Annotated in this window: 44 protein-coding genes, 1 rRNA gene and 2 pseudogenes (1 of these 47 running past the window's edge); 23 read left to right on the top strand and 24 right to left on the bottom strand. The window is 58.1% G+C overall.

Annotated elements, in window-relative coordinates; all coding sequences use genetic code 11:
- Positions 1-2,086 carry the 5' portion of a TonB-dependent receptor gene (locus tag SLW74_RS00235; protein WP_410927818.1) on the bottom strand. 164 nt of this gene lie to the left of the window's left edge, so only the first 2,086 of its 2,250 coding nucleotides appear in the window; the start codon lies at positions 2,084-2,086; its stop codon lies off the left edge, out of view.
- A 195-nt stretch (positions 2,087-2,281) separates the two neighbouring features.
- On the opposite strand from SLW74_RS00235, the gene SLW74_RS00230 reads away from it, so the two are divergent.
- From SLW74_RS00230 to SLW74_RS00210, 5 genes are all read left to right on the top strand, one after another.
- Positions 2,282-2,962, top strand: a complete 681-nt coding sequence (locus SLW74_RS00230) for a Fe2+-dependent dioxygenase (RefSeq protein ID WP_192132428.1) — start codon at positions 2,282-2,284, stop codon at positions 2,960-2,962.
- A gap of 3 nt (positions 2,963-2,965) precedes the next feature.
- Positions 2,966-3,772, top strand: a complete 807-nt coding sequence (locus SLW74_RS00225; RefSeq protein WP_065990200.1) for a tetratricopeptide repeat protein — start codon at positions 2,966-2,968, stop codon at positions 3,770-3,772.
- A 223-nt stretch (positions 3,773-3,995) separates the two neighbouring features.
- On the top strand, positions 3,996-5,234 hold the full coding sequence (locus SLW74_RS00220) for an alpha-xenorhabdolysin family binary toxin subunit A (RefSeq protein WP_410927817.1): 1,239 nt from the start codon (positions 3,996-3,998) through the stop codon (positions 5,232-5,234).
- Positions 5,235-5,257: 23 nt separating this feature from the next.
- Positions 5,258-6,253 (top strand): alpha-xenorhabdolysin family binary toxin subunit B, encoded by a 996-nt coding sequence (locus tag SLW74_RS00215; protein ID WP_065990206.1) that lies wholly within the window; start codon positions 5,258-5,260, stop codon positions 6,251-6,253.
- A 67-nt stretch (positions 6,254-6,320) separates the two neighbouring features.
- Positions 6,321-7,148: a hypothetical protein gene (locus tag SLW74_RS00210; protein ID WP_410927816.1), complete on the top strand. Its 828-nt coding sequence runs from the start codon at positions 6,321-6,323 to the stop codon at positions 7,146-7,148.
- Between the two features lie 48 nt (positions 7,149-7,196).
- On the opposite strand, the gene SLW74_RS00205 is transcribed toward SLW74_RS00210, so the two are convergent.
- A complete protein-coding gene (locus SLW74_RS00205; protein WP_065990209.1) occupies positions 7,197-8,360 on the bottom strand; it encodes a type III PLP-dependent enzyme in 1,164 nt (387 codons plus the stop codon).
- Between the two features lie 483 nt (positions 8,361-8,843).
- On the opposite strand from SLW74_RS00205, the gene SLW74_RS00200 reads away from it, so the two are divergent.
- The 5 genes and pseudogenes from SLW74_RS00200 to SLW74_RS00180 all read left to right on the top strand — a co-directional run bounded on the left by SLW74_RS00200 (position 8,844) and on the right by SLW74_RS00180 (position 12,207).
- Complete coding sequence (locus SLW74_RS00200) at positions 8,844-10,052, top strand: DUF3472 domain-containing protein (RefSeq protein WP_410927815.1); 1,209 nt, start codon at positions 8,844-8,846, stop codon at positions 10,050-10,052.
- 371 nt (positions 10,053-10,423) lie between these two features.
- Positions 10,424-10,924, top strand: a pseudogene (locus SLW74_RS00195) (Hcp family type VI secretion system effector).
- A gap of 29 nt (positions 10,925-10,953) precedes the next feature.
- Entirely contained in the window at positions 10,954-11,349 is a 396-nt protein-coding gene (locus SLW74_RS00190) for a polymorphic toxin type 44 domain-containing protein (RefSeq protein WP_410927814.1), read from the top strand.
- Positions 11,327-11,788 carry a hypothetical protein gene (locus SLW74_RS00185; protein WP_065990217.1) on the top strand — a complete coding sequence of 154 codons (462 nt, stop codon included), beginning with the start codon at positions 11,327-11,329 and terminating at the stop codon, positions 11,786-11,788. Before SLW74_RS00190 ends, SLW74_RS00185 begins: the two co-directional genes overlap by 23 nt.
- Before the next feature lie 164 nt (positions 11,789-11,952).
- Positions 11,953-12,207 (top strand): hypothetical protein, encoded by a 255-nt coding sequence (locus SLW74_RS00180; protein WP_083233145.1) that lies wholly within the window; start codon positions 11,953-11,955, stop codon positions 12,205-12,207.
- A gap of 239 nt (positions 12,208-12,446) precedes the next feature.
- On the opposite strand, the gene SLW74_RS00175 is transcribed toward SLW74_RS00180, so the two are convergent.
- From SLW74_RS00175 to SLW74_RS00160, 4 genes are read right to left on the bottom strand one after another with little or no spacing between them, the layout of a single operon-like run.
- Positions 12,447-13,616, bottom strand: a complete 1,170-nt coding sequence (locus tag SLW74_RS00175) for a betaine/proline/choline family ABC transporter ATP-binding protein (protein WP_410928090.1) — start codon at positions 13,614-13,616, stop codon at positions 12,447-12,449.
- A gap of 11 nt (positions 13,617-13,627) precedes the next feature.
- Positions 13,628-14,281 carry an ABC transporter permease gene (locus tag SLW74_RS00170; protein WP_065990219.1) on the bottom strand — a complete coding sequence of 218 codons (654 nt, stop codon included), beginning with the start codon at positions 14,279-14,281 and terminating at the stop codon, positions 13,628-13,630.
- Positions 14,278-15,246 (bottom strand): glycine betaine ABC transporter substrate-binding protein, encoded by a 969-nt coding sequence (locus SLW74_RS00165; RefSeq protein ID WP_410927813.1) that lies wholly within the window; start codon positions 15,244-15,246, stop codon positions 14,278-14,280. Before SLW74_RS00165 ends, SLW74_RS00170 begins: the two co-directional genes overlap by 4 nt.
- Positions 15,247-15,274: 28 nt before the next feature.
- Positions 15,275-15,988 carry an ABC transporter permease gene (locus SLW74_RS00160; protein ID WP_065990221.1) on the bottom strand — a complete coding sequence of 238 codons (714 nt, stop codon included), beginning with the start codon at positions 15,986-15,988 and terminating at the stop codon, positions 15,275-15,277.
- 334 nt (positions 15,989-16,322) lie between these two features.
- Here SLW74_RS00160 and SLW74_RS00155 point away from each other — a divergent pair, with 334 nt between their 5' ends.
- Positions 16,323-17,906: a peptide chain release factor 3 gene (locus tag SLW74_RS00155; protein WP_065990225.1), complete on the top strand. Its 1,584-nt coding sequence runs from the start codon at positions 16,323-16,325 to the stop codon at positions 17,904-17,906.
- Between the two features lie 129 nt (positions 17,907-18,035).
- Here the strand turns inward: SLW74_RS00155 and ggt are convergent, their stop codons facing one another.
- The gene (ggt, locus tag SLW74_RS00150) at positions 18,036-19,703 is read right to left on the bottom strand and encodes a gamma-glutamyltransferase (RefSeq protein ID WP_410927812.1); all 1,668 of its coding nucleotides are present in this window, start codon (positions 19,701-19,703) and stop codon (positions 18,036-18,038) included.
- A 122-nt stretch (positions 19,704-19,825) separates the two neighbouring features.
- Entirely contained in the window at positions 19,826-20,725 is a 900-nt protein-coding gene (locus tag SLW74_RS00145; RefSeq protein ID WP_065990275.1) for a DMT family transporter, read from the bottom strand.
- 181 nt (positions 20,726-20,906) lie between these two features.
- Between SLW74_RS00145 and SLW74_RS00140 the strand changes: the two genes are divergently transcribed.
- Positions 20,907-21,785: a LysR family transcriptional regulator gene (locus SLW74_RS00140; RefSeq protein ID WP_410927811.1), complete on the top strand. Its 879-nt coding sequence runs from the start codon at positions 20,907-20,909 to the stop codon at positions 21,783-21,785.
- A 160-nt stretch (positions 21,786-21,945) separates the two neighbouring features.
- Here the strand turns inward: SLW74_RS00140 and SLW74_RS00135 are convergent, their stop codons facing one another.
- The 3 genes from SLW74_RS00135 to SLW74_RS00125 form a co-directional block, all read right to left on the bottom strand.
- The gene (locus SLW74_RS00135; protein ID WP_410927810.1) at positions 21,946-22,842 is read right to left on the bottom strand and encodes a LysR substrate-binding domain-containing protein; all 897 of its coding nucleotides are present in this window, start codon (positions 22,840-22,842) and stop codon (positions 21,946-21,948) included.
- A 139-nt stretch (positions 22,843-22,981) separates the two neighbouring features.
- Positions 22,982-23,566, bottom strand: a complete 585-nt coding sequence (locus SLW74_RS00130; protein WP_192132459.1) for an NAD(P)H-dependent oxidoreductase — start codon at positions 23,564-23,566, stop codon at positions 22,982-22,984.
- Positions 23,567-23,779: 213 nt separating this feature from the next.
- A complete protein-coding gene (locus tag SLW74_RS00125) occupies positions 23,780-24,544 on the bottom strand; it encodes a sulfite exporter TauE/SafE family protein (RefSeq protein WP_410927809.1) in 765 nt (254 codons plus the stop codon).
- 258 nt (positions 24,545-24,802) lie between these two features.
- On the opposite strand from SLW74_RS00125, the gene argH reads away from it, so the two are divergent.
- Positions 24,803-26,230, top strand: coding sequence for an argininosuccinate lyase (argH, locus tag SLW74_RS00120; protein WP_410927808.1), 1,428 nt, complete (start codon positions 24,803-24,805; stop codon positions 26,228-26,230).
- 325 nt (positions 26,231-26,555) lie between these two features.
- Here argH and mmsB read toward each other — a convergent pair whose 3' ends face one another.
- The 3 genes from mmsB to SLW74_RS00105 all read right to left on the bottom strand — a co-directional run bounded on the left by mmsB (position 26,556) and on the right by SLW74_RS00105 (position 30,509).
- Positions 26,556-27,446 (bottom strand): 3-hydroxyisobutyrate dehydrogenase, encoded by an 891-nt coding sequence (gene mmsB, locus SLW74_RS00115; RefSeq protein WP_410927807.1) that lies wholly within the window; start codon positions 27,444-27,446, stop codon positions 26,556-26,558.
- Positions 27,447-27,596: 150 nt separating this feature from the next.
- On the bottom strand, positions 27,597-29,123 hold the full coding sequence (locus tag SLW74_RS00110) for a CoA-acylating methylmalonate-semialdehyde dehydrogenase (RefSeq protein ID WP_410927806.1): 1,527 nt from the start codon (positions 29,121-29,123) through the stop codon (positions 27,597-27,599).
- Positions 29,124-29,180: 57 nt separating this feature from the next.
- Positions 29,181-30,509, bottom strand: a complete 1,329-nt coding sequence (locus SLW74_RS00105) for an MFS transporter (RefSeq protein ID WP_410927805.1) — start codon at positions 30,507-30,509, stop codon at positions 29,181-29,183.
- 187 nt (positions 30,510-30,696) lie between these two features.
- Between SLW74_RS00105 and SLW74_RS00100 the strand changes: the two genes are divergently transcribed.
- From SLW74_RS00100 to SLW74_RS00090, 3 genes are all read left to right on the top strand, one after another.
- On the top strand, positions 30,697-31,644 hold the full coding sequence (locus SLW74_RS00100) for a LysR family transcriptional regulator (RefSeq protein ID WP_410927804.1): 948 nt from the start codon (positions 30,697-30,699) through the stop codon (positions 31,642-31,644).
- 283 nt (positions 31,645-31,927) lie between these two features.
- Positions 31,928-32,851, top strand: coding sequence for a hypothetical protein (locus tag SLW74_RS00095; RefSeq protein WP_410927803.1), 924 nt, complete (start codon positions 31,928-31,930; stop codon positions 32,849-32,851).
- Positions 32,852-32,991: 140 nt separating this feature from the next.
- The gene (locus SLW74_RS00090) at positions 32,992-33,699 is read left to right on the top strand and encodes a hypothetical protein (protein WP_410927802.1); all 708 of its coding nucleotides are present in this window, start codon (positions 32,992-32,994) and stop codon (positions 33,697-33,699) included.
- Positions 33,700-34,041: 342 nt separating this feature from the next.
- On the opposite strand, the gene SLW74_RS00085 is transcribed toward SLW74_RS00090, so the two are convergent.
- The 5 genes from SLW74_RS00085 to SLW74_RS00065 all read right to left on the bottom strand — a co-directional run bounded on the left by SLW74_RS00085 (position 34,042) and on the right by SLW74_RS00065 (position 38,731).
- The gene (locus tag SLW74_RS00085; RefSeq protein WP_410927801.1) at positions 34,042-35,067 is read right to left on the bottom strand and encodes a hypothetical protein; all 1,026 of its coding nucleotides are present in this window, start codon (positions 35,065-35,067) and stop codon (positions 34,042-34,044) included.
- A gap of 133 nt (positions 35,068-35,200) precedes the next feature.
- Positions 35,201-35,374 (bottom strand): hypothetical protein, encoded by a 174-nt coding sequence (locus SLW74_RS00080; RefSeq protein ID WP_410927800.1) that lies wholly within the window; start codon positions 35,372-35,374, stop codon positions 35,201-35,203.
- The gene (locus SLW74_RS00075) at positions 35,371-36,048 is read right to left on the bottom strand and encodes a hypothetical protein (RefSeq protein WP_410927799.1); all 678 of its coding nucleotides are present in this window, start codon (positions 36,046-36,048) and stop codon (positions 35,371-35,373) included. Before SLW74_RS00075 ends, SLW74_RS00080 begins: the two co-directional genes overlap by 4 nt.
- Positions 36,049-36,496: 448 nt before the next feature.
- On the bottom strand, positions 36,497-36,868 hold the full coding sequence (locus SLW74_RS00070) for a hypothetical protein (RefSeq protein ID WP_410927798.1): 372 nt from the start codon (positions 36,866-36,868) through the stop codon (positions 36,497-36,499).
- 1,284 nt (positions 36,869-38,152) lie between these two features.
- A complete protein-coding gene (locus SLW74_RS00065; protein WP_410927797.1) occupies positions 38,153-38,731 on the bottom strand; it encodes a recombinase family protein in 579 nt (192 codons plus the stop codon).
- Positions 38,732-39,487: 756 nt separating this feature from the next.
- On the opposite strand from SLW74_RS00065, the gene SLW74_RS00060 reads away from it, so the two are divergent.
- A complete protein-coding gene (locus tag SLW74_RS00060; protein WP_410927796.1) occupies positions 39,488-40,594 on the top strand; it encodes a DUF262 domain-containing protein in 1,107 nt (368 codons plus the stop codon).
- Between the two features lie 10 nt (positions 40,595-40,604).
- Positions 40,605-41,249 (top strand): MAE_28990/MAE_18760 family HEPN-like nuclease, encoded by a 645-nt coding sequence (locus SLW74_RS00055; RefSeq protein ID WP_410927795.1) that lies wholly within the window; start codon positions 40,605-40,607, stop codon positions 41,247-41,249.
- A gap of 182 nt (positions 41,250-41,431) precedes the next feature.
- Here SLW74_RS00055 and SLW74_RS00050 read toward each other — a convergent pair whose 3' ends face one another.
- Positions 41,432-42,715, bottom strand: a complete 1,284-nt coding sequence (locus SLW74_RS00050; protein ID WP_410927794.1) for a tyrosine-type recombinase/integrase — start codon at positions 42,713-42,715, stop codon at positions 41,432-41,434.
- Between the two features lie 128 nt (positions 42,716-42,843).
- Between SLW74_RS00050 and SLW74_RS00045 the strand changes: the two are divergent.
- The 5 genes and pseudogenes from SLW74_RS00045 to SLW74_RS00025 all read left to right on the top strand — a co-directional run.
- A pseudogene (locus SLW74_RS00045) lies at positions 42,844-42,981 on the top strand (LysR family transcriptional regulator); the annotation flags it as partial.
- Between the two features lie 408 nt (positions 42,982-43,389).
- Positions 43,390-44,241 carry a sugar phosphate isomerase/epimerase family protein gene (locus SLW74_RS00040; protein ID WP_410927793.1) on the top strand — a complete coding sequence of 284 codons (852 nt, stop codon included), beginning with the start codon at positions 43,390-43,392 and terminating at the stop codon, positions 44,239-44,241.
- Between the two features lie 13 nt (positions 44,242-44,254).
- Positions 44,255-45,319 carry an isopenicillin N synthase family dioxygenase gene (locus SLW74_RS00035; RefSeq protein WP_410927792.1) on the top strand — a complete coding sequence of 355 codons (1,065 nt, stop codon included), beginning with the start codon at positions 44,255-44,257 and terminating at the stop codon, positions 45,317-45,319.
- 74 nt (positions 45,320-45,393) lie between these two features.
- Positions 45,394-46,212 (top strand): ABC transporter substrate-binding protein, encoded by an 819-nt coding sequence (locus SLW74_RS00030; RefSeq protein WP_410927791.1) that lies wholly within the window; start codon positions 45,394-45,396, stop codon positions 46,210-46,212.
- A gap of 165 nt (positions 46,213-46,377) precedes the next feature.
- On the top strand, positions 46,378-47,928 hold the full coding sequence (locus tag SLW74_RS00025) for an amino acid ABC transporter permease/ATP-binding protein (RefSeq protein ID WP_410927790.1): 1,551 nt from the start codon (positions 46,378-46,380) through the stop codon (positions 47,926-47,928).
- 3 nt (positions 47,929-47,931) lie between these two features.
- Here the strand turns inward: SLW74_RS00025 and recD are convergent, their stop codons facing one another.
- The 4 genes from recD to rrf all read right to left on the bottom strand — a co-directional run bounded on the left by recD (position 47,932) and on the right by rrf (position 57,505).
- Positions 47,932-50,019, bottom strand: coding sequence for an exodeoxyribonuclease V subunit alpha (gene recD / locus SLW74_RS00020; RefSeq protein WP_410927789.1), 2,088 nt, complete (start codon positions 50,017-50,019; stop codon positions 47,932-47,934).
- Positions 50,016-53,714, bottom strand: a complete 3,699-nt coding sequence (gene recB, locus SLW74_RS00015; RefSeq protein WP_410927788.1) for an exodeoxyribonuclease V subunit beta — start codon at positions 53,712-53,714, stop codon at positions 50,016-50,018. Before recB ends, recD begins: the two co-directional genes overlap by 4 nt.
- Positions 53,711-57,196: an exodeoxyribonuclease V subunit gamma gene (gene recC, locus SLW74_RS00010; protein ID WP_410927787.1), complete on the bottom strand. Its 3,486-nt coding sequence runs from the start codon at positions 57,194-57,196 to the stop codon at positions 53,711-53,713. Before recC ends, recB begins: the two co-directional genes overlap by 4 nt.
- 193 nt (positions 57,197-57,389) lie before the next feature.
- Positions 57,390-57,505, bottom strand: a 5S ribosomal RNA gene (gene rrf, locus SLW74_RS00005).
- Positions 57,506-57,671: the final 166 nt, after the last annotated feature.

Genomic DNA, 57,671 nt, shown 5'->3' with positions numbered 1-57,671 from the left:
GCCAGTAGGACGGCACTTCCACCGAGTTGGCTTCGTTGCCGAAACGCGAATCGACGAAGGTCGCGCCGCCGCCCACGGTCAGCTTCGGCATCAGTTCGTAGGTCGACCAAAAATTGAAGCTGTTGCGCGGCGTGCTCGGCATGTGATTTCCCTCGTCCGCCTTGCTGGTTGCGCTGACGATCTCGCTCTCCATGTAGGTGTAGCCGCCGTAGACTTTCCATTTGCCGGTAATGTTGCCGCTGTAGGTCAGCTCCAGACCATCGACACGCTGCTCGCCGTCCAGCACCTGAAACGTCGCGTTGTCAGGATCGGTCACCCGCGCGTTGGTCTTCTCCGTGCGGAACAGCGCAGCCGTCAGCGACAAATTGTCGTCGAAGAAATCCCACTTGGTGCCCAGCTCGTAGTTGCGGTTCTTTTCCGGATCGAGGTTGGCGTTGTTCGCCGCGATTTCCAGGCCGCCATTGCCGCTGGTCTCACCCGACGGATTGCTGGACGTCGACCACGCCGCGTAGATGCTGCCGTTCGGCAGCGGCTTGTAGGTCACGCCGACCTGGTAATTCCACAGCTGGCTGGTGTTCTCGCGCTTGAAGCTGCCCGCCACCGAGCCGCGGCCGCCAGTGCTGTAACCGCTGGAGCGCACATCGTAATCGTCATAGCGCAGGCCCAGGTTCAACGACCACTGTTCGTTGAATTTCAACGTGTCGAAGACATAGGCGGCACTGGTTTTGGTGTCGGTATCGGTGAACGCGCGGCTGTCGGTGATGGTGCCGTTCCAGTCGTCTTTCGGCGACGGGTTGGACAGGCTGGTGCAGTCGCCCGACGCCAGCAGCGCAGCGTTACAGGTCGAGCCGATGGTCCCGCCGCTGGCACTGAGCACGTTGTAGCCGCGGTTGTGGGTGTCCTGATAGGAAAATTCGAGACCGGTCACCAGACTGTGCTCGACAAAACCGGTGTCGAATTTTGCCTGCAGGTCGGTCTGGTTGACGAAGCCGCTGGAGGTGGAGTTGCGACTCTTCGCCGAGCGCGAGACCAGTCCCCTGGCGACGTTGCCGCGGCTGTCGTCCGGGTTGGTGACGATGTAGTCCAGGGTCGAGCGCGACATGCGGAAGCTGTTGGAGATCGTCAGGTTGTCGTTGAGGTCATGTTCGAGGCGGATCGTGCCGCTGTCGTTGACGCTTTTGCGGTAGTCGCGGTCGGTCAGGCCGTAAAAGTTGTTTTCGTTGACGTGGGCCGGCTTGTCGACCACGTACTGGCTGCGGCCGGTGGTGTTGGTCAGCGGAATGCCGTAGTCGGGCATGTCGTCGGTGGACAGGTGGTAGTAATCGACCTTGACCCGCGTGTCCGTGCCCAGACCGAACGCGAACGAAGGCGCAACGCCCCAACGGCTGTTATCGACATCGTTGCGGCCGGCGACGTTGGAATCATGCTTCATGAGGTTCAGCCGGAAGGCGGACGTGTCGGTCATCTGCTTGTTGACGTCGAGGGTGTAGCGCTGGGTCTGGTCCGAGCCGAAGGTGTAGCCGCCGTTGAAGGCATCGCCCAGGTGAGCGCCTTTGGTGACGAGGTTCAGGCTGCCACCCGTGGAGCCTGCGCCGGTGAACGCCGAGCCCGGGCCCTTGCTGACCTCGACCGACTCGACGTTGAAAATCTCCCGGCTCTGCGCCGCGACATCGCGCATGCCGTCGACGAACACGTCACTCTCCGCGTTGAAGCCACGAATGATCGGGCGATCCGCATTCGGGTTACCGCCCTCGCCCGCACCAAAGGTGATGCCGGGGGTGGTGCGCAAGGCGTCAGTCAGGCTCGTGGCCGCGGTGTCGCGGATGACTTGCTGCGGGATCACCGTGACGCTCTTTGGCGTCTCGCGCAGGGGCGCGGTGTACTTTTTCGAGGCCGATTCTTCGGTCTTGTAAGCCGCGTCGGCCCGCTCGCCGTCGATGTTGGTGGCCCCGAGATTCAGGGCATCCGATGAAGGCTCCGCAGCCTGCGCCACATGGGCGGCGGACATCGCGGCAAGGGCGACGCTGACGGCGCCGACGATGGAGCGCTGCGAGTGGGCGGTAACCGGTTGTGCTTGGCGCGACATCTTCCTTCCCCAAGGAAATAATAAGGCGGCGGAATATAGTTGAGACTGCTTCGCATTCGCAGAAAACTTACATTCTTTACACTTTCCCATTACCCAATTTTCACATCGACCCATTCACGCGCGCGGGCGACGTTTTACACGACCAATAAGAATCACTATCATCCGCCGCCTTATTCTTCACGCAGGTCGCGATTCATGCTCCTACATATCCCCGGTCTGTTTTCACCCGAGGAGGTGCTTCGCATCCGACAGGCGCTGGAAGACACCGAATGGGCCGACGGCAAGATCACCGCCGGGCACCAATCGGCGAAAGCCAAGCACAACCTGCAACTGCCGGAAGGTCATCCACTTGCCGTAGAGATTGGCGCGGCGATGCTTGAGCGCTTGTGGCAGAACCCACTCTTCATGTCCGCTGCCCTGCCCCACAAGGTCTTCCCGCCGCTGGTGAATTGCTACACCGGCGGCGGCAGTTTCGATTTGCACATCGACAACGCCGTGCGTCAGGCCAAGGGCAGCGCCGAGCGCGTGCGCACAGATCTGTCATCGACGCTGTTTTTCAGCGATCCCGACGATTACGACGGCGGCGAGCTGGTGATTCAGGACACCTTTGGCACCCGTCAGGTGAAGCTGCCAGCGGGCGATCTGCTGCTTTATCCGGCCAGCAGTCTGCACAAGGTCAACGCCGTCACACGGGGCGCGCGGTACGCCTCGTTCTTCTGGACCCAGAGCCTGGTGCGGGACGATGGCCACCGCACGCTGCTGTTCGACATGGACGCGGCCATCCAGCAACTCAGCCGCGACGTGCCTGATCACCCCTCGCTGCTTCAGCTCACCGGCACCTATCACAACCTGCTGCGGCAGTGGGTAGAGGTCTGAGTGATGAGCTGGAATCTGCGACGTGAAGAGGTGCTCGATGGCGACCAGCTGCGCGCCATGCTGGAAGAAAGTCCGGCGAGTGCCGCACGGGCGATTCTCAGCGCCGCGCAGGCCAACATCGTCGACGCCCAGGCGCTGCTCGGGCAGATCCTGCTCGACGGCGCCGGCATCGAGCAGGACCCGTCGCTGGCGATGACGTGGTTCCAGATCGCCGCACGCAACGGGCATGCGATGGCCCACAACATGCTCGGTCGCTGCCAGGAACATGGCTGGGGTTGCGAGCCAGATGCGGCGAAGGCCGCCGAGTGCTATCGACTGGCAGCGCAGGCCGACCTGGACTGGGGCTTCTATAACTACGGCAACCTGCTAGCCACTGGTCGGGGCGTTAATAAGGATCAGGCACGCGCACTGGCCTGCTACCGCAAGGCCGCACACATGGGTCATGCCAAATCAATGAACATGCTCGGCCGCTATCTGGAAGAAGGCGTGAGCTGCGAGCAGGATCTGCCCGCCGCGCACCATTGGTACCGACGCTCGGCAGAGGCCGGCGACTTTCGCGGTCAGTTCAGTCATGCGGCCGTTCTGGCTGATCAAGGAGACATTCAACAATCGCTGCACTGGCTTGGAACGGCTTTGCGCAATGGCAACCTCAACTTTCTGCGGGTCAGTCGCCAGACGCTGTTGTCGTCACCCCATCCAGAGATTAAAAGACTGGCCATCGACTACTTCACCAAAGCATCGGCCATTGGCACCGCTGAAGATAAAGCAGCCCTGTCTCACTTTCTGAAAAACGCCAAAACGGCTGCATAAACACGTTCTGACACAGGTTTGAATTTAACGGCATCCCCCCGAATTACCGGGGCGGAAGCCGTGGTGAGTTCAGCAAGTAATTTTCCCTACAACAGTTGAAGGCATGCGTGCTTTGACATAAGACTCAAGCGCCCACTAGTCTCAGATCACTGCCATAAAGGCAGTGATAGAAACTCCGTAATCGGCACCAGGATGGCGCCACTATCAAAGAAAGGACTCTTTCATGAATTATGCATTGAGCAATGCCTTCAACACCTCAACTAACAAGGCCGCCGAAGAAGCAGCGCTGGCACCAAGGGCGCTTATTGACGCCTCCCTTGGACAGCAGGAAGACAGTGTGCGCGCCACGGGTCTTATCCTGACCAAAGAGCAGATCATTGATCTGTATCGCTATGAACAAAAAGGCCTGCACTTACCCACCACCGCCGAAGCCGTCAGTGTTTACCTTGGCTATGACCAGCAAAACCCGCCAGGCCGTGGACTGGCAGTCAGCGACTTCACCAAAACGTTCAGTATTATCAAGGTCCATGCCAGTCAATGGGACGGTCTGCGCCAGCGAATCAAACTGATCAGCAGCGAGCTCAAACTCTTCGCGACCTTCATGAACACGACGGGAAAACGCGTGGTTCGGGAGTTGGACACTGTCTCTGCGTCGGACGCACTGAAAGATCTTGGAATTATCACGCTCGAAGACCTCAAGCGGGTCGAAAAGGAAATGGGCACCGCGCTTCCGGACATCACACTGAACGACGATGACAAAGACGCGGTTGAAAGCGTCAGCTATTTCCTGGATCGGATACTGGCTCGCGTCGATACTGAGGAAAAGCGCAGCAATCGCTTGAAAGCGGATCTGGACGCATTTTCTCGGGAACTGTCCAACACGGTTCGGCCCGAAATCTCGCTTCGCCTGGTCGCCATCGACAACAACAACTTCAAAGATGACGTGATCCGGCTTCAAAAAGAAATTGAAGACTTCGATAAACAAATCGACGAGAAGAGCGCCAGCTACAAACAGATGGTCAATGATTCACTAAGCGCTGCGTCCAAACTGAATGTGATTGGTTTGGGCATGGCCATCTACTTTGGTGTAGAGGCCGAAAAAGTCCGAAAGGAAAGAAACGCTCTTAAAAAACAGCGCAATATTAAAAACACCGAGATGGGCACCAAAAGCACAGTACTTCGACGCCTTAACGACGTTAAAGGCGATATGCAGGACCTCGAATTGCTGACGCTTCAGGCTGATGTGGCAACCCAAAACCTCGTCACCGTCTGGAACAAACTTTATCTGTACATCAAAACTTCTCAAGAAGAGTCAAAACGCATTAACGACGCATTGAAAGTTCGCTTCCTGGCCTACCACTTCGAACAGGTCATCGAGCCATGGGCGCTGATTAAAGACGAGGCGGACGACCTGTATGCCGTATTCGCCGAAGCCGATGCAGAAATCAAAAAATATCGTTAATCAATAATCTTAAGGTTTTCCCAATGAATATCCTTCGTTTCAATACCGATGTAAACGCCGTATCGCCTGACATTGGCGTGGTCAAAGTCTGCATTCAGCAAATGCTCGACCTCACTGCCGTCGCCAATTTTTCGTTCGATCAAACACGCTATCTGCCGTCGATTCATGTAAAAGCGGCAGGACTGTATGGCTCGCTCACTCAAGCCCAGCGAGCACTGGATGAGGCGGCACTCAAGATGGAAGTGAGCGCTTCTCAAGGACTCAAGAAGCTCAATGCCCTGCGCGGCGCGATCACGGAAACAGCCTCCGACGATGATCTGGAGGATAACGCTTACTTCCGGGCGCAAGCGATCATTAGCCTCAAGCGGGGGATGAACGCTGCCGCGAAGGACGCACAGCAACGCTTTAAATCGCTTGCAGATGTGAGGTTCGACCCGGCACTCACCCGCAAATACAAAAGCGGGCTGGACGCCGAGCTGGCGCAATTGAATCTGGCGCAGATCGCCTCCGAAGAAAAAATCGAGGCGCTGGAGGTTTCACGAAAGGTCTTGAACGATGCAATGGCGGTGCTTGAGAAACGCAACTTTGCAGACATCGCCAAGGACACCGTGCTCAGCGTGGAGAACATCTCCGCAGTTGGCATGGCTGCTCCCGAAGCAGAGCTCATCAGGCTCGCTGTCGAGCATATGAAAAAGACCCTGGAAGACATCAGCAAAGCGCTTAACTATCTCACCATGTACGATCAGCGCGAACGCCTGATCAAGCAAATCGCAGCGTTTAAACCCGGCCACGATGAGCGAGCGGCCGACCTGAAGATGACCGCCGCTAAAATCACGGTGATCGACAGCGTTCATGCCCTGTATCAGACCTTCTTTAACGCGCGAGCTGAGTACGCAAAGTTCGATCAGGGGATTACTGCATTTTTCGACCATCTGGAACTGGGTGATAAAGCAGGATATGAGGACCGTTTCGTCTCCATCGCGCCATCGCTGATTGATTACCTGAAAACCATTCGCTGAAAGCTCACTATTCACAGCCGTGACGGCAAGGACGCCGTCACTGCCTGCACAGGACAAGGATGTCGATATGTCAGCACCTCTGTTTAAGTGGGCCCATTTCGATGCGCTCAATCGCTACCGCATTACCTTGCATCAGGCATTCGAGACCACCGAACGAATCAAGGCAGATCTTGGCCTGGCGTCGGATCAGGCGTTCATCCGCCTTCACCAGCCAGCACTTGAACACATGCACATTCAAGTACAGGCACAGCTTCGATACTGGCCCGAGATACTGGAGTGGCCCTACAGGATCTTTTACGAACAGTCGGATCTGGTGGCCGATCTTGAGCGCTTCAGTTCGGACTATTTCCGTGTCGTTGATGCGCTCACCCGCTCTGAACGCAAAAAATTGCTCTCGACACTGGATCTATCTCAACCGCCCTTCGAGTTGAACGGACGCCTGAAAATACTGAGTCCGACAGCAGGCTACCCTTTCGCCATGCAAGTGAAGCAGCAGGTTTTTGATATGTGGATCAAATACGATCGCGCTGCTTTTACGGCCAAAGATCTGTATTCGCGTTCATCGCTTGTTTTGCCGCGACTGGTGGATTTTATGCAGGGAGCCATCAACGCATACGCTAACAATCGGAAGCTCGACCCCATGGGTTCCGACGGCAGAATTGTCGGGGTCAGGGCGATGATCAATGACATGAAGAATCTGCATGGGCAAATCGCAGACGCCACGAGGGACCTGGGTGAGGGGTACGCAAATCTGGCGAGATTTTTGTCAGGCTCGTTGAGTGACTTCAAAGACCTGTTCACGTCGATTTCGATTGAGCGGTTTGTGGAGATGATTGAATCAGCGATGCCTCGTCTTGAGTTGGCTGAAAAACTGATCAGCCACACAAGGCAGTGAAACAAAAAACCCGCGATCGCTCGCGGGTTTCTTTATGAACGGCAGCGTTTACACGTAGTAAGACTTCAGCGGCGGGAAGCCATTGAACTCTACAGCGCTGTAGCTGGTGGTGTAGGCACCGGTGGACAGCCAGTACAGGCGGTCACCGATGGCCAGGTTCAGCGGCAAGCCGTACTTGTAGTTCTCGTACATGATGTCGGCGCTGTCGCAGGTTGGGCCAGCGATAACCACTTCTTCCACTTCGCCTTTCTTTTCGGTCCAGATCGGGAACTTGATGGCTTCGTCCATGGTTTCGATCAGGCCGGAGAACTTGCCCACATCCGTGTACACCCAACGCTCGACGGCAGTGCGGGATTTACGCGACACCAGCACCACTTCGCTGACCAGAATACCGGCGTTGGCGATCAACGAACGGCCCGGCTCCAGGATGATTTCCGGCAGGTCATCACCGAAGTCTTCTTTCAGGTAGCGAATAATTTCTTCAGCGTAGGTTTCCAGGCTGTTGGTGCGGGTGATGTAGTTGGCCGGGAAGCCGCCGCCCATGTTGATCAGCTTGAGCACGATGCCGTCTTCTTCTTTCAGACGCTCGAAGATCACTTTCACTTTGGCGATCGCAGCGTCCCAGACGCTGATGTCACGCTGCTGCGAACCGACGTGGAACGAGATGCCGTAAGGCACCAGGCCGAGTTCACGGGCGAGAATCAAAAGGTCCATCGCCATGTCGGTCTGGCAACCGAACTTGCGTGAAAGAGGCCAGTCAGCCGTGGTCGAGCCTTCGGTGAGAATACGCACGTAGACTTTCGAGCCCGGCGCAGCCTTGGCGATGTTGCGCAGGTCGGCTTCGGAGTCGGTGGAGAACAGACGCACGCCCTTCTCATAGAAGTAGCGAATGTCTTTGGATTTCTTGATGGTGTTGCCGTAGCTAATGCGATCCGGGCCAACGCCGCGATCCATCACTTTATCCAGCTCGTAGATCGAGGCGATGTCGAAACTCGAGCCTTTTTCCTTCAGCAGGTCGATGATCTCGACCGCAGGGTTGGCTTTGACCGCGTAATAAACTGTCGCAAATTCGAAGCCTGCACGCAGGTCGTCGTAGGCCTTGCTGATCATCGCGGTGTCGATGACCACGAACGGGGTTTCTTGCTTGTCGGCAAACGCCTTCATTTTCTCGAAGGTGCTTTTCTCGAAATAGTCTTCGACCTGGATCGACATGCGGGGACTCCTGTTGGCAAACGGTAAAAAACAATGGGTGTGAGCGCGCGGCTCGTGAACGTCCTCCGTATCCCCACTTTGGTTCGCCTACTTCCCAAGGCTGCTCGGCCGAAAGCAAAAAGGCCATCCGGTGATACACCACGGTTGGCCTTGCTGTCTCGTCGTCAGTACTTGAGCCGGATGGATCGTTTCCAGCATGGACGTTCGGCGCGAACTGTAGGACCTGAGGGGCCGGAGATCAACTAAAAATGTCGCGTTTCTGCCCGTTTTTGCCAGACGGGAATCCACGCGCGTTCAATCAACCCGTAGTAACCGACCGATGTGACAGGGTGATGTTCACCTTTCCGAAAAAAACACGGTGCCTGGGTGCTCCCGACCGCTCGACGCCCCTCCCTGCCATCTGTCGTCCACTGTCATTTCTGACAGGTTTCAAACGACCGCAAATGCTCAACACTGGTGCCTCATGACGAGAGGATGCGCCCCATGAAAACACCGCCGATCAACCACCCGACTGAACGAGCCGATGTACCGACTTCCGGTCCGTCAATAACGTCCTGGTTCTCGGAAAATGAGGCCGAACTGCTATACGTAGAGCAGTACGTGCCCACAGCCGGGGACAACATCCATATTTACTGGTCAGGCTGTAATTTCTATTTTGGTGAGCGCGGGGGATACGCAGGCATCCAGCACCAAAACGATAACCTGGTGGGGGGCCAGATTTTTACTTACAACAATATCTGTTCGATCTGGGACCTCGCCTCCGATCCGGCTGAAGCCGAGGTCCGCCTGGATTATGGGATTGAAGGCCTGTATTCAGGGCATTTCGGCGGCGAGGGGACTGGCCTGCACACCTCTCACCCGATGCCATGGCGCCTGGATCAGTGGTACGCCATCGTGATCAGACGTTGGTTCATTCCCGGCGAGTCGGTGACGCGCATGGGCATGTTCATGTACGCCTACGCCGATGCGAAATGGACGCACTATATGTCCGCTTCCGTTCCCGGCCCTGATATCCCCATTTCAGGGACTACCTGCACGGGATTTCTGGAACGTTTCAACGGCGACGCGCTGGGCTACCACGGTTATTACGGCCAGCACTTCCGGATGAGCAAAGACGGTTCGTGGCAAAAACCGTCTCATTACGTGGCAACTGCCGGAGGCGACCCTGACACCTGGAATGCCATGCTGGTGGGTGACGGCGATAACGTTGGCGACGCCAACATCATGCTTATTGCCGGTGGCAGCTATGGCAATACCCACAGCACGATCCAGTTGGAGCCCAACCAGTTTGATCCTAAGCCGAAACCGGCGATGTTGACGGCAGCCATCTTATCCGTATCCGTCGTACCGCAAGTGGGTACCGAAGCAGTGATCGTGGCCTGGAAGAATGACGAGTCGACGCCACCGCAGTTGAGCTACTCAATAGAAATCCGCTCTCTCCCGGGAGATGTGCTCGTGGCGTTCGATGCCGAAGCGCTTCCTCAAAAACGATCGTCCATTTTTAGCACGGCGGTGTTCGCTGCCGGAGATTACGAGGTGACACTCACTGTCACCGACATCTTCAACCAGAGCTCTCTTCCGGCCGAAACCACATTCCGGGTCTCAGCACCGGTGAGGCGTTCCCGCAGCCTGTGGCGCAGAGTGCAAGCATGGGTGCGCAAATGTGCGCGTCGTTTTATGAACACGCGGTAGTCCGCTGCATGACAGGACGTTGCCACCCGCAGCGCCCTGTCAGGGATTCGCCACGAAAGCCACGTGTCCGTCAGACGTCGGCTACCTGATCATCAGAAAGGCCTTACCCGGCGCTCATCCTTCACTCCAGACCAGCGACAACCACCGCCATTACGATTGGGATCTCTCGGTCTTGCTACGAACACGACGTGACGCGCCAACTTGAGCTCTGACTCATGAATGATTTCTACCCGCGCTATATCAATCACGTCCCTTGGCAGTGCGTCCGTAATTTGTAGCGCGACCGATATCGTCGACTGCATTCAGTCTGTAGTCGCCGATGTGATTTAAAGACTCCTTATCTATCGGAACTAAAACTCAAGGAATTGACGATGTCACTAGAAGCCTATTTGCAGATCGAAGGTGTTCCCGGTGAAACCCTGTCAGAGGGCTACGAAAACCGGATCGAACTTCAAGACTTCGATCTCTCTGCCAGCCAAACAGCCTCCGCCACGTCTACCTCATCTGGCGGCGCTACTTCAGGCCGGGCTTATATGAGCGATATGCTTGTCCGAAAAGCGGTTGACAACGCAACCCCTAAACTTCATGAAGCGTGCTGTAGCGGAAAGCACTTTAAACAGGTATCGGTGCATCTATTTCGTGCAGGAGACCCAAAGGTCAAATACCTCGAAATAAAACTAGAAGAGGTCATCATCAGTTCATTCACAATACTAGGCAACGGTGATCACGAAAGTAGCTTTCCGAGCGAACTCGTTGCACTAAACTATGGAAGAATTTAGCTTATTTATGCAAAGCAAAGTCGACAGACAGGACAGAGCGCGGGGCAGATAGCCGGCGGCTGGGATGCCATCAGCAACAAGATATTCTCGTAATTCGCAAGCAAACTTGCAGGAGCAAAAAAATGAATTACGAAATGCCCGCTATAATTCCTCCGGGTGTTAATGTGGACGGCCATATGAAGATCGCGAATGAGCAATGGAACCGAGATCCTGCCACCGGGGCATTCATGAGTTGGTTTTACTACAAGGTTCGTAACCGCAGTCCATGGGATTACAAGCAGCAAAATCCTGCTTGGGAAGACTTCGGAAACTTTCACTATGGTGCCGTGGGTACGGCTGGGCAGCTGAGTGAGCAGCTTTTAGTAAGAGCGGCTGGGTATGCCCAAAAACAAGCCAAAACACAAAAGATTGATCATAATTGGGGTTATTGGTTCTGGCTTCCTCCATACGGGGATGACCCTAAAGACCAGAAGTGGATAAAAATGGGGATCTTGTATGCAAAATCCAAAGGATACTAAATTAAGACTCACCTACAAACATGCATTCTGGTTGCTTGTTGCAGTTTTGATTTTCAATGCATCGTTCGGCGACTTTTTTGAATTCGGAAGCGACGCAGATGAAGTAGTTTTGAAACGGCAGCTCCCTCAGGGCGACTGGCTATACATCAGCCGCTACGGCGCGATGGCGACTGATCGGGACACTTTGCGATTTTTTATCAGCAGACCGCTTGAGGGCGATGATTCAGAAGTGCTGAAACAGCTCAATAACGCGAGCGAATTCATGATCACGGACAGCGCCGTGGATAATGTCCACATTCAAGACACGCCCAATGGCGTAGCGATAGAAGTCAAAGGGGCCGTCTATCGCTATTTCAGTAAAGAGTACGTCACTGAAGGCAATCAGTTAAGAAGCTACCGGATCACATTGACACAATCAGACGACAGCTCCAGAAACTGAACTCCGAACCGAAATGCTCATTAGTCCAAATCTACTGAACCCATGAGATGACGGCGGCATGGATTTAACTCGCACGGGGAAGTAATTAGTTTGCTCTACGCAATGACCAGCTCAAGATCCCAGTCTGGATCAACTGACCGAATAGGCTTGTAGGAATTCTAAAAATGAAAAGCCTTAAACTGAGACCCGCACTCTTGCTTACGACGGCCCTGATCGTGAGTTCAGTGGCGATCCTCAACATCGGCTACTACGACACACATTGGGCGGAAGAAAACATCACCGTGTTCTTTATTAAAAAAGAACCCACCCTACAAATGAAATTCGAGAACATGTTCTCGACCGATAGCGATTTCGATCCGGTGCATGAGCTAAGCGATAACGATCGCCATGACTTGATCGATACTGCCGATACCCTCTAGGGTATATCACGCGAATAGAAAACGAAGCAGACAGAGATGGATGCCTCAAGGCATATATAGATTCATTCAAAAAGTAGTTATCGGCATCAGGTTAGAATTTTCGAAACGCGGTTTCTACACTGCCGCGAACCTCACCGCCTATAAAAATCCGCTTCTACAGATGACGTGCATTGCATCTGCAGAAGCGAACCACCTGCGTTAAGCCAGCCCGGGCACGAAAAGCACCCAGGCCATTCGACTCAACTCAACGCAGCCTGCTCCGCCAACTCGGCCGGCGAAACGATGCTGGTCTTCATCCCGCGGGACTGGCCGGAACTCAGATAAGCCGCAATGGACTCCTGCGTCACTTCACCCAGGAACACATTTTCGGCATCCAGCACCGGCAGCCACGAGCGATTGAACTCGTACATGCGCGACAGCAGGATGCGCAGGTGTTCGTCGTAGGCAGCGGTGGCGTTGAACGGGCGCAGGTATTGCTCGCACGTGCCGGCCTGACGGTGCAGGTCGCGGCGGCGGACGTAACCCATGGCCTTGTTTTCGGCATCGGTGACGACCACGTAGCGGCGGTCGTTTTCGTCCATGATTTCCAGCGCATCGGCGACCGGGGTTTCCGGGCTCACGGACGGCGCGTTGTCCGCCGCGTCCTCGGCTTTGACCAGCAGCAGGCGCTTGAGCGTGCTGTCCTGGCCGACGAAGTTGCTGACGAAATCATCCGCCGGGTGCGCCAGCAGCGTGTCCGGATGGTCGATCTGCAGCAGCTTGCCGGCGCGGAAGATAGCGATCTTGTCGCCCAGCTTGATGGCTTCGTCGATGTCGTGGCTGACCATGATCACGGTCTTGTTCAGCGCGCGCTGCATCTCGAAAAACTCGTTCTGGATCATCTCGCGGTTGATCGGGTCGACCGCACCGAACGGCTCGTCCATCAGCAGCAGGGGCGCGTCTGCAGCCAGCGCACGAATCACGCCGATCCGCTGTTGCTGACCGCCCGACAACTCGCGGGGGTAGCGATGCAGGTACTGCTTGGGTTCCAGCTTGATCATGCTCATCAGTTCGCGGGCGCGGTCGTGGCATTTCTGCTTGTCCCAACCCAGGAGCTTGGGCACGACCACGATGTTTTCTTCGATGGTCATGTTGGGGAACAGGCCGATCTGCTGAATCACGTAGCCGATGTTGCGGCGCAGGGTGACCTCGTCGAGACCGGTGGTGTCCTCGCCGTTGATCAGCACTTTGCCGGAGGTCGGCATGATCAGCCGGTTGATCATTTTCAGCGTCGTACTTTTGCCGCAACCCGACGGGCCCAGAAACACGCAGATCTCGCCTTCATTGACGGTCAGGGTCACTGAATCGACGGCCTTCACTTCCTTGCCGTTGCTCTGGAAAGTCTTGGTGAGGTTCTGCAGCTCAATCATTTGTTTGGCGATCATTTCAGGAGTCCTTTTGGAGTCAGCGAGCGTTGCAGCCATTGCAGAAGCAGGTCGGCGAAGATGGCCAGAATGCTGACCAGTACGGCGCCGACGATCAGCATCGACATATCGCTGCGGCTGATAGAAGCAAGAATAAGTACACCCAGACCGCCGGCGCCAATGGTGGCGGCGATGGTCATGACGCCGATGTTCATGACCACGGCAGTGCGTACGCCAGCGAGAATCACCGGCACGGCGATCGGCAGTTCAACCATGCGCAGGCGCTGGCCGAAAGTCATGCCGATGCCCTTGGCGGCTTCACGAATGCCGGGCTCGACGCCGGTCAGCGCCAGGTAGGTGTTGCGCATGATCGGCAGCAGCGAGTAGAGAAACACGGCGGTAATCGCCGGCATCGGGCCAAGGCCCTGACCGAACTTCGAATAGAACGGCAAGAGCAAGCCGAACAGGGCAATCGACGGGATGGTCAGCAGCACGGTGGCGCTGGCCTGCAACGGTCCGGCGAGGGTCGGGAAGCGCGTCATCAACACGCCCAGCGGCACACCGACGACGATCGCCAGCGTCACCGCGATGCCGACGAGGGTGATGTGTTGCAGGGTCAGGTGCATGACCTGATTCCAGTCCAGATGGGAGAAAGCGCTGAGGAAACTCATGGTTTCTCCTCCTGTTTTGCCGCCGGCGCCGGAGGGACAGGCACGCTGTCGGCGGAAGGATTGATCGGATGCTCGCGCAGGAATTCAGCCGCCACCACGGTAGGACTTTCATGGTCGACGTCGATGCGCGCATTCAGCGTGCGCATGGTCTGGTTATCCAGCAGCGCGGCGAGCGGCTTGAGCAAATCGGCCAGCTGCGGGTGCTTGTCCAGGTACTCTTTGCGGATGACCGGCGCCGCGGTGTAGTCCGGGAAGTAGTGCTTGTCGTCCGCCAGCACCTTTAGCTTGAACGCATTCAGACGGCCGTCGGTGGTGTAGACGAGGCCCGCAAAAACCTGCCCGTTGCGCAGCGCGGTGTAGACCAGGCCAGCGTCCATCTGACGGGTGTTTTCACGGCCCAGGTTCATGCCGTAATGCTTGACCATGCCCACCAGACCGTCGGAACGATTGGCGAACTCGGTGTCCAGCGCAACGATGTGGCCCTTGTCGGCCTCAGCCTTGAGCACCGTGGTCAGGTCGGACATGTTGTTGACCTGCGGATACTGCTGCGCAATTTTGTCCGGCAGCGCCAGCGCGTAGGTGTTGTTGAACTTGGAGGGGGACAGCCAGACCAGCCCCTTCTTGGCATCTAGCTCCTTGACGCGCTGATAGGTCTGCTCGCTGTCGAGCTTCTCATCAACATGGTTGTAGGCAACCAGCGACACGCCGGTGTACTCCCACAGCAGATCCAACTGGCCGCTTTCCTGAGCACTGCGCGCCAGGTTACTGCCAAGGCCGCCGGTGATCTGAACCTGATAGCCCTTGTCGCGCAGGTACTGCGCGGTCAGTTGGGCCAGCATGGTCTGCTCGGTGAACACCCGCGCGCCGATGCGCAGCACGGGCATTTCGGCCGGTGCATCCGCGGCCTGGGCGAAACCGGACAGCAACATCCCGACGCCCATGATTAATGTGCATAACTTCTTCATACCAATTCCTTTCTCAGCGGGGCTCGACTTATCGAGCCAGGCCGCGTTCCAGCCAGAGACGGCTTGCCAGGGTCACGGCGCCATCGAGCAACAATGCGAGCAACGCGGTACACGCGGCGCCCAGCACCAGTTGTGGCTGATTGTTCAGGGCGATGCCGGGGAAAATGAGGCTGCCCAGGCTGTTCGCGCCAATGAGGAACGCCAGTGGCGCCGTCCCGACGTTGATCGCCAGGGCCACGCGCACACCGCCGATGATGATCGGCACGGCATTGGGCAACTCGACACGCCACAGCACCTGGCGCGGTGTCATGCCGATGCCGCGGGCGGCTTCTTTGAGAGAACCCTGAACGTTTTTCAGGCCTTCGTAGGTGTTGCGCACGATGGGCAACAACGAAGCGAGGAACAAAGCGAAGATCGCCGGACCGCTGCCGATGCCCAGAATACCCAGAGCGATGGCCAGTACGGCGAGAGGAGGAACGGTGTTACCGATGTTGAAGATCTGCATGAAGCGTTCGGCGCGGCCAACCATGTTCGGTCGGCTAAGGACAATGCCGGTCGGGATCCCGACCACCAGTGCCGCCAGCATCGAAGCCAGCACAAGCACCACATGGGCTTGCAGATAAAACAGCAGATCATCCTGATATTGCCTGATGGTACTGATGCCGATCCATTGGACCAGCAGGGCCAGGAGTGCGATGACAATCACACCTCCCAACAGCCCCTTGCCATAGCGATTTGCCACGGGCGGACTCCTTATTTCAGTCGGCGAACGTCTGGCGTGGAACTGGCCTCTTCAGGCAGCACGCGAACGTTCGCGAAGAGCAGCGGGTGGGTCGCCGGAAAGGTTGATACCTCGGCGAAAACACAAGCCATGAGCGCAGCTTCGTCAAGCTAACTTGCTGATTTTGCAACCCTTGGCGTGTAGCGATACCAGGGAATGGACGTCTCCTTAACCGCAAAGGTTCCCACGTGCGATGGTATCTGGCCACCCTTTATTGACTGAACGGTTCGGTTATTGCTCCGGTTTGGGCTATAATCGCCGCCCTTTTTTTGAATCACCTCTCGGGCGATTTCCCATGACCAGACAGGCCGCCGAAGTCGCGAAACGCCGCACTTTCGCCATCATTTCCCACCCCGATGCGGGTAAGACCACCATCACTGAAAAGCTGCTGCTGATGGGCAAGGCCATTTCCGTCGCCGGTACGGTGAAGTCGCGTAAATCCGACCGCCACGCCACGTCCGACTGGATGGAAATGGAGAAGCAGCGCGGCATTTCCATCACCACCTCGGTCATGCAGTTCCCGTATCGCGATCACATGATCAACCTGCTCGACACTCCGGGCCACGAAGACTTTTCCGAAGACACCTACCGCACGTTAACCGCTGTCGACTCGGCGCTGATGGTGCTCGATGGCGGTAAAGGGGTTGAGCCCCGCACCATCGCACTGATGGACGTCTGCCGCCTGCGCGATACGCCGATCGTGAGCTTCATCAACAAGCTCGACCGCGACATTCGCGACCCGATCGAGCTGCTCGACGAGATCGAAGCGGTCCTGAAGATCAAGGCCGCGCCCATCACCTGGCCGATCGGTTGCTACCGCGACTTCAAGGGTGTCTATCACCTCGCCGACGACTACATCATCGTGTACACCGCCGGTCACGGTCATGAGCGCACCGAGGTGAAGATCATCGAGAAGCTCGACTCCGACGAAGCGCGCGCTCATCTGGGTGATGAGTACGATCGCTTTGTCGATCAGCTGGAGCTGGTGCAAGGCGCCTGTCATGAGTTCAACCAGCAGGAATTCCTCGACGGCCAACTGACGCCGGTGTTCTTCGGTACCGCGCTCGGCAACTTCGGTGTCGACCACGTACTGGATGCGGTCGTTAACTGGGCGCCGAAGCCACTGGCCCGCGTCGCTAACGAGCGCACGGTGGAGCCGGTCGAGGAGAAGTTCACCGGCTTCGTGTTCAAGATCCAGGCGAACATGGACCCCAAGCACCGCGACCGCATCGCGTTCATGCGCATCTGCTCGGGCAAGTACGACAAGGGCATGAAAATGCGCCATGTGCGCACCGGCAAGGACGTGCGCATCGGTGACGCGCTGACGTTCTTCTCGAGCGAGCGCGAACAGCTGGAAGAAGCCTACGCCGGCGACATCATCGGCCTGCACAACCACGGCACGATTCAGATCGGCGACACCTTCAGCGAAGGCGAGGCCTTGGGTTTCACCGGCATCCCGCACTTCGCACCGGAGCTGTTCCGCCGCGTACGCCTGAAGGATCCGCTGAAGTCCAAGCAGCTGCGTCAGGGCCTGCAGCAACTGGCCGAGGAAGGCGCCACTCAGGTGTTCTTCCCGCAGCGCAGCAACGACATCATCCTCGGCGCCGTCGGTGTGCTGCAGTTCGATGTGGTCGCCAGCCGCTTGAAGGAAGAATACAAAGTCGAATGCGCCTACGAGCCGATCACCGTGTGGTCAGCCCGCTGGATCGATTGCAGCGACAAGAAGAAGCTCGAGGAATTCGAGAACAAGGCCGTGGAAAACCTGGCCGTGGACGGCGGTGGTCACCTGACCTACCTCGCGCCAACCCGGGTCAATCTGGCCTTGATGGAAGAACGCTGGCCTGACGTGAAATTCCGCGCAACGCGGGAGCATCACTAACTAAGCACGTGATCGTTCCCACGCTCTGCGTGGGGATGCCGCTCCTGACGCTCCGCGTCACCTGACTCCGGACGCGGAGCGTCCAGGGATGCATTCCCCCGCGGAGCGTGGGAACGATCAGTTGTCCCCCTACTTCACCACCATCCCCACGCCCCGCCCACGGGGATCGGACGCGGTTTCGACTTTCGCGCCGTCAATCTTGATCGCCTGCACATTGCCCATCGACCAGCCTTGGTCCTTCACCGTGTAACCCATGGCCGTCAGCTCGTCGGCCACCGGGGTCGCCAGCGGTGCAAATTTCTCGGTGTAGATCGTGTCTTTCGGCAGCAACTGGTGATGAACCCGCTGCGCCGCAACCGCGTCTTTGAGCGGCATGTGGAAGTCATAGATATTGTTCAGCACCTGAAACACCGTGGTGAAAATCCGTGAGCCACCCGGCGTGCCCAGCACCAGCGTCACTGCGCCGTCCCGGGTGACCAGACTCGGGCTCATCGAGGACAACATGCGCTTTCCGGGCTGGATAGCATTGGCATCCCCGCCCACCACGCCAAACGCATTGGCAACGCCCGGCTTGGAACTGAAATCATCCATCTCGTCGTTCAGCAAAAAGCCCCCGCCCTTCACCACCACGCCGCTGCCGTAATCCCAGTTCAGGGTGTAGGTGTTGCTGACCGCGTTGCCCTTGGCATCGACGATGGAGAAGTGGGTGGTCTGGTGCGACTCAAGCCCGGCCTTCACGTTCTCGGTGGGCGAAATTGCCGCCGGGTTGACCTCATGGGCGCGCTTGGCCAGATAGGCGTTGTCGGTCAACTGACTCACCGGCGCCACGGAAAAGTCCGGATCCCCCAAGTAGTTGGCGCGATCGGCGAACACGCGTTTTTCAATCTCAGCGAGCAAGTGGATGTAGCGCGCCGAGTTGAGCGGCACGTCTTTGAAATCATCAGAAAGCAGCTGCTTCATGCCGATCAACTGCGCCAGCGCGATACCGCCGGAACTGGGCAGCGGCGCGGTGTAGAGCGTGTTGCCGTTGAAGTTCACATGGAGCGGCTTGCGCCAGATCGCCTTGTAATCGTGCAGGTCCTCTTTGGTGATCAGGCCGTTGTCGTGCTGCATTTGCGCCACCAGCAGGTCCGCCGTCTGGCCCTGGTAAAACTCGTTGGCGCCCTTGTTGGCGATGCGTTCCAGGGTCTTGGCCAGCTCCGGCTGACGGAAGGTCTCGCCGGTCTTCATGTCGCCAAAGTAATCCGCGAAATTGGTCTTGCCGTTGAGCTGCTTGATCGCCTCGGCGCCATACATGTACTGCTTGTCGGCGACCTTGAAACCGTTTTTGGCGTAACCAATGGCCGGCGTCAGCAACTCGGCCCACGGCAGCTTGCCGAATTTCTGGTGGGCTTCCCACAGCCCCATCACGGTGCCGGGCACCCCCGACGCGCGTGCGCCCACCAGACTCATGCCCGGAATGACCTCGCCCTTCTCGTCCAGGTACATGTTGCGCGTCGCCGCTTTCGGCGCGGCTTCGCGGTAGTCGAGAAAGTACGGTCGGCCGTTCATGAACAGGGTCATAAAGCCACCGCCGCCAATGTTGCCCGCTTCGGGGTAGGTGACCGCCAGGGTGAACGCCGTGGCGACTGCGGCATCGACGGCGTTGCCGCCTTTTTTCAGAATCTGCGCGGCGACCTGGGCACCGTATTGATCCGGGGACGCGACGGCGCCGCCTTCCAGCACCACCGCATACACCGGCGAACTCGCGGCGAAGATCACCGACAGGGCAAGGGTTTTGAGGGTCACTGCACGCATGGGGCTTCCTTGATGACGAATGCGACAGCTTGTTACTGATGTGCTGTCTGGAGGCTGAAGAGACTAACGGTCCGGCTGCACATTAATGATGAAACTTGCCACAAACGCAAACGGCCAGGCCCCTAAACCGCAGCACGCTCAGGTTGATCCCGGACGGGAAACACCACTGCCCTCTCCCGCCGCAGATTGAGTGCCAAGACACTCGCCAGCACCACGATCGACCCCACGATCACCCGCTGCGAAGGCAACTCGCCCAACATGAACGAAGCAATGGCGATGGCCATCGGTGGCGTCAGGTACAAACTCATCGACGCGCGGCTGACGTCCATGTGCTTCAAGACATACGCCCAAGCCAGATACGCCAGTGCGCTGGGGAACAGCCCCAACACCCCCACTGCCACATTAACCCGCACCGGCGCGTTGAGGATTTCGCCGATCAGCCCCGGCAGATAAACCAGCAGGAACACCGTGCCGGCCCAGACCGTGTAACAGACCATGGTCAGGCCGTCGTACCGATGGCTATGACGCTTCTGCAGCGAGAAATACACGCTCCAGGAAAACGCCGCCAACAGAATCAGCAGCCCGCGCGCATCCATATGGCCGATGCCGCGATCACCGGTGACGACAATCGCGGCGCCCACCAGGCCGAGCGCGACACAGCCCCAACGCCACGCGCTGACCCGCTCCTTGAACACGAAATGCGCCAGCAGCGCGGTAAACAACGGCGTCGATTGCACCAGCACGCTGGACGCTCCGGCGCTCACCCCGGCCTGCCCAAAGTTGAGCGCGATGTGGTGCAGGCTGACGGCGAAGAAACCCAACACCGCGAGCAACGGCAGGTCCTTCAGGCGCGGCAACGCGATACGGTGCGACGAGGCGATTAACAGCATGAACACCGACGCGATCAGAAAACGAAGTAGCGCCAGATGCCCGGGCTCGTAGGCCTGCAAACCGATGCGAATGCCGGTCGGCGAGAACCCCCAGCAGGCGACCACAAAGACAGTGGCAAGGGCAACTTTCATGCCCTGCCAGGGCACCGCGCCATTAACCGCGATATTCGAATCAACAACCGGCTCAGCCACCACGCTCATCTCGATACTCCCGCCGACAAGCCCGACGCCTGCCCATGGCCGCGAGTATCGAAACATCCTATGCTCACCACAACCGAACAATAATGACGCAATCACTCACTATTGGTGATGAATGGAACTGGCACAGATCCGCATGTTCAAGACCGTTGTCGACACCGGCAGCATTGCCCGCGCAGCGGAGGTCCTGCACTGCGTGCCGTCGAACATCACCGCGCGGATCAAGGCGCTTGAGGCGGAACTGGGCACCGACCTGTTCTACCGTCAGGGGCGCGGGTTGCGCATCAGCCCGGCGGGGGAAATCTTCCTCACCTACGCCGGCAAGATGCTCAGCCTGGCCGACGAAGCCAAACGCGCGGTGCATCCCGATGCCGCGCCCTCCGGGCCGTTGCGCATCGGCGCTATCGAATCTTCGGCCACGGCGCGGCTGCCGCGACTGCTGGCGCGCTTTCATGCGCGTTATCCGCAAGTATCACTGGAGCTGACGACGGGCACCGGCACGCAACTGCTCGACGCGACGCTCAACCAGAAGCTTGATGGCGCCATTGTCGCCATCGACGTAAAACGCCCCCGGCTCAAACGCACGTCGATGTACCGGGAGGATCTGGTGCTGATTGCCGCCGAGTCGTTTGGGCCGATTCGCAGCGCGGCGGACCTGCAAGGCAAATCAATTTTCATGTGGCCCGAAGGCTGCCCTTACCGTGCGGCGCTGGAGCGCTGGCTGCAGAACAACGGACAGACGCAGCCCATCGTCAGCATCGCCAATTACGGCACCATCGTCGGTTGCGTCAGCGCCGGGGCTGGCGTGGCGCTGGTGCCCAAGGGTGTTTACGAGCAGTACCGCAAAGACTCTGGCTGGGTCGGTTATGAATTCCCTGAACTGACCTCCATCGACAACCTGTTTTACTGGCACGAGAACGCCGAACATCACCCGGCGCGGGAGGCATTTGTGGAGATGTTGCGGGCGGAGTTCAGCGGGATTAGTGAGGCGTGATACCTGCCTGTAGGAGCGTGGCTTGTCCCGCGATCTGCTGCGCAGCAGTAGCAAAACCATTCCAATCAAGTCCTCCAGACAGACCGCGTTTGCAGGGTTTGCTGCCGGTTCCCGGCAGATCGCGGGACAAGCCACGCTCCCACAGGGAATGTAAGCAGGTTCACGCGGCGTACACCGCCAACTTCTCCTGAATGAAATCCAGAAAGCACTGAATCCGCAACGCCAGCTGCGAGTTGCGGTAGTACACCGCGTGGATCGGCTGGCGATAGCCGCTGTTGGCCTGGGGCAGGATCACGTTGAGGCGCCCTTGGCGGATGTCTTCGTGGGTCATGAAGTGCGACAGGCAGACGATGCCCTCTCCCGCCAAGGCCAACTGGCGCAACGTCTCGCCGCTGGAGGCCGACACCGTTGGCTGGATGAACAGCCGATCCCCGTCGGCGTGGCGCAACGGCCAGTGATTGAGGGTTTCGGTCTGGGTGAAGCCGAGCAGCGAATGGTCGCTCAGCGCGGCCACGGTTTTCGGCGTGCCGTGTTTGTCGAGGTATTCCGGGCTGGCCAGAATGTTCAGCGGGCTGCTGCCGAGGGGCCGGGCATGCAGGGTCGAATCGGCCAGTACGCCAATGCGGATCGCCACATCGGTGCTCTGCTCCAGCAAATCAATGATCAGATCGTTGCTGTTCAGCTCCAGCTGGATGTCCGGATACAACGTGCGAAACTCGGCGACGTACGGGACGATTGAATGCAGCATGAAGGGCGACGCCGCGTTGATCCGCAACCGGCCGGACGGCGTCTGCTGGCGCACCGACATGCGCTCTTCCAGCTCTTCCATCTGATCCAGAATCTGCCGGGCCCGCTCAAGGAAATACTTGCCCTCCTCGGTCAGGTCCATGCGCCGCGTGGTGCGGTTGATCAACGTCGTGCCCAGCTTGCCTTCGAGTCTCGACAAGGTGCGGCTGATCGCCGAAGGCGTCTGCCCGACCTGCTCGGCCGCCGCAGAAATCGAGCCGCTTTCGATCACCGTGACAAACACCTGCAACTCATCCGACCTGGCTTTCACTGTTGTCTCCCGCTCACAAGAGACCGGATATTAGCGCGCTTGGGGGAGAGCTATAAGCTGCAAGCTGCAAGCCGTAAGTGAGCCGTGAGCCGTAAGCTTGAAGCTTGCCGCTTGAAGCTTGTAGCTCGCTTCTCGCGTCTCAGATCCCGAACACCGAGGCCAGATGCGCTTCATACCGCTTCACGTCTGCTTCGACGTTCGGCATTTTCATCACGTCCACGGCCAGAAAGGTTGGCAGGCCGGTCATGCCGAGGAATTGGTTGGCCTTGTGGAAAGGGAAGTACACGGCGTCCACGCCCTTGGCTTCGAAGAAGTCAGCCGGGTCGTCGAAGGCTTGCTGCGGCGCGTTCCAGGTGGCGGAAATCATGTACTGCTTGCCGTGCAGCAAGCCGCCGCTGCCATACCGCCGGGACGCATCGGAGCGAGTGCGACCGTCGTTGGCGTACAGGCTGCCGTGACCTTCGGTGAAGACTTCGTCGATGTACCTTTTAACCGTCCACGGCGCGCCCATCCACCAGCCCGGCATCTGCCAGATGATCACGTCCGCCCAGAGAAACTTCTGCACTTCCTCGGCCACGTTGTAGCCGCCGTCGATGAAGGTCTGCTGCACGTCGAACCCGGCGTGATCGAGAAGCGCCATGCCGGCTTCATGCAGCGTGGTGTTGTAGCGGCCGTCGGAATGGGCGAATTGTTTGCCGCCGTTGAGAAACAGTACTTTTTTCATATCAAGCCTCGTCCGCCGTCAATGCAGTCCGCCGTTCAGCGGTACCGGATTGAGGGTCTTCAATTGGAATGGACGGCAGAATAGCGGTCAGGCGAGCAGCGAATAAGCAGGCAGCGGGCAAAATACCTTTGCGGGGGAATCACGAATGGGCCAGTGATTAATGAATCCTTGTTATCACGCAGGCGGGTGAGAAAGCCGATCAATGCGGCTGGTTTACCCGGCGATCATCAGGTGCGCGCCCAGCAGCGCCATGCCGATGAAGAACATGCGCTTGAACACCAACGCGCTGATGCGTTGACGCAGCCATTGGCCGAACATCATGCCGAGCAACGCGGGAATCAGCGCCAGCAAGGAAGCGCTCATTTCAGCGCTGCCTACCGCGCCGTTCCAGAACAGGCCGACGCCCAGCGCCAGGGTCGAGACAGTGAAGGACAGCCCAAGCGCCTGCACCAGTTCGTTACGATCCAGCCCCAGGCCCTGAATGTAGGGCACCGCCGGAATGACGAAAACGCCAGTGGCCGCGGTGACCAGGCCGGTGATAAACCCGCACAAAGGCCCGAGCCAGCGCTCGGCAGCAGGCGGCACCTTGAGCGTCGGCAGAAACAAGCCACACAGTGCATACACAAACAGCGCGCCGCCCAGCGCCCTCGCCATGCCGTGCCCGTTGCCAAGCCCTAGCGCGTAGGAGCCGAGCATGGTGCCGATGACGATCGTCAGCAGCAGCGGCCACAACCGCGCGCACAGTCCGCGCAGATGGCCGCCGGTCGCCAATTGCCAGAGGTTGGTCAAGGTTGAGGGGATCAGCAGCAGCGCCGCCGCCTGGGTCGGCAGCATCATCACCCCCAGCAGGCCCATCGCAACCGTCGGCAGCCCCATGCCGATGACGCCCTTGACCGTGCCGGCCAGCAGAAACGTCAGCAGCACCAGCACTGACAACGTCCAGCCGAGGTGTTGATAAAGCGATAGGAAACCATCCATGGGCGCATCCTGCGAAAAGGTCGACGAGGGGAAAAATCGGGTGGTGCAATGGGTGCCACTTCAGCACATTCGGGCACCTGCGGTAACAGAAAAATAATCAGCGCCACTCATCTGAAGAGCGGGTTGATGTCAGCTTTCCATTTCTGCCAACCCGACTTGCCATTTGTAACGTTTCATCGGCAGCCGGTTTTTCCTAGGATCCCTTGACGTCGTCGACGCCTGGCTCGCCAGCAATCACGTGTTTGAGGGGGAATGCATATGTCCGATGCAACTGAGCGCCTGTGGGGCGCGCGCTTCAAGTCCGCGCCGGCGGAAGCGATGGCCAACCTGTCACGCTCGCCCGCCGTCTATTTTCGCATGACGCCTTATGACGTGGCAGGCTCCAAGGCCCACGCCCACGAGCTTGAGCGCGCCGGTTTGCTGGACGCCGACGAAACCCGCCGCATCATCGATGCGCTGCAATCGATTGACGAGGATTTTGCCGCCGGCACGATTCAGCCAATTCCCGCCGACGAGGACGTGCACACCTTTATCGAGCGCCTGCTCACCGAACGCCTCGGCGCACTGGGCGGCAAGCTTCGCGCCGGGCGCTCGCGCAACGATCAGACGGCCAATGACATGCGGCTGTTTCTGCGTGACCGGATTCGCGTGCTGACCCTGTCGATTCTTGATCTGCAGCAGGCATTGGTCAGTCAGGCCGAAGCCCATGTCGAGACCATTGCGCCCGGTTTTACTCACCTGCAACAAGCGCAGCCGATTGTCTTTGGTCACCATTTGATGGCCCACGCCCAGGCGATTCATCGTGACATCCAGCGCCTGCAGGATTGGGATCAGCGCTTCAATCTATCGCCCCTCGGTGCCGCTGCCATGGCCGGCTCCGCCATCGCCCGCGACCCTCAACGTTCGGCGGCGGAAATGGGCTACGCCGGCCCGTGTGAAAACTCCATCGACGCCGTCGCCAGCCGTGATCACGTGGCCGAGTTTCTGTTCTGCGCGAGCATGCTGGGGATCAATATTTCGCGCATGGCCGAGGAGTTCTGCATCTGGACGTCTCGGCAGTTTCGCTGGGTCGAGCTGGACGATGCCTACGCCACGGGCAGCTCGATCATGCCGCAGAAGAAGAACCCGGACATCGCCGAGCTGGCCCGGGGTAAATCAGGCCGTTTGATCGGTTCGCTGACCGCGATTCTGTCGGTGCTCAAGGCGCAGCCGCTGTCGTACAACCGCGATTTGAGCGAAGACAAACACGCCATCTTCGACGCTCTGGACACGCTGAATCTGGTGCTGCCTGCCTTTGCCGGCATGGTCCGCACGATGAAGGTGCGCAAGGACGAGTTGCTGCGTCAGGCGCCCCTGGGGTTCACCCTGGCGACGGAAATTGCGGACTGGCTCGCCGTTCGCGGCGTGCCGTTCAAGGAAGCCCACGAGATCACCGGACAACTGGTTCAGCTGTGCGAGGCGCAGGACATCGGGCTACCGGAGCTGACGCCAAAGATGCTCGCCGACACCGACCCGCGCCTGACGCCAGAGGTGTTGGAGAGCCTGACGCTGGAAGCGGCACTGGCGGCGCGCAGCGGCTGGGGCGGAACGTCCCCGGTGCGAGTGGCCGAGCAGATCGCGCGATTTAAGGCGCATTTGGTGGCCCAGGAGCAGTGGGCCAAGAATTACAACGGCCCGCGAGGTTAATTGTGGTGCGACCGCGTGCGCATAGTAGGACCGGCTTTAGCCGGGAATGCCTCGGACAGGACGCCGTGAAATGAGGCTGTTTATGCTGCTCTCTTCACCGCCGTCTTCCTGTGAACACAGCACCTGTGGGATTGAGCTTGCTCACGAAGACGGCATTCCAGCCGCTAAATATTCAGCGGATGTTAATGCCTCTTCGCGAGCAAGCTCGCTCCCACAAGGTAGTGCGGCGCATGCAAAACCTTAGTGGAATCGCGAGCCCCAAGGATGTACTCGATTACCTAGTGGGACCGGCTTTAGCCGGGAAGAGGCCGGCGGATGTGCACCCTCAGTTTTCCTCCTTGATGTACGCCTCAACCACCGCCGAGAAGTCCTTGCCTCCGTCACCGCGCAAACTCATCGCCTGATACAGCTGCTGCGCCAGCGCGCCCATAATCACGGGTTGGCGCGCGGCTTTGGCGGCTTCGGTTGCCAGGCCCAGGTCCTTGAGCATCAGCTCTGCGCCAAACCCTCCGGTGTAACCACGGGACGCCGGGGCGGTTTCGACGACGCCGGGCCAGGGGTTGTACATCTCCGAGCTCCAGCACCGGCCGGTCGAGCTGTTGATGATGGTCGCCAGCACGCCGGTGTCGATGCCCAGGCGATTGCCCAGCGCCATGGCTTCCGCCACGCCGATCATGGAAATGCCCAACAGCATGTTGTTGCAGATCTTCGCGATCTGCCCGGTGCCGACATCGCCGCAATGGACGATGTTGCGGCCCATCTGCGCCAGGATCGGCTTGAGCACCGTAAAGTGCTCAAGGCTCGCGCCGACCATGAACGTCAGCGTCCCGGTCTGCGCGCCACCGGTCCCGCCGGACACCGGCGCATCGCCGACCACCACGCCTTGTTTCGCCGCTGCCGCCGCCACATCGCGGATGGTCTGTGGATCAATCGTGCTGCAATCCACCGCCGGCACCCCTGCACTGATGCCAGCCAGTACGCCGTCTTCATTCAGGTAAACCGCGCGAACGTGAGCGGCCGCCGGAAGCATGGTGATGACCAGGTCCGCGCCCTGAGCCGCATGTTTGGGCGACTCACTGATGCGGCTGCCCAATTCGGCCAGTTCGGCCAAGACCTGTTGGTTGACGTCGAACAAATGCAGCTGATGCCCGGCACGGATCAGATTCCGCGCCATCGGCGCACCCATATTGCCCAGGCCGATGAAGGCGATTTTCATGGTTGTTCTCCTTGTTCAGTTCCAGTGCCACCGGCGACGCAGGCCCCTTGTGGGAGCGAGCTTGCTCGCGAAGCGATCGTTCAGAAAGCGCAACGCTGAATGACGCAACGCGATCGCGAGCAAGCAAGGCCCGCTCAAAGCGCGTCGCACTCAACGCAAATTGATCGTCGTATTCACGCCGTCATTCACGCTGTCGTCATCGAACCAGCGGCTGGTGACGGTCTTGGTCTGAGTGTAGAACTGCACCACCTGTTTGCCGTACGGTCCCAGATCACCCAGCTTCGAACCGCGCGAACCGGTGAAGCTGAAGAACGGCACCGGCACCGGAATCGGGATGTTGATGCCGACCTGACCTACGTCGATTTCACTCTGGAATTTGCGCGCCGCCGCACCGCTCTGGGTGAACAGCCCGACGCCATTGCCAAACGGGTTGGCGTTGACCAGGGCGATGGCCTGATCCAGCGTATCGACCTCCAGCACCACGAGCACCGGCCCGAAGATTTCCTGAGTGTAGATCTGCATCTCCGTCGTCACGCCGGTGAACAGCGTCGGCCCGACGAAATTGCCGTCCTCGTAGCCCGCTACCGTGATGCCGCGCCCATCCAGTTCGAGGGTGCCGCCTTCCTGAACGCCGCTTTCGATCAAATCAAGAATCCGCTGTTTAGCGCGCCTGGAAATCACTGGCCCGACATCGGTGCCCGCTTCGCTGCCCGCGTTCACCTTGAGCTTCTGCGCCAATGCCTTCAGATCGGGAATCCACTGCTTCGCCGCGCCGACCATCACCACCGCCGACGTCGCCATGCAGCGCTGACCCGCCGCCCCGAAACCGGCGCCGACCAGCGCGTTGAGGGTCTGCTCACGGTTGGCATCGGGCAGCACGACAGCATGGTTCTTCGCGCCCATCATCGACTGCACGCGCTTGCCGTGTTTGCCCGCCAGGTCGTAAACGTGAGTGCCCACCGCCGTCGAACCGACGAAGGACACCGCCTTGATGTCCTCGTGGGTGCAGATCCCGTCGACCACCTCTTTGCCGCCATGCACAACGTTGAGCACGCCCGCTGGCACGCCCGCCTCAACCGCCAGCTCCACCAGCAGCATGGTCGACATCGGGTCCTGCTCGGATGGCTTGAGCACGAAGGTGTTGCCGCAGGCAATGGCCATCGGGAACATCCACAGCGGAATCATCGCCGGGAAGTTGAAGGGCGTGATCCCTGCGCAGACGCCGATGGGCTGACGCAGCGTGTAGGTGTCTACGCCACCGGCGACGTTCTCGGCGAATTCCCCCATCTGCAGTGTGCCGATGGAGCACGCGTGCTCGACCACCTCCAGGCCGCGGAAGATATCGCCCTCGGCGTCGGCAATGGTCTTGCCCTGCTCGGCGCTGAGCACGACGGCGATGCGCTTGGAGTGTTCACGGATCAACGCCTGCAACTTGAGCATGATGCGCATGCGGGCGCCAATCGGCGTGTGCCGCCAGGTTGCGAAGGCTTTCTGCGCGGCGGCGACAGCGGCATCGACCTCGGCGGCCGTCGCGAAGGGCACGTGGGCCAGCACTTCCTGGGTGGCGGGGTTGACCACGTCGAGCCACTCGGTGGTTTGCGACTCAACCCATTCGCCGCCGATCAGCAGTTTCACGCGGGCCACGGTGGTGTTGTGTTTGTTCAGTGACACGTTCATTGCCATTGCTCCATTCAAGGCAGCGCGCCGGCCTGGCCGCGCTGAAAAAAGTCGATTTCAGGCAGCGCGATGGCGAGGGGGATCGCGCTTCATCAGCGCGGTACAGACCAAAGCCACCAGCGCCATGCCGATCAGGTAGGCGATCACGTAGCGCGGACTGCCGCCGCCCATGGCCAGCAATTGCGTGGCGATCATCGGCGCGAATCCGCCGCCCAGAACGCCCGCCAACTGCACCGAGACGGAGATGCCGCTGTAGCGAATTTCCGCCGGAAATTGACGGGCAAACAGCAGAGATTCCGGCGCGTAGAGGATCGGGAAGACCACGCCCACCGCCAACACCATCGCCCACCACACCATCTGCGGCTCGCGGGTGCCGAGCATGGCGAAGAACGGATAGACGAAGGCGCAGAGCAGCAGAAGCCCGGCGAAATACAGACGTTTCTGACCGACCTTGTCGGACAGGTGCCCACACAGCGGCATCGTCACCAGAGAAAGTGCAGCGCCAGCCGTGATCGCGCTCAGCACGTCAGCGCGAGGGATGAGCAACTGGTTGGCGGCGTACGCCAGGGCGAAGGTCACCGACATGTAAAACCAGGCGTTCTCCGCGGTGCGCGCGCCGATGATCGTCAGGGTTTCTCTCGGATGGTCGCGGAACACTTTGAACAGCGGCACCTTGACGGCGATGTTGTCTTTTTTGAGCTTCTCGAAATCGGGCGACTCCGGGACTTTCAAACGAATCAACCAGCCCACGCCCAGCAGCACGACGCTGGCGAGAAACGGAATCCGCCAGCCCCAACTGAGCATGTCGGCCTCCGGCAATTTGGCGACCATGCCCATCGCCAGCGAAGCCAACACCAGCCCTGCGCCAACGCCGGTTTGCGGCAGGCTGCCGTAGAAACCTTTGCGGCCCTCGGGCGCATGTTCGACGGCCATCAGCACCGCCCCGCCCCACTCGCCGCCGACGGCCATGCCCTGCAAGAAACGCATCGCGACGAGCAGCACTGCGGCCCAATAGCCGATCTGTTCGTAGGTCGGAATCAGGCCGATGATGATGGTCGGAATGCCCATCAGCATCAGGGTGAACAGGAGCATGGACTTGCGCCCGATCTTGTCGCCGAAATGGCCGAACACAATGCCGCCCAGCGGCCGGCCGAGAAAGCCCACGGCGTAGGTGGCGAACGCCGCCAGCACACCGATGATCGGATCCAGTGCAGGAAAGAAGATCTTGTTGAAGATCAGTGCGGCAGCTGTGCCGTAGAGGAAAAAGTCGTACCACTCGATGGTCGTGCCAGCCATGCTCGCCGCGCCGGCAAGCCGATAGGATCGGGCGTTTTTCACGGGACTGGCATCGAGTGCGCCAGCGTCCGCCGTAATAGCGTTCTTCATAAACTCCTCCGCTTATTTATTGTTGTGCAGGGTGTTATGGCGTGTGGGGGTAGAGCGATTTGCCGGGGTGTTTCCTCGTTGGATTCAGGCACTGCATCAGGCATTAAAGTGCTGGTTGGATCCGGCCGCGCTTCGGAGTATAGATGTGCAAACTTCTAATAAGAACGCACATAAAAGCAGGTCCAACATGCAAAAAAACATCACGTCCTTGAGCGCCCTTAATTGGGATGACCTGAAGTTTTTCCTCGAAGTGGCGCGCACGCGCAAGGCCAGTTCCGCGGCCAAACGCCTCGCGGTGGACTACACAACGGTGTCGAGACGGATCAGCTCGCTGGAAACGTCACTGGGCACGCTGCTGTTCGAGAAATCCCGCAACACCGGCTTCATCCTCACTGCAGAAGGCCAACGCTTGCTTGGCGCTGCGGAGTCCATCGAAAGCACGCTGCACATCGCCTGCGAGCAGGTGTCCGGCTCCGGCGTCGCATTGTCGGGGCATGTGCGCATGGGCTGCACTGAAGGCTTCGGCAGCTTCTTCATCACCCCGCAACTCAGTCACTTCACCGACACGTACCCGGCCATTTCAGTGGATATCCTGCCGCTGCCGCACTTCATCAGCCTGTCCAAGCGCGAGGCAGACATCGTTATCGCGCTGGAGCGTCCGGAGCACGGGCCTTACGTGTGCTGCAAGCTGTGCGACTACAGCCTGAGGCTCTACGCCACCCAGGATTATCTCGACAACCACGCGCCGATCCTCAAGACCGAAGACCTCGCCGACCATCCGTTTATTAGCTACGTCGACGATCTGGCCTTCAGCTCGGAATTGCTCTACCTCAGCAACCTCCTCCCCGGCGCCCATGCCACCCTGCGCAGCACCAGCGTCATCGCCCAATACGTCGCCGCGCTGCAGGGACGAGCGCTGGCGATTCTGCCGTGCTTTCTGGCGGCACAGGATGCGCGACTGCTGCCGGTGCTGGAGAGTGAGGTGGATATCACGCGGCAGTTCTGGATGTACTGCCGGGAGGACCTGCGCAAGCTCAAGCGGATCACCCTGTTGTGGGATTACATCCGTGAGGCTACCGAGCGCAATCAGGGGTTTTTGTTGGGTAAGACGGAACGGATGACGTTTGTGGATTGAAATTTTCAAGGAATCAGGTAGCCATATCGTAGCGGGGCGAGCAAGGGTTGACCAACGGTTTGTGACAGTTGTTGGTACAGGACTTGTGACAAGGAGAGGTACCTGTAGAAACCGAACAAAAGGCCCAGCATCTGAGCGCTATGACTGGGCTAAATGACTCCACTCTCCATAAGTCTCGATCTCTTGTAGATGCAGGTAGCGTGACTGGATGGCGCCTTGCTACTATCCGTTGAAGATGGGATCCATTTTCGTCGACTAATCGTCCATTGAAACAAAGGAATGTATGGCACAGATCTCAATCCCCAAAGTTGCGTTTCTCGTCCTTGAGCCTCAACCATCATCGGTCGCACCAGCTACCCTTGTTGATGCTCCCCGATTGCTTCCAGAGTCTTACGCTGATGATGAGCATCACGGTCTGATCTATTGTCCCGAGTGTGGGGTCATGTGCAGTAGGCGACCCCGCAAGAACCCAACGCGGAAAGATGGCGTTCCGGCGTTCTACTTTCATATGCCCGGCTTCGATAAGGTGGAATGTCCACACAGGAGAAAGGGTGGTGCGGGCGGTGGGGATGATGAGGGGGGCAAAGAGAAAAGAGCTATCAACCTCGTAACGTTCGCAGGCTGGAAGAGCTTGACGGAGAACGAGGCAGATGAGGACGATGATGATGAAGATCAGGATCAGAACCCACGTAAAAGGAAGGAAGTACAGGGCGGCTCATCGGTAAATGGTCGCGGGTTTGAGAACTTCTACGATGCTGATGGGAACCTGCTAAATCCGGGGCACTTTCGCACCGTACGTAGGCTTGTGCGTTTGGCTCAAATAAGCCTTGATATCGCTATTCAGTTTGAAGGAGAGGAAGCCGTCTTACTGCGCGATTTAATCGTCCCTATAGAGAAAGCCCAGCAAGATATAAAACGGTATCTTGGAAAAAGCTTCTTGTTCTTTGGCCAGCCTACCTCTATTGCAAAAGGCAAGTACAACCGAGTTTTCTTTAATTTCAAATCTCCCCAGCACGAGCTCAGCGGACACTGCGAACTTGATATCTTCGAAAGTCGTAACTGGCAAACTTTTGAGAGAGATCGATACTATCTATTTTACGGACGCGTAGACGGGAATGAAACCCATTCCATCGTCAGAATACTAGAATCAGGACAGATCGACAGAGCGCCACTATCATCAAGGACTCTTCTTAACAACTTTAGATAATACACAGCTACTCACCTACTTATCTACAGGGGTATTTTATGCCAGTATCTGTGACCGCCTACCGTGTTTTGATCGGATCCCCTTCGGACGTAAGTGCTGAGAGAAAGGTGATTGAGACTGCCATTCATACTTGGAACTCTATGAATAGCGTCAAGACTGAAAAGATTTTGCTCCCTGTTATGTGGGAACTTGATAGTGCTCCACTTCAGGGGGATCGCCCTCAAGGAATACTTAACGACCTGATTGTTAAGGACTGCGATATTATTGTTTCTCCTTTCTGGTCCAGACTTGGAAGTGATACGGGCGTAGAAAAGTCAGGCACGGTAGAGGAAATAAAATACTTCATAAAAGAGAAACGTCCTACACTAATTTATTTCTCAAAAAGCGCGCTGCCTCAAGATCATGACCCTAACCAATGGTCACGACTGTGCGAGTTCAAAAAAGAAATCAGAGGCGGTGGAGTACAAGAAGATTTTGATGGAGGGTCTGACCTTTCGATGAAGCTGATTCGACACTTAACTATCGTCATGGACAATATCAATACGGCACCTACCGTAGCGACAAAAGAAGTTAACAGACTTATACGCGAAGAAGATGTGGTTCTTCGCAGGGCTAAAAAGCAGCAAATGCCAATAGCCGACACTAAAAGTACACACCATACTTTAAACCGGTGTACCGATAAATCATTTTACGTTGGTGGACTCCATGATCCAGACTACAAATGGCCTACTAGTCTGCATGGCCAGTTTGTAACAGTTGCGTCCATTGGACGGGTATGGCAGTTCAGCAATAAGCGGAGGGAAGAGGTCGCCAAACTTCTAGGCATTAACGCAAATATCGTAGAGTAGTGGTTACGCGTATCACCCTTTTGAATGGGTCGGTGATGAGCAGCAGATTCAGACGGCGATATTCCTACTCGGCGTGGGATTAGTAGGTACAGAGTTCGCAAAAAGACAGATGCCGCCCGATACGGGGAGTTGACGTGCTACAACTTTCTTTGAGGTTCGACCTGTCTGCATCCAGTGCAGTGCTAGGCGGGCCGGGCTAATACCTGACCCCTCTCGGGTAGTGGATGGATCGACTCAGTTGTTACAGGCTGCGCATGTCCACTCACACAGCCCATCGTCCCTGCTTGCCTCTCGCGCCTCTGCATCTTGTCTCACTTGTTCTCCCAAGTACTTGCCCCGGTGTTACAGGGCTTCCAGCTCGCGCAGTTCCTCGGTGGTGATATCGCCAGCTCGCAGCTTGAGGATTAGTGCGTCCTTACGGTCGGCTTGATCAATCAATTGTTGCTTCCGGCCAGCCATTACCTCAGCTTCGCGTTCCAGCTTGTGCGCCTCTTGAGCAGCCTTGTACTCGCGCTGCATCGCTTGACGTAAGCGGGTGTAGTTCAGCTCGTAGGCAGAGATACGGACGACCTCAACCCGTGGCCCCTTGGCCTTGTGATGCAGACCAGAGCGGACGCATGCAACCTCTATGACCTCGGAATGCTGTGGGGTCCAGCCAGCCTTGACCAATGCATCGGCATCGACCTCAGACAACAGGGCAACTTGGAACAGCTCGAACGCCTCACGGCCTGCCTGAGTGAACGGGCGGGTGATGGTAGGCAGCAGGTCCAGCAGTTTGGTAGCCAGATGATCGCTACGTCCCTCGGAGTTGATCACCAGCTCATGAGCGACTTCGCCCAGTGCTTGCAGGTGATCGTAGTACGGATAGTCTGTCTTGATACGCTCTGACATGGCATCGATCAGGGGCAGCAGGTCGTCGCCGTACTGGCTGATGTACTCACGCCATTTCGGGTAGTCGTAGCCGTAGAGGCCGGTGGGGTTCTTGAACAGGTCGTTGTCTGGTGCCTTGGTCATGATCGACAGGCGCAGGTCGGACAGCCACTTGAACAGGTTGCTGTATTGCTCCGGATTTGGCAGGTCTTCGGGCAGCTCGCCCAGCAGTCGGCCAGTGGATTCGAAGTTGCGCAGCGTCTTGCTTACTTCATCCTGCACCTTGCCCATCGCACGTAGCTTATGGTCGTGCAGCTCGCGGCCCGGAATCAGCAGCGGGCGGTATTGATCAAACTGGCTAGTAACTTCCAACATGGTGGCGTGTACGCCGATGTAACGGATACGAGCCTTGGCATTATCTGCGCCGAACTTAGCAATCAAAGTCTGGGCATCGTTAACCTTCATGTCGTTGATAATTTGTGCGGTAGTTGTGGTCATTGGAACCTCTCTCTTTAACGGTAATGGGATTGGGATTGGGCAGGTATAGGGTTGCGACTTTCATGTACGGTTGAACGCCAGCAGGGCAAGTGCAGTGCAGTGCAGTGCAGTGCAGTGCTAGGCATTCAGTTACTTACGTGACCTTCTTGGCTACAAGCTGAACGCCACGCCCTTCATTGAAGTTCGATTGCAGGCTGACAGGTGCAGCATAAGGTTGACGGCCATTAACCGTGTCTCCCTCATCAGCATTACCCAGCTCGCCGCCATAGTTGAATGACGGGTTGTATCCGATGCGTAGAGTTCTCATGCTCGGGTAGCCTCGTTGATTTCATCCGCGTGATCCATGAGCCAGCAACGGCCCTTCGATGTAATACGGAGGCCATCGCTGAAACTCCCTCCACTCACCACGTAGAACCCAGCATCTCTGCCAGCATTAGTAAGTGAATATCGGGTTAACTTGCCTTGATGACGGGCACACCAGAACAGATAGTTCTGAACTACATACTTGTACGCAAGATCGGGGCTATGGATGTCGGCCAAGTAGCAGCTATGACGCCAGTGCAACAGGGTACGATCAAGCCGGGAGTACGCTTTAACCTTCCGGGCATTGGCCGCGAACATGTCTTGATGTTCCTCAGTTAACTTGCGATAGGTGGCTGCTGCTAACTTCTCGTCATTGCGCACGACTATGAAGGTGTCAACGACTAGTGAATAGAAGGGGAAAGACACCCACATCGAATATGCGATGCATGCTTTCTCCGTTGCAAGGGTTTGCCCACCCCTACCATTTATGCTCTGGAAATTTCCCGAGCTAGTTAATTCGCGCTTAGCCTCGTTGTTCCACTGGCTAGGTGCTTTGCGGTCAGGAAGGCCCAACTCTCGCCAGATGTCAGTGAGGTTGTATAGCCCTTCCTCATTTGATAGGAAGGTGTGTAAGTTACCCCTTGAGTCGGGTAGTTTAATGGGCAGTGCGATAGTCATAGTAGACCTCTCGATATTGATTAAGGAATGCAGAATGCAAATTTGCACTCTGGGAATTTTGGGGGGGACGTGTAGGCGAAGGGGTACGACATGCAAATTTGCAAGTCGGTCTAGGTAGGTGATAGAGGGCATACAAGTTGGGGCACTCGGCCACTCATAGGAGAAAGGCGACCAGACCGTTACTAATGAGTAGGGAATGCCCCAGCTTGTATGCCCTGCCCCAGGATTTAATCTGTACTGCAACTTAATCAGAAACCCGATGACCTGCCTTTGAGCATCGTCTGTTGCATGAGCTTCTGAGCGGGTGTCAGTAGAACGTCAGGCTTATCGCTAGTACGTTCAGGAGTGAATGAGATACCAGTCGCACCCATCGGCATACCGGGTAGGCGCGGAGTAGGCTTAACAGTTCGGTCGATGATCGGGTTAGAGACAACTTGAATATCCCTGATCATGCTGGCACAAATGGGCGGGTAGTAATGGGAACAGGTTCCATGTACTCCTTCACCTCACCCTCTGGATAGACTGGCTTCCACTGTGCATCGTTGATACGACCGGCGAACAATGCTGACCATCCGTCCTCTGGCTTGCTACCGTGAGCAATCATCAAGCTGATACGGCCCAAGCCTGACTCTACTTGCTTCGAGTCCACTGCAAGTACAAGGCTACCCATGCGCTTACCAGAGAGATTGCTTTGATTAATAGCGTGACTGGCATCGGTGATTGCTGTGAAATCCACGTTTGGCATGTTGTGTAGCGTGACACCAACTTGCGGCTGGCGTTTAACTTGAGACGACGCATCGCCTGTAATGGGAGTTTCCAAGGTCTATTACCTCTCTGACTGTAGGGTTGATTAAATCTCCGTGCGACTTTCATGTACGTAACCCCAAGCTAAGGGGCGCTACTGGTTACTACTAGTTGCTACTGGGGGCTACTGGTTGCTCTCTTTCTTTGTTCCAAAGAAGTAGGGAGTTTTCTACTGCTGCTACTGTTTCTACTGATTACTACTTTGCTACTTGGCCTGAGACCGATGAACCAATAGTCAAAAGCAATGAACACTTATAGTATCATAACAATTTTCTATCGGCATCGCTCCCACATCGAGTGCTCTTCCTCTACTGCAACTTAAAGGGCGGGGCCGGTCGGAGCACGCCCGCCAACCTGCAATGCAACTTATCTAGAGTCTAACAATGTGAGATTTAACCAAATGCAAAGCCCCAGAGGCTCGCTATTCGCGTTTAAAGCGCTTGGCAGTATTCGGCTCAGCATTCTGCGCCATAGCTGCCTACGGGCGTTCTGGGGCGTTACTGGACTGGATACCCTATAGCAGATAGTTAATCTCCCTTTCTCCATAAGCAGAAGAAGGGAGAAATACAACTATGACTACTTGATAATACTGTAGCTACAGTAGCTACCTTAACTACTACACTACTGTTGCTACTGGGGATTCTCCTGTACTGCAACTTAAATAGGCATCGGGCTACAGACCACGGATTACGAGGCTTCCAGCGGTTTTGTTTATTATTTGCACAGCAGTCTCACACTAAATCACTGTGAGACTTTATGACCAGAATGCCCGATCCAGTCACGTTTGCCGCTGGCCGCTCTGGAATTTAAAAACCTGTGGGTTTCAAGTGTCTAACACTGTGAGACTTAAATCTAAGCTACTGGCGGTCCTATAATGCAATTCAAAGCCTAGACTCGCTTTGAAACCGTGAGGCACTGAGAGCGCGCCTGAGGCACGTTTACCCGTACCCCTCACATATCCTGGGGTTTCATGTGAAAGCCGCAAGCGGAGCAGACAGCTAACTGCCCGAAGCTTTAACAGCGCATCTCGCATAACCATCCCGGCGCTTGCCCTGAACCCCCGCCCTCGGCCAGTAGGACAGCCGCTGTCAGATGAGATACCGCAACCGTGAAGGCCTGTGATCGGTGTTGGCCTGCCAGTTGAATCAACGTAGCGTCTGCGCGCTCTGGTGGCCCTCCACGGTCAACATATGATTGATCAAGGCATAACCCGCGAGAAGGCTTGCACCTGGAATACCCAGTAATACATGTGGTCGCATGCCCGAGTGTCTGGGCCTCAAACTTCAGCCCGCTTTACAACTCAGACGGACTCCTTGGCGCAATGGCGCTTCACGGTGCGCAGGGACAGCCCCAAAGCTTCGGCAACCTCAGATTGACTCATACCCTTGGCACGCAGCTCGCGCACCTGAGACGTGACGTCATCAGCTACAGGACGACCCAGCTTCACACCGGCAGCTTTGGCACGGGCTAGCCCCTCGCTGGTACGCTCACGGATACGGCCACGTTCCATCTCAGCCAGCGCCGCCATTACCTGCATGATGAACCTACCCTCTACGCTGGTCAGGTCTGAGGCTGGCAGGTCGAGCGAGATAACCCGGATACCTAAAGCCATCAACTTATCGATGGTGGCCTGCACGTCGATGCTGTCACGACCAAGGCGGTCTAGTTTCAGAACCACAAGCGTGTCTCCACTCTCCAAACGGTCTACCAACCTTGCAAATACAGGACGTTCGGAGGCTGGTACTGAGCCGCTTATCGTCTCAGTGTGTACCCGGTTCGCAGGGATGACGTATCCGCGCTCCCTGATAGCGTGCATTTGGTTATCTGTAGTCTGCTCGGTGGTGGATACCCGGCAATAGGCGTATGTACGTGCGGTCATGGTGTCGCCTCTGGTCTTCGAGCTGGCATTTGGTGCCATGTAATGGTGACAACAATACAAGTGGTGCCAACAAGTGTCAAACCCTATTTAGATGTCACCACCTTATGACCCGTTTTAAAGGTGACTACAATTGATCGTTTGATGTCACCACCTGCAAGCCAGACCGACAGGCACTTGATCAACAGGACATCGACAACCACTACCGGCCATCGCCCTGCCCACTACAGTAGCCATTGCACGACCGGCGCGCGTACAGACAACGATAGAGCAAGAGGGTCGGCACTGGCCCCCACCTCGACGCATCGACCGGCAGACGGCAGCACAGCCCGCCACGACAGCACAGCCCTAAAGCCCTGAGACTACGAAAGCCCCGGCCAGCCCCCCGAAAAGAAAGGTGTCTATGCCCCCGGCTGCACACACAACCACACGCTGCCCCCCTCACGGGGGAACTAGAGCTGCCCGAGCGAGCGAGATATGCCTGACGGGTGCAAACCATTTTCGATTCGGTGATCTAGGACGGCAGCAAATGACCAAGCTCATCCTCTTCATCGATTGCTCAATCACCTCAGCGAGTATCGCTCCTCCAAGAAAATCGACGGAGCAGAGAGGCAGAGGGAACGGGTTCAGTGCTACTTTAATGCTTTACCCTGCTTCGTGGCCGATACCCGCATGACAACCAGTGAACGCTGCAAAGCATGCTGCCGCGACAAATTTAGTAATGCTGATCGGACATTGCGCCGATAACTAGGAGAAATTATGGCTCTGGCAGACGAGATTCAGACCGCACGGAAGAAAGTCATCACCGATGGGTATGAGATGTCAATCGGTGAAATCATCAACCTCTACAGAGACGACGAACTGGTAATCGATCCTGTTTTTCAACGCCTTTTCCGCTGGGGTGATGAGCGTAAATCCCGTTTCATTGAGTCCCTCATTCTTGGCATCCCAATTCCGCCTATTTTTGTATATCAGGATGAGAACGGAGTATGGGAGCTTATCGATGGGTTACAACGGCTCTCGACCGTATTGCAGCTCACCGGCGATCTCAAAGGTGACCGCGCCGCGGAGTTAGGTCCTCTGATTCTTAATGGCACCAGATTCCTACCAAGCCTTGACGGGAAGCGGTGGAAGGAGTCAGCAAATGGAGCTAATGATGGAATACCTCAACCTCTGCAAATTGAAATCAAGCGGGCGCGCGTTCGAGTCGAAATATTGAAGTCGGATAGCGATGTCTCGGCAAAGTTTGAACTATTCCAGCGACTTAACACTGGGGGCGCGAGCCTTACCGAACAAGAAGTTAGAAATAGTATCGCAGTATCGTTGAACCGTGAGTTTTATGACTGGCTTATTGAGCACTCAAACAATGCTGCATTTATCGAAACCACCGGCCAAACTGAAACCGCACTAAACTCCCAAGCGGGCGTCGAGTTAGCGCTACGTTTCTTTGCTTTCAGATATATACCTTACCAGCCTGGACTGGATGTACATGAGTATCTTGACGATGCGCTGATGAAGATGGCAACTGACAATACTTTTGATCTAAATCAAGAGGGAGAGGTATTTACTAAAACCTTCACATTCTTATCCGAAGCTCTTGGCTCGATGTCATTCAAACGATGGGATGGTCGTAACTTCTCAGGCAAGTTCTTAATGTCTGTATTCGAGGTCATGTCTACAGGCGTATCGCACAACTTGGTTGAACTCGAAGCTTTGCAGGCACATGAAAGGCAGGCATTTATCGAGCAGGCAGCGAAAAGCCTTTGGAATAATCCAACGTTTAATCAGTACTCAGGTGCTGGTATTCGAGGGACAACACGGCTGGCTCGACTGCTACCAATAGCAGCTGACTTACTAAAGCCGTGAGGCACAATCCATGGCTGATATTCGTACGCTAGATCAACTGCAAGACGCTTTGGATTCAGAAATGGGATGGCGAGTAAAGGAGGTCGGCGCTTTTAATGTCGCCTCCAGAAGCGGCAGCCCTGAACGAAAGTTTTTCATACGCGCCGGAGTGACTTTAACATATGCGCATTGGGAAGGCTTTATAAAAACTGCTTCAGAGCTGTACTTGAACTTTGTACAACACCGAGGATTAACTTACGGCGAACTTAAGACCTGCTTTGCGATTTTCGGATTGAAGGCTCATCTCGAAATGCTATCCAGCTCACGAAAAGCTGCTGCTAACATCAAGGCTTTTGAGTTCGTTTTTTCAGAGATGGGAAACCCTGCGAGAATGCAGATGTCATCAGCAATTGATACCGAGTCCAACCTTACATCTAAGGTATTCACTAACATCGCCACGTCGCTAGATATAGACGTGGACAAATACACAACAAAATTCAATCTAATCGACGAAAGCCTAGTAAATCGTCGCAACAAAGTAGCGCATGGCGAATTCATGGATTTGGGTGGAAAAGAGTTTGGATTACTTGTTGCTGATGTACTCCAAATGATGCGGGACTACAAAACAGACTTGCTTAATGCAGCATCACTAGAAAGCTACAAAAGACCAGCATAACCTATAAATCGAAAGCCAAAGCCCAATCATCAGATTGGGTGGGGCTGAACGCATCAGAAAAGCATGCAGCCCCAACCTCTTTTGGTTATACGTTTATCGCTGTAAAATTGTGGCAACTACTTAGGCATTGCAAGTGAAATCGGATTCTATCTTTTGAAATATGCTAGAGACGCTTCGCAGTTTCAACACTCATCATCCGATAAGATCACCTTTAACATTTTTGCGATGGTGTCAACAGGGACTCCGGCACCATAAGTGTCGAAGGTTATTGTACCAGAGGCATGCCCCATCACCGCTTGGGCATGAGTTGTTGGAACTCCTCTAGCCTGCATCAGGGAAGCCAGAGAGTGACGCAACGAGTGAAACACCAAGCCACGCTCGTAGGTATCTCCAAGGGCCGCTGGGATAGCCTGTTGATTAGCCCACTCGCCTGCCGGTCTGTAACCGATTTGCGCCAATGACTCCGACCCACTGAGCTTGCACGCTTCGACATACCTCAGGAAAGCTGCAAGGTCGAATCCATAAGCACCATCCGTTAAAGGCACCATCCGCTCGCTACGTTTATTTTTGATGGACTTTCCTTCACCAGCCTCATTGATGTGAATTGCTGAAATCCCAGACGCAAGGACATGAATGTCTCCCGTGGTTAACTGGGATATTTCGTTGAGACGCCCGCCAGTGATGATGCCTAGACTCAGCAGCCAGCGCTTCCATGAGGTTTCAGACAGATTGTTAGCGTACTGCATCAGCTTACCTACCTGATCCTGACTGAGCGCCTTGCGGTTCGACTCTAGGCCCTTGGTGAATTTGAGCTTCTTGTCGAAAACCTTTTCTAGGTGGCCGTTTGCAACAGCCCAATTCAGGACAGCCGAGAGCTTCATTAGCATCTGATTCACCGTTGAGGGTTTGCGCGTAGTAGCTAGCTGATCCCTCAAGGAAACAAGGTCTGCCCGTGAGTGCATCCTCAAGTCCAGCGCCCCTAAAGCGGAGCAGAGAACGCCATGCGTGAACTTGGTGCTACTCAGCGTATTGGCCTTCTGCTCCCCTGCCCTATCAGCCATATAGAGACCGGACAGAATCTCGAAAGTCATTGCAGGCACTGTCGTCGGTTGAGATGAGGAGACGCCACCCACCAGTTGCAACGAGCTGGAAGGGAAAGCCTCAAGGTTTGAAGAACCACGCTCGCCATCTGCATGCAGCGCCCCCCAAGCATGCGACGACTCCGCTAAACGTTTGTGCCCAAGTACCTCAGCCGAGACCGACAAGAAATGCTCCTTCAGCTCAGACCACAGAGCCGTTGGGTTCTCACGGTGGAATGCCCTGATGAATCCCGATAGCTGATCAGAAGCATCCAGAGCGGCCCTTCTGTTGCGGGTCTTGAGGGAGACAGAAGCGGACTCGGCGATGCTGCCTGTCGCCCGCAGACGAAGGTAGTAAATACCGTTGCGCCGGTAGTGATATGGCATAGCGAGTCTTGTGGTCGGCCCCTGAGAAGCGAGCAGATTTGTGACAGTGGTTGTGACAGCAGATCGCGGTGAAGAGAGGTTCATATCGGTTAAGCCCCGTACTCAGTGGGTTAACCCGTATTCCTTGAAAATTCTGGATGTACTGCCGGGAGGACCTGCGCAAGTTGAAGCGAATCACGTTGCTGTGGGATTACATCCGTGAGGCTACCGAGCGCAATCAGGGGTTTCTGTTGGGTAAAGCCGGGCGGATGACGTTTGTGGATTAATGAGAAGTCGGCTGTGGACAGAGTGTCTCGGCTCAACGCGATCCTGTGGGAGTGAGCTTGCTCACGAAAGCGGCATTTCAGCCGCTGAAGATGCATTGGATGGCCGCCCCTCTTCGTGGGCAAGCTCACTCCCACCAGATCGTCGAATGGCTGGAAACCCCATCTAAAAAGCCCCTTCCCACCATAGTTCAGAAATCTCTGAACTATGCATTTAAGCTTTCCTATTCTTCCCGTTCATCGGCCGAATCTAAGATCGGCCCCAATAAAGGAGCCCGTCCAGTAGAGACACGGCCCGAAGATTGCCTTTTCTGATGTGACTGCCACTGTACCCCGTCTCGGCCTGCGCCGTGGCGGAGCCCTGTCTGGGGTCACACGTCAGCCGCACGACGCAATCTTTGAGGACGCTCGATGAAACTGGAAATCTTCCGCACGCTCTGGGGCTACCGCTCCAGCAAGGCCCAGGCGCTGGACGAGCTGCTGGAAGCAGGGTTCGACGGCATGGAAGCACGCCTGCCGCTGACGCCGGTTGAACGCGCGGAATTCGGCGCCTTCCTGCGCGGCAATCACGTGCCTTACATCGCCACGGTGTTCACCGCCTACGACGTCCTCCCGGAACAATCAGCGACCACCGCAGAACACCTCACTGACCTAGAGCAGAAGCTCGCCTGGTCAACCGAACTGGCGCCACGCTTCGTCAACGTACTGGCCGGCAATGACCGTTGGCAATTGCCGCAACAGGTGGACTTCTTCGGTCAGGCACTGGAGCTGGCGTGCAAGCATGGGCAGACGGTCACTTTTGAAACCCACCGCGCGCGCTCGCTTTTCAATCCTTGGGTCACCCTTGAGCTGATCCGCCAGTTGCCCGATCTGCGCTTTACCAGCGACATCAGTCACTGGATCGTCACCTGCGAGCGTTTGCTCGACGACCCCGAAGACGACCTCAGCGCGTTCGTCGAGCGCGTTCATCACATTCAGGCCCGGGTCGGCTACGACCAGGGCCCGCAAGTCCCCCATCCCGCTGCCCCCGAGTACGCTCGCGAGCTGGCTTTCCATCAGCAGCACTGGGAAGCCGTGTGGAAATCCCAGCAGGCGCGAGGCTATCAGGTCAGCACAATGACGCCCGAATTCGGCGCCGACGGCTATCTGCATCACCTGCCCTTCACCAATGTACCGGTGGCCGATCTCTGGTCGCTGAACGTGTGGATGGGCCAGACCGAACGCGAACATTTCCAGCGCTTCACCCACACAACAAGCCGATAAGGAGCGTCTCGTCATGCCAGATCCGTCGCACGCGGCAGCCCCGAAGGTCGCTAATTTCAGCAGCATCCCGGTGGTCGATATCGCCGGGCTCTTCAGCCCCGACATCGCCCTGCGCCAGGCCGTCGCCGACCAACTGGGCAAGGCGGCGCGGGAAGTGGGCTTTCTGTATGTCAGGAATCATGGCATCGCGCCATCGCTGATCGACGGCCTGCGTGAGGCCGCCAAAAAGCTGTTCGCCCAGTCGCTTGACTACAAAATGCAGCACTACATCGGCACTTCACGCAGCCACAAAGGCTTCGTGCCCGAGGGCGAAGAGGTGTACGCCAAGGGCAAGCCGGACCACAAGGAAGCCTTCGATATCGGTTTTGAAGTGGGCGACGAAGACCCGCTGGTGATCGCTAAAACCCCACTGATCGGCGCTAACGAATGGCCGGACCTGCCCGGTTTTCGCCCTGCGGTGGAAGCGTATTACGCGGCGGTGTTTGCCTTGGGCCGTCGCCTGTTCGACGGCTTCGCGCTGGCGTTGGGTCTGGAGGAAGGCTACTTCGACGCGATGGTCACCCGTCCGCCCTCCAAGCTGCGCCTGATTCATTACCCGTTTGACGGCGCCGCCCAGGACGCGCCCGGAATTGGTGCGCACACCGATTACGAGTGCTTCACCATGTTGCTGGCCGACAAGCCCGGTCTTGAAGTGATGAACGACCTGGGTCAATGGATCGACGCGCCGCCGGTGGACGGCGCGTTCGTGGTCAACATCGGCGACATGCTGGAGGTCATGACCGCTGGTACGTTCGTTGCTACGGCCCATCGGGTACGCACGGTCAGCGAGGAGCGCTATTCGTTTCCGCTGTTCTTCGCCTGCGACTTCCACACCCAGATCAAGCCCCTTCCGCAGTTCGACAAGGGCACGGCCGACTACGAAGAGATCACCATCGGCGAGCACATGTTCGGTCAGGCGCTGCAGACCTACCAGTACCTGCGGCGCAAGGTCGAGAACGGCGAAATCAAGTTGTACGAAAAGGCACGCAAGCCGTCGAGCTTCGGCCACCTGAAGAATCAGACACAGGACGCATCGTGATGCGGTACGTCCCTCTGCCCCGCCCGACTAATCAGCACACCCAGCCCTACCTTCCTGACGTGGAGTCACCGACGATGCGCAACACTCTGAACACTGCTGTCCGCTTGACCGTGCTTGCCTCTGCCGTGCTCGGCGCGTCCCTGTTTGCTGCAACCGCCGCTCAGGCTGCCACCACGGTGACGCCCGGGCAGTTCAAGGTCGGCATGGAGATCACCTACCCGCCCTTCGAATCCTACGACGAGAAGAAGAACGTCGTTGGTGCCGACCCGGACCTGTCACGCCTGCTCGCCAAGCACATGGACCTCAAGGCCGAGTTTGTCGACACCAAATTCTCCAGCCTGATCCTCAGCCTCAATGCCGGGCACTACGACGCGATCATTTCGGGCATGTACATCACGCCGGAGCGCCAGACCCAGGCCCAGACCATTCCCTACGCCGTAACGGGCGCAGCGATCATGGTGCTCAAGGACAGTCCGCTCAAACCCAAGGTGCCGGAAGACTTGTGCGGGCTGAAAATCGGCCTGGAAAAAGGCACCACGTGGGTCACCCAGTTCAACAAGCTTTCCGCCGAATACTGCGTGCCGAAGGGCAAAGGCCCGGTGGCCGTCAGCGAATTCCCGTCGGCACCGGAAGTGACCCAGGCGCTGCTGTCGGGCAACGTTCAGGCGCAAGTGGAAATCGACGGCGCCGCCGGCATGATCGCCGAACGCACCAAAGGCCGCGTGGTGGTCAGCACCGAGCATTCGATCTACCAGCAGACGCTCGGCATCTACGTGAAGAAGGGCAATGACGAGCTGTATCAGGCGTTGCTCAAGGCCTTCGACGAGACCAAAAAATCCGGCGAATACGCTGCGCTGTTGAAGAAGTACAACCTGGAAGAGCCTGCCGACTGACGGCTTGATGCTTCACCCCTTGTAGGCGTGAGCGTGCTCGCGATTGGCCGTAACAGCCGATGAAGATGGGTCGGCTGTACCGAAGTCATCGCGAGCAAGCTCACTCCGGCAGGGGATCGCGTTTGATAAGGGAATCCCGCCGGGCCCCGCCCTGCTGAGGTGCGTATGCAATTCGAATGGTCCTACTTTTTTTCTTTGTTCTCAGTCGCTGACTTCTGGGAGTCCTGCATCACCGTGATCGAGCTCAGCGCCCTGGGCTGGTTCATCGGCATGCTGCTGGGTTTCCTGCTGGCCTCGGCCAAGCTGTCGACCGCGCGCTGGATCAGCGTTCCGGCGTCGATTTATATCTGGTTCTTCCGCAGTGTCCCGCTGCTGGTGCTGGTGGTGTTCACCTACAACCTGCCGCAGATGTTTCCGGTCACCCGCGACGTGCTGTCCAACCCCTTCTACTCCGGCCTTCTGGCGCTGGTGGTCACGGAAGCGGCGTACATGGCGGAGATTCACCGCGGCGGCCTGATCTCTGTTGCGAAGGGCCAGAAAGAAGCCGGCCGCGCCCTGGGCGTCGGTCTGATCGGCATGCAGCGGCTTATCGTCATCCCCCAGGCGTTCCGTATCTCCCTGCCGACGCTGGTGAATGAATACATCACCGTGGTGAAACTGACCTCGCTGGTGTCAGTGATTTCCCTCACCGAACTGCTTACCGTGGGCCAACGCCTGTACGCGCAAAACTTTTTAGTCATGGAAACCCTGTCGGCCGTCGCGGTGTATTACGTGATGATCGTGACGGTGTTCGGCTGGCTGTTTCACTGGCTGGAGCAGCACCTGGAGCTGAGCAATCGCAAGCCGCAGACCCTCGACGACACTGCCCTGAGTAACCTGCGCGCCAGCCTGGTCGTGCAGCCCACGGTGGTGCGCCAGCCGACAACAGGACCGGGCTCGGCACCGGCGCTGCAACTGGTCAACATCCATAAAAGCTACGGGCAGCATGAAGTGCTCAAGGGCATCAATCTGGAGGTGGACGCCGGGCAGGTGATTTCCATCATTGGCCCGTCAGGCTCGGGCAAGACCTCGCTGATTCGTACGGTCAACAGCCTCGAAACCATCGACAAGGGCGAGATCATCCTGTTTGGCGAGGGCTACATTCACGCGGGCGACAACCCCAACGCGCCGCAGATTCGCCGGGGCGTACAGCGCATTGGCATGGTGTTTCAGAACTTCAACCTGTTCCCCCACCGCACCATCCTCGACAACGTGACCCTCGCGCCGCGGTATCACGGCCGCGACCGCGACGTCAGCGAGCAACGCGCCTACGTCCTGCTCGACAAGGTCGGACTGCTGGCCCATGCGCACAAATACCCGCACCAGTTATCTGGCGGTCAGCAACAGCGCGTAGCAATTGCCCGGGCACTGGCGATGGACCCGCAGATCATGCTGTTCGACGAACCGACGTCTGCGCTGGACCCGGAGCTGGTAGGCGATGTGCTCAAGGTCATCGCCGACCTGGCGAAAGAAGGCATGACCATGCTCATCGTGACCCATGAGATGGACTTCGCCCTGTCCATTTCCGACCGGGTGATCTTCATGGAAAACGGCATCGTCCAAGTCGACGCCGCGCCGCAGACGATTCTTGCCAACCAGTGCGGCGCGCGCGTGCGCACGTTCATGGGGCTGGATCACGCCGTTGCGCAACAGGCGCCTGCGCTCAAAGAGGCGTGAGCCTCACAGCCCCAACATCAACCCGCTCAGGCGCTTGACCTTGCGCCGCAGGGCTTCTTCAAACACGCCCTGACGCGGCTCGATCAGGCTGAACCAGTGCTTGGCCCGGGTGATGCCGGTGTAGATCAGCTCTTTGGTCAGCACCGGGTTCAGCGCCTCCGGCAGAATCAGCGCCGTGTGGGCGAACTCCGAGCCCTGGGACTTGTGCACCGTCATCGCGTACACCGTTTCCACGTCATTGAGCCGGCTCGGCAGCACGAAACGCACCCCGCCGCTGCCGTCGTTACGCGGGAACGCGACACGCAGGGCCTGACGGTTCTCCTCGATCGGTCCCTCGGGCAGACGCAGGGCAATGCCGATGTCGCCGTTCATCAAACCCAGCCCGTAATCGTTGCGCGTCATCAATACCGGGCGGCCCTCGTACCACTGATGATCACTCTCGATCAGCCCGGCGCTGAACAGCGTTTCAGTGATCCTTCGATTCAGCCCTTCCACGCCCCACGGCCCTTTGCGCACGGCGCACAGCAGCTGGAACTCATCGAACGCATTCAGCACCTGCCGCGCCCACTCGACGCTGCGCGGGTCTTCGATCTGCGTCAGGTCTTGCGGCCGCTGCGCGTGCATCACGCCCAGATAATGACGGTAGCCTTGTGGGCCATCGCCGTGACCGTCGAGCAACAGCCGCGACAGCGCACGGTCCTGCTCACCTTTGAGCACCAAGGAAAACAAATCCGGGTACTGACGAGCCGCGAGCAATGCACGCGCTTCCTGGTCCTGCTGCTGATTGACCAGTTTGGCCAACTGACCGATACCGCTGCCCGCGACGAAGCGCCGGGAATGGCGCAGCATCACCACTTGCTGGGCCAACGCGTGATGCTGATCGTCGCCCTGCTGCAAACCGCTTTTTGAAAGATCCTCGCCACTGACCGATTCAAGCCACGTCTGGGTCTGCGGGCTGTACATCCCCGCCTCCGCATCGCGGCACAAATCGCCCAGCACGGCGCCCGCCTCAACTGACGCCAATTGATCCTTGTCGCCCAACAGCACCATCCGCGCATGGGGCGGCAGCGCGTCGAGCAGATTGGCCATCATTTCCAAATCGATCATCGAAGCTTCGTCGACCACCAGCACGTCCAGCGGCAGCGGGTTGCCCGCGTGATGACGAAAATGCCGTGTGCCCGGACGGCTGCCCAGCAAGCGGTGAACCGTGGTGACTTCGCTAGGGATTTTCTGCCGCACGTCTTCCGGCACTTGCAGCGACTGCACCTGATGACTGATCGACTCGGTCAGCCGTGCCGCGGCCTTGCCGGTCGGCGCAGCCAGGCGAATGCGCAACGGCTTGCCGCGCTCAACCGCCGGCGATTGCAGCAGCGCCAGCAAGCGCACGACTGTGGTCGTTTTGCCCGTTCCGGGGCCGCCGGTGATGATGCTGAACGCACCCCGGGTTGCCAGGGCGCAGGCCAGCTTTTGCCAGTCGATCAACGCGTCAGGCGCGGGGTTGGCCGGGCCGAACAGCGCATCCAGCCGCTGGGGCAAATCGCTGAACCCCGTTTCCACCTGAGCCAGCCGACGACGCAACGCCGCATCGATCCGCCGCTCATAGGTCCAGTAACGGCGAAGGTACAGGCGCCGATCGGATAAAACCAACGGCCTCTGCGCCGCCGCTTCAGAGACATCCCCCGCGTGAGCAACCAGCGCGCTGGCTTCCAGCGCCTTGCACCACGTTGCGCCGTCCAGCGATTTGAGCAGTGAGGACGGCAACAGCATCGGCGTCGACAACACATCACCCTCGGGCGGCAACGACAAGGCGAAGTCCGGCTCTTTCAGGGTTTCGTAGAGGTCCAGGCAGACGTGGCCGTGACCCAACTGGTGACTGGTCAGCGTGGCCGCCAACAGCACCAGCGAATCGGCGGCAGGATCAAGGTCGGCCAGGAACGCCACGAAGGCTTTGTCCAGCGCGCGCAACCAGCCGCGTTCGACCCAGCGCTGCAGCAACAGCAGCAAATCCTCCACGCGGCTGAGGGGTTTCAGGTCGGCCAGGCTGTCGGCGTCCAGCGCCGTGGGCATCAAGTGAGCGAAGGTGCGGTTCATACGAGGTCTCCTGACAGCACGTCTTCCGTAATCGGCGCTCGGCCCTGAAACAGCAGATCGAGACTTTCGATCAGCGCGCGGGGCGGTCGGGTAAACCACGCGCCCTGACTCGCTGCGCGACTGCCGCGCACGAACAGGTAGACCGCTCCGCCCATGTGCTGGTCGTAATCGTAATCGGCAAGACGCGCTTTGAGCTGACGGTGCAAGGCCAGCAGATAGAGCACGTATTGCAGGTCGTAGCGGTTCTCCAGAATCGAGTTTTCCATCGCCTGCTCGGTGTAGGCATCGTCGTCGACGCCCAGCCAGTTGGATTTGTAGTCGGCGACGAAGTAACGACCTTCGTGCTCGAACGTCAGGTCGATGAAGCCCTTGAACATGCCGTTCAGCGAAACCGTCTCAGCGGCCGCACGAGGGGCGCCGTTGTGGGTGTAGCGGCGCACCAGCGCGTCCATCTGCGCCACATCGACCTTCGAGCAGGCGAACCAGAATTCCATTTCGACGCGGTACTGGTTCGGCTGATCCAGCTCGCACAAGGCCATGGGCTGTACGTCTGTGCCCAAACGCAGCGGCAGGGTCAGCAGATGCTGCAGCCAGTCGGTCAGCGTGTTGATCCAGCCTTTCCAGTCGCGACGGTTGCAGCGTTGGGCGACGACTTTCTCCAGCGACAGCGGATCGCCAGCCGCTTCGGCAAAGCCCTTCTCGCCGGCCCATTCCAACAGACCGTGCAGGAAGGTGCCGGGATTGGGACCACGCGGGAATCGGTGGATATCCCCTCCGCTGACCATCACCTCCCGCGGCGCATCCGGGTCAAGACGCTCATCGTCGAACAGCTTCTGCGCTTGCGGGCTGTCTGGCGACTGATCGCCGCTGTCGGTGATGGTGTCGCCGATGCGCAGCGCGCTGTAGGACGCAATCCACCAGTTCTCCCGAGCGCTGCGCCTGGGCACGCGCGGCTTGCTCAACGCGACCTCGCTGCGCGGCGCGCTGAAGGACTCGGTCGTGGGCAGCGGCACAGGCTCAACCTTAACGGCGGGATGACCTTCTGCCAGCGAATGCAGCCACTGCCCCAACGCCACCGATTCAGCCAGCTTCTGCCCGCCGCCAAGCAAGTAGCCCAGCGCCGAACGATGGAGTATCGAGGCGCTGTTGCTGCCGCGTTTGAGATCGGCAACGCCCAGCCAGCACGCGTGTTGCGCGCGGGTCAGGGCCACATACAACAGACGCAGGTCCTCTGCCAGACGCTCGTCATCCGCCTGCTCGATCAGTGCCGGCGTGGGCTTGAGACTGATCTGCGCGTGGCCATCGGCGTCGTGAAAGTGCAGCGGCAATCGGCTGCCGTCCACTGGCTTCGTCGAGCAGATGAAGGGCAGGAACACCAGCGGGTATTCCAGGCCTTTGGATTTGTGGATGGTCACGACCTTGACCAGTTGTTCATCGCTTTCGAGGCGCAGGATCTGCTCTTCTCCCGCTTGACCTGACAGCGCCAAGTGCTCGCTCAGATGACGAATCAGCGCCTGCTCGCCATCCAACTCGGCGGCGGCCTGCTGCATCAGTTCGCTGAGGTGCAGCAGGTTGGTCAGCACACGCTCGCCATCGGTTCGCTGAACCAGCGCCTGCGGCAGTTTGAAGTCGTGCAGCAGCCGACGCAGCATGGGCAGCACGCCTTGGGTGCGCCAGATGCGCCGGTAATCGCGGAACTGCATGACGCGGTTTTCCCACGCCAGTTCGTCCTGATTCAGCAGCTCAAGTTCGGCCAGCGGTAACGCAAGGGTGATGCAGGCCAAGGCCGCGCGCAGGGTTCGCTCGGCGTCAGGCTCGGCGCAGGCTTTGAGCCAGGCGAGCAGGTCATGGGCCTCTTGCGCCGCAAACACCGAGTCCTTGTCCGAGAGGTACACACTGCGCACGCCCCGCGCCGACAACTCGCCTCGCACGGCCTGAGCCTCCTTGCCGTCACGCACCAGAATCGCGATGTCGGCGGGCAGCAGGTTCTTCAACGGCTCGCCAGCTTTCGCAAAGCCCGCTTGCCCTTGTTGACCGGCGTTGAGCAAACGGACGATCTCACTGGCGCAACTCGCCGCCAGTTGCTGACGATAGACCGTGCCCGACACCGGCTGATCGGTTTCCAGCTGCCAGACGTTGAGCGCCGCGAGGACCTCACCGTCGACCTGCAACGTCTCTTTACGGCCCTGAGACCCGACTGCCAGAAACGGCACGGGATTGTCCTCAGGCGTACGGAACAAGAACGCGCCGCGACCGGCCTCGCTCGTTTCCGCGCGCGTGAACACGTGGTTCACCGCATCGACCATCGCGTGGCTGGAACGGAAGTTGGTGCCCAGCGTGTGCAAGCGTCCGGTCGTGGCCTGCCGGGCACGCAAGTAGGTGTAGATGTCGGCGCCGCGAAAGGCGTAGATCGCCTGCTTCGGGTCGCCGATGAGGAACAGGCCAGTGCTTTCGTCGTTGGCCTCAAGCCGGTAGATGCTGTCGAAAATGCGGTACTGCACCGGGTCGGTGTCTTGAAACTCATCGATCAAGGCGACGGGAAACTGCTCGCGGATCAGGGTCGCCAGGCGCTCGCCGCCACTTCCGCGCAACGCCGCATCCAGGCGCAGCAGCATGTCGTCGAAACCCATTTCCGCGCGGCGCCGCTTCTCTTCTTCAAAGCGCGCACCGACCCATTGCGCCGCGTGCTCGAGCACCGCCGCATCGGGCGTTGGCAGCGTGTCCAGCGCCACCTTGAGCTCGACCATCGCCTCGAACGCGGGGTGCGACGGCGGGTTGTTCTTCCACGCCTCAGCAATGCCGTCGGGCGTCAGCCGGGTGAAACCGGTGCCAAGGTCGAGTTGCTCCTGCTCATCGTCATTGGCCCAGGCAATCAGCTTGTCGAACCAGGGCCTGAAATAACGCTCCTGCATCTTGCGACCGTCGACCACTTTGCACGCGACGCCGTCGATGCAGATCGCATGCAGCTCGGCGGCCCAGTTGGCCCAGGGCGCCTTGAGCTGGCGGAGGGTTTCGCGCCGTTCCTGGATCGACTGCTCGATGAGCTCGGTCGGGGTTTCGGTTACGCTCCCCCGCTCACTGCCGAACAACGCGCGCACCCTTGGCAGCAACGCCGCAGGGCCACTCCAGTTCTCGCGCACCCAGATCAGCGCGTCACCGCTCATGGGGTAGCAGAACTTGCGCCAGTAATCGCGCAGCACTTCGCTCAGCAAATCGGTGTGATCGGTTTCCAGACTCTGGGTGAACAGGCTGCCGCTGTCGAAGGCGTGCTCGCGCAGCATCCGCTGACACCAGCTGTGAATGGTCGATACCGCCGCTTCGTCCATCCACTGCGCCGCGATGTCCAGACGGCTGGCGCAGGCGGGCCATTGCTCAATGGCGAACTCGTCCCGCAAGCCAGCGATCAATGCATCGGGCGCGTCGATTTCTTCACGGAAGAACCGCGCGGCTTCAGCCAGTCGCGTGCGAATGCGGTCGCGCAGTTCCTTGGTCGCCGCGTCGGTGAACGTCACCACCAGAATCTGGGGCGGCAACAGCTCACGGCCAAACCCTGAGTCCTCGCTGCCATGCCCCAACACCAGACGCAGGTACAGCGCCGAGATGGTGAACGTCTTGCCGGTGCCGGCGCTGGCTTCAATCAGCTGGCTGCCTTTCAGCGGGAAGCGCAGGGCCAATGGTTGTTGTGCGTCACTCATGCGCCGGCCTCCTCGCGAGAAAGTGCCTGCCAGGGCGCTTCAAAAATCGGTTTGTACAGCGCCTCGCACCAGCCCCCGAATTCCTCGCTGCCCAGCAACACGTCGAAGTCCGGGAACTGACGCGCCAGGGCGGTGCTTTCGGCACGCTCACCCTTGCTGTTCTGGCCATCGCCTTCATAGGCCTTGCGCGCGGCGGCGTCGGCTTTGGCCTCATCGTTCTGACCCAGCCAGGCAAACGCCGTCTTCACTGCAATCGGCAGCGGTCGTTGCATGCCTTGATGCCAGGCCAGCAGCAGGTCATTCAGCGTGCGCGTGGCGGTGTCTTTGTCCAGCGGCGGCAGCAAAAGCGTCTCGTCGCTGGCCACCAGCGCCGTGGTCAACGGCAGATCGCACGCGCAGGCCACCAAATGGTTCACCCACGGCTTGGTCAGCCGATGCCACTTGCGCGTCTTCTTGCTGGCGATGGCATTGGGAATAGCGGTGATCGCGAGTAACTCGTTCTGAGGGTTCTGATAAAGCCCATCGACCCAGCCATCGAGCTCGACGCCCTGATGCTGATAACTGACCGGCAGCGCGCTGTGCAGCCTCACCGGCCAGCGAATCAGTAGCTCGTGATAACGGGCGACGAGGTCGGGCAGCGGTTCGATCAATTCATCCTGAAGCAACGTGCCGAAGCCGGCCATCGGCAGCAAGCCGCTTCCCTGCAAGCGCGTTGCCTGAGCATGTAGGGATTCCTGAATGTGCTCCGGATCTGTTAGCGCTGCTTGCAACAGGCTGTCGCTGAGGCCATAGCGCTCAAGCGCGTCGAGCACGAAAGGCTCCTCGTCCGCCAATGGCGCCTCGGCGACCTCAAAGAATATCTTCAAGCGCTGGCTGAAGAAGTGCTTCACCGGATTGCGCAGAAAATCCTGCAACTGCATCAGGCTCAAGGGCTCTTCCTGCTGGTGCTTTTGCAGCGCTTTTGTTTCATCCGCTTCCATGACGGCTTCGTGCAGCACCTGCCACTCACGGGCGAAGCTGAAGAACTCGGGGTTCTCCTGGAAGTATTTGGCACTGAACGGCTGCAGCGGATGTTCAACGGTCAGTTTGTGCAGCAACTGTTGCCCCGGATCACGCTTTTTATCGTCCTCGGGCTCGATGGCATCGGCCAGTCGCCAGCCGCTGGACAGATGATCGCGCAGCTGCCCGATGAGCACCGAAGCCGGCCGCTCGGAATTGTCGCGAATGCTGCGCCCGACCCAGCTGATGTACAGCTGATCACGTGCAGACAGCAACGCTTCGAGCAAGAGATAACGATCATCCTCACGCCGGGAACGGTCGCCGGGACGGTAGTCGCTGCCCATCAGATCGAAATCCAGCGGCGGCTGCGCTCGGGGGTAATCGCCGTCATTCATGCCCAGCAGGCAGACGATTTTGAAAGGAATCGCGCGCATCGGCATCAGCGTGCAGAAGTTGACCGAACCGGCCAGAAAGCGCTGGGATAGCCGCCCTTGATCAAGCCCGGCCAGCCAGGCTTCACGCACGACCGTCAAGGGCAGCTCTTCTTCCAGGGCAACGGTCTCGCAGGTCTGCAGCCAGGTTTCGCGCAGGGTTTCCAGCTGACTGAGCAGGTAGTCGTCATGCTCGCTGTCAGCCATGAAGAACAGCTGCATGATCGCCTGAAGGCGCGCGCCCCACATGGCGGGTGTGGCGGGCCGGGAGAGTTCGTTGTGCGCGACCTGAAGCGCATCGATCAGGGACACCAGAGGGCCAATCAAAGCCGCGTCCAGCCCGCCGATTTCGTCATACGGCTGAATGCCGTCGTAAGCCGCACCCGCACCGACGGCGTAGCCCAGCAGCATCCGACGCAGGCCAAAATGCCAGCTGTTCTGCTCAAGCTGTTCCGGCAGACCCAGCCCTTCGCGTTGGTCTGCATTGAGCCCCCATCGCACACCCGCCCCTTCAATCCAGCGATGCAGGGTTGGCAGGTCACGCTCATCAATGCCGAACCGCGCGCGTAATGCGGGGACGTCCAGCAGATCGAGGATTTCACTGACCGGGAATCGACTGTCCGGAATTTTCAGCAGATGCTCAACGGCGATCAGCAGCGGATCACGGCCGCGTTGGCCCTGGTCGGCGAGGGTGAAGGGGATAAAGCGGCGATCGTCACGGTCCAGCTGGCCGAATACCGCACGGATGTGGGGAGCGTAGCTGTCGATGTCCGGCACCATGACGATGACGTCCCGGGGACGCAGGTCCGGATCCTTGCTGAAGCGCGCGAGCAGTTGGTCATGCAGCACCTCCACTTCACGCTGGGCACTGTGGGCGACATGAAAGCGAATGGAGCGGTCAGTCTTGATGTCCACGGGCGGCCAGACGTCACGGGTCTCGCTCAAAGGGCGCAGTTCGAGGATATCGTCCTGGAGTTGGTTCAGGAGGGTCGTTGGCTCGCTCTCGCTAAACAGGTCGATGCGCCCGTCGCGAAAAATTGATCGGTAGCTGTTTGGGTCGTCATGACTGTCCAGCAGATTGATGTAATCACGACCCTGCTTGCCCCACGCCGCCAGCAACGGGTGAGCGTGCTGGTGCAGCGCGTCAGGATTCAGCACCACCGGCATGCCGGGTTTTCGCGACTGACGCTTGTATTCGTGACGCAGGAGATCCTTGTCAGCCACGATGTCTGCCCAGTGATGGCGGCAAGGATTATGAACGCAGAGCAGGACCTGACTGAAACGAGCCAACCCGGCAAGCGCCTCTAGTGCCTGGGCCGGCAATGAGGAAATACCGAAAACGATAACCCGCGCGGGCAAACCGGCCGGCGCCTCGGTCAGGCTGTTGATGCGCTCGATGTAACGCTGATGCACACCGGCACGGCTCTGGGCCATGCCCTCTGCCCCGACATCATGGAGCAGCGCACGCCACAGTTCGGCTTGCCAGCAGTTCTCTGCTTTCAGCGGCTTTGCCTCTCCCCGACCGGTCCTGAGTTGGTGCTTGCCAGCAGCCCAGTCTTCCAACCAGTCGGCGCGATACACCTGATATTGGTCGAACAGGTCAGCGAGTCGCTCGGACAGTTGGTAACGCTTGCGCAGGTCCGTATCGGCCGTCAGGAATCGTTGCAGTGGCTCGAAGTGTGGCTGATTGATCAGGCCTGGGAGCAATCGCATCAAACGCCACGTCAAGGGAGCTTTATCGAGTAACGAGGTCTCCGGGATCTCGGCCTTGCCCAACACCGCCCGATACAGCTGCCACATGAAGCTACCAGGCAGCTGCACATCAATCGCAGCGGCGATGCCGCAACCCCCTTGATCATCGTCCTGTGCATCTTCGGCCAACGCGAGCTTCAGCCATTGAGCAATACCGTTGCTTTGTACCAGCGCCACTTCGTTCTCAAGGGGCGTCAGCGGGTAACGCCGCATCCATGACACCACTAGGCCACGCAGCTCATCCAGGCGATTACCATGGACCACCATAAATCCGGGGTTAAGATTGGATGTCACCGGCATAGCTGCACCCCTTGGTCTTTCAAAAGAGGGAGAAGACTACCAGAGGGAGCGGACTTGTTAGCGTTCGATGTTGCTAGGGCGACTGGCGAACATCCCCTTATGGGTGGTGATGCAGCGATAAAAGGTTGGCAGCTTTTTCCGCGCGCAAAAACAAAACCCCATCTGCTTTCGCAAATGGGGTTCTGGAATTTAATCTTGACGATGACCTACTCTCACATGGGGAAACCCCACACTACCATCGGCGATGCATCGTTTCACTTCTGAGTTCGGGATGGGATCAGGTGGTTCCAACGCTCTATGGTCGTCAAGAAATTCGGGTACTGACTCGTTCCTGAGAACGCTTCAGCAAATCGGGTATGTGATTAAGGTACCGCTTGTGTGTTCGCAAACTTTCGTCTTCATGCGTCTTCACACACCGCAATCTGCTGTCTCTGTGCAGATTGCTTGGGTGTTATATGGTCAAGCCTCACGGGCA

Origin of the sequence: Pseudomonas sp. W5-36 (assembly GCF_046540455.1) — a bacterium.
Classification (GTDB): Bacteria; Pseudomonadota; Gammaproteobacteria; order Pseudomonadales; family Pseudomonadaceae; genus Aquipseudomonas; species Aquipseudomonas graminis_B.
This window is presented reverse-complemented; position numbering and strand designations above follow the sequence as displayed.

Bases quoted from the DNA above. Each gene is read 5' to 3' on its own strand.
- SLW74_RS00230 (WP_192132428.1), top strand. From the start codon at position 2,282: ATGCTCCTACATATCCCCGGTCTGTTTTCACCCGAGGAGGTGCTTCGC.
- SLW74_RS00225 (WP_065990200.1), top strand. From the start codon at position 2,966: ATGAGCTGGAATCTGCGACGTGAAGAGGTGCTCGATGGCGACCAGCTG.
- SLW74_RS00220 (WP_410927817.1), top strand. From the start codon at position 3,996: ATGAATTATGCATTGAGCAATGCCTTCAACACCTCAACTAACAAGGCC.
- SLW74_RS00215 (WP_065990206.1), top strand. From the start codon at position 5,258: ATGAATATCCTTCGTTTCAATACCGATGTAAACGCCGTATCGCCTGAC.
- SLW74_RS00210 (WP_410927816.1), top strand. From the start codon at position 6,321: ATGTCAGCACCTCTGTTTAAGTGGGCCCATTTCGATGCGCTCAATCGC.
- SLW74_RS00205 (WP_065990209.1), bottom strand. From the start codon at position 8,360: ATGTCGATCCAGGTCGAAGACTATTTCGAGAAAAGCACCTTCGAGAAA.
- SLW74_RS00200 (WP_410927815.1), top strand. From the start codon at position 8,844: ATGAAAACACCGCCGATCAACCACCCGACTGAACGAGCCGATGTACCG.
- SLW74_RS00190 (WP_410927814.1), top strand. From the start codon at position 10,954: ATGAATTACGAAATGCCCGCTATAATTCCTCCGGGTGTTAATGTGGAC.
- SLW74_RS00185 (WP_065990217.1), top strand. From the start codon at position 11,327: ATGCAAAATCCAAAGGATACTAAATTAAGACTCACCTACAAACATGCA.
- SLW74_RS00180 (WP_083233145.1), top strand. From the start codon at position 11,953: ATGAAAAGCCTTAAACTGAGACCCGCACTCTTGCTTACGACGGCCCTG.
- SLW74_RS00175 (WP_410928090.1), bottom strand. From the start codon at position 13,616: ATGATTGAGCTGCAGAACCTCACCAAGACTTTCCAGAGCAACGGCAAG.
- SLW74_RS00170 (WP_065990219.1), bottom strand. From the start codon at position 14,281: ATGAGTTTCCTCAGCGCTTTCTCCCATCTGGACTGGAATCAGGTCATG.
- SLW74_RS00165 (WP_410927813.1), bottom strand. From the start codon at position 15,246: ATGAAGAAGTTATGCACATTAATCATGGGCGTCGGGATGTTGCTGTCC.
- SLW74_RS00155 (WP_065990225.1), top strand. From the start codon at position 16,323: ATGACCAGACAGGCCGCCGAAGTCGCGAAACGCCGCACTTTCGCCATC.
- ggt (WP_410927812.1), bottom strand. From the start codon at position 19,703: ATGCGTGCAGTGACCCTCAAAACCCTTGCCCTGTCGGTGATCTTCGCC.
- SLW74_RS00145 (WP_065990275.1), bottom strand. From the start codon at position 20,725: ATGAAAGTTGCCCTTGCCACTGTCTTTGTGGTCGCCTGCTGGGGGTTC.
- SLW74_RS00140 (WP_410927811.1), top strand. From the start codon at position 20,907: ATGGAACTGGCACAGATCCGCATGTTCAAGACCGTTGTCGACACCGGC.
- SLW74_RS00130 (WP_192132459.1), bottom strand. From the start codon at position 23,566: ATGAAAAAAGTACTGTTTCTCAACGGCGGCAAACAATTCGCCCATTCC.
- SLW74_RS00125 (WP_410927809.1), bottom strand. From the start codon at position 24,544: ATGGATGGTTTCCTATCGCTTTATCAACACCTCGGCTGGACGTTGTCA.
- argH (WP_410927808.1), top strand. From the start codon at position 24,803: ATGTCCGATGCAACTGAGCGCCTGTGGGGCGCGCGCTTCAAGTCCGCG.
- mmsB (WP_410927807.1), bottom strand. From the start codon at position 27,446: ATGAAAATCGCCTTCATCGGCCTGGGCAATATGGGTGCGCCGATGGCG.
- SLW74_RS00110 (WP_410927806.1), bottom strand. From the start codon at position 29,123: ATGAACGTGTCACTGAACAAACACAACACCACCGTGGCCCGCGTGAAA.
- SLW74_RS00105 (WP_410927805.1), bottom strand. From the start codon at position 30,509: ATGAAGAACGCTATTACGGCGGACGCTGGCGCACTCGATGCCAGTCCC.
- SLW74_RS00100 (WP_410927804.1), top strand. From the start codon at position 30,697: ATGCAAAAAAACATCACGTCCTTGAGCGCCCTTAATTGGGATGACCTG.
- SLW74_RS00095 (WP_410927803.1), top strand. From the start codon at position 31,928: ATGGCACAGATCTCAATCCCCAAAGTTGCGTTTCTCGTCCTTGAGCCT.
- SLW74_RS00090 (WP_410927802.1), top strand. From the start codon at position 32,992: ATGAATAGCGTCAAGACTGAAAAGATTTTGCTCCCTGTTATGTGGGAA.
- SLW74_RS00085 (WP_410927801.1), bottom strand. From the start codon at position 35,067: ATGACCACAACTACCGCACAAATTATCAACGACATGAAGGTTAACGAT.
- SLW74_RS00080 (WP_410927800.1), bottom strand. From the start codon at position 35,374: ATGAGAACTCTACGCATCGGATACAACCCGTCATTCAACTATGGCGGC.
- SLW74_RS00075 (WP_410927799.1), bottom strand. From the start codon at position 36,048: ATGACTATCGCACTGCCCATTAAACTACCCGACTCAAGGGGTAACTTA.
- SLW74_RS00065 (WP_410927797.1), bottom strand. From the start codon at position 38,731: ATGACCGCACGTACATACGCCTATTGCCGGGTATCCACCACCGAGCAG.
- SLW74_RS00060 (WP_410927796.1), top strand. From the start codon at position 39,488: ATGGCTCTGGCAGACGAGATTCAGACCGCACGGAAGAAAGTCATCACC.
- SLW74_RS00055 (WP_410927795.1), top strand. From the start codon at position 40,605: ATGGCTGATATTCGTACGCTAGATCAACTGCAAGACGCTTTGGATTCA.
- SLW74_RS00050 (WP_410927794.1), bottom strand. From the start codon at position 42,715: ATGCCATATCACTACCGGCGCAACGGTATTTACTACCTTCGTCTGCGG.
- SLW74_RS00040 (WP_410927793.1), top strand. From the start codon at position 43,390: ATGAAACTGGAAATCTTCCGCACGCTCTGGGGCTACCGCTCCAGCAAG.
- SLW74_RS00035 (WP_410927792.1), top strand. From the start codon at position 44,255: ATGCCAGATCCGTCGCACGCGGCAGCCCCGAAGGTCGCTAATTTCAGC.
- SLW74_RS00030 (WP_410927791.1), top strand. From the start codon at position 45,394: ATGCGCAACACTCTGAACACTGCTGTCCGCTTGACCGTGCTTGCCTCT.
- SLW74_RS00025 (WP_410927790.1), top strand. From the start codon at position 46,378: ATGCAATTCGAATGGTCCTACTTTTTTTCTTTGTTCTCAGTCGCTGAC.
- recD (WP_410927789.1), bottom strand. From the start codon at position 50,019: ATGAACCGCACCTTCGCTCACTTGATGCCCACGGCGCTGGACGCCGAC.
- recB (WP_410927788.1), bottom strand. From the start codon at position 53,714: ATGAGTGACGCACAACAACCATTGGCCCTGCGCTTCCCGCTGAAAGGC.
- recC (WP_410927787.1), bottom strand. From the start codon at position 57,196: ATGCCGGTGACATCCAATCTTAACCCCGGATTTATGGTGGTCCATGGT.